The sequence below is a fragment of the Terriglobia bacterium genome (assembly GCA_020072785.1).
Classification (GTDB): Bacteria; Acidobacteriota; Terriglobia; order Acidiferrales; family UBA7541; genus Acidiferrum.
In genome coordinates this window covers 1,495,422-1,552,413 of record JAIQGG010000002.1, presented here as the reverse complement: position 1 = coordinate 1,552,413, position 56,992 = coordinate 1,495,422, and the positions used below count along the sequence as shown (strand labels likewise).

52 protein-coding genes and 1 tRNA gene (1 of these 53 running past the window's edge) are annotated in these 56,992 nt (G+C 63.9%); 32 read left to right on the top strand and 21 right to left on the bottom strand.

Annotated elements, in window-relative coordinates; translation table 11 throughout:
• Both LAN61_10050 and holA read left to right on the top strand, forming a co-directional pair.
• On the top strand, positions 1–347 hold the 3' portion of the coding sequence (locus LAN61_10050; GenBank protein ID MBZ5540849.1) for a hypothetical protein. 187 nt of this gene lie to the left of the window's left edge; 347 of the gene's 534 nt are visible here — the last part of the coding sequence; the start codon falls outside the window, past its left edge; its stop codon occupies positions 345–347.
• Positions 347–1,396 (top strand): DNA polymerase III subunit delta, encoded by a 1,050-nt coding sequence (gene holA / locus LAN61_10045; protein ID MBZ5540848.1) that lies wholly within the window; start codon positions 347–349, stop codon positions 1,394–1,396. Before LAN61_10050 ends, holA begins: the two co-directional genes overlap by 1 nt.
• A gap of 119 nt (positions 1,397–1,515) precedes the next feature.
• On the opposite strand, the gene rpsT is transcribed toward holA, so the two are convergent.
• Positions 1,516–1,818 (bottom strand): 30S ribosomal protein S20, encoded by a 303-nt coding sequence (rpsT, locus tag LAN61_10040; GenBank protein MBZ5540847.1) that lies wholly within the window; start codon positions 1,816–1,818, stop codon positions 1,516–1,518.
• 125 nt (positions 1,819–1,943) lie between these two features.
• Here rpsT and LAN61_10035 point away from each other — a divergent pair, with 125 nt between their 5' ends.
• A complete protein-coding gene (locus tag LAN61_10035; protein ID MBZ5540846.1) occupies positions 1,944–3,464 on the top strand; it encodes an AAA family ATPase in 1,521 nt (506 codons plus the stop codon).
• A gap of 25 nt (positions 3,465–3,489) precedes the next feature.
• Here LAN61_10035 and LAN61_10030 read toward each other — a convergent pair whose 3' ends face one another.
• The gene (locus LAN61_10030) at positions 3,490–4,818 is read right to left on the bottom strand and encodes a CapA family protein (protein MBZ5540845.1); all 1,329 of its coding nucleotides are present in this window, start codon (positions 4,816–4,818) and stop codon (positions 3,490–3,492) included.
• A gap of 261 nt (positions 4,819–5,079) precedes the next feature.
• Between LAN61_10030 and LAN61_10025 the strand changes: the two genes are divergently transcribed.
• The 4 genes from LAN61_10025 to era all read left to right on the top strand — a co-directional run bounded on the left by LAN61_10025 (position 5,080) and on the right by era (position 8,948).
• Positions 5,080–6,096 (top strand): PhoH family protein, encoded by a 1,017-nt coding sequence (locus tag LAN61_10025; GenBank protein MBZ5540844.1) that lies wholly within the window; start codon positions 5,080–5,082, stop codon positions 6,094–6,096.
• On the top strand, positions 6,093–6,542 hold the full coding sequence (gene ybeY / locus LAN61_10020) for an rRNA maturation RNase YbeY (GenBank protein MBZ5540843.1): 450 nt from the start codon (positions 6,093–6,095) through the stop codon (positions 6,540–6,542). The genes LAN61_10025 and ybeY overlap by 4 nt, the downstream gene beginning before the upstream one ends.
• On the top strand, positions 6,539–7,840 hold the full coding sequence (locus LAN61_10015; GenBank protein MBZ5540842.1) for a hemolysin family protein: 1,302 nt from the start codon (positions 6,539–6,541) through the stop codon (positions 7,838–7,840). The genes ybeY and LAN61_10015 overlap by 4 nt, the downstream gene beginning before the upstream one ends.
• 154 nt (positions 7,841–7,994) lie before the next feature.
• Complete coding sequence (era, locus tag LAN61_10010) at positions 7,995–8,948, top strand: GTPase Era (GenBank protein ID MBZ5540841.1); 954 nt, start codon at positions 7,995–7,997, stop codon at positions 8,946–8,948.
• 46 nt (positions 8,949–8,994) lie between these two features.
• Here era and LAN61_10005 read toward each other — a convergent pair whose 3' ends face one another.
• The 4 genes from LAN61_10005 to LAN61_09990 all read right to left on the bottom strand — a co-directional run bounded on the left by LAN61_10005 (position 8,995) and on the right by LAN61_09990 (position 14,310).
• Entirely contained in the window at positions 8,995–9,606 is a 612-nt protein-coding gene (locus LAN61_10005) for a hypothetical protein (protein ID MBZ5540840.1), read from the bottom strand.
• A gap of 307 nt (positions 9,607–9,913) precedes the next feature.
• On the bottom strand, positions 9,914–11,272 hold the full coding sequence (locus LAN61_10000) for a sigma-54 dependent transcriptional regulator (GenBank protein MBZ5540839.1): 1,359 nt from the start codon (positions 11,270–11,272) through the stop codon (positions 9,914–9,916).
• A 21-nt stretch (positions 11,273–11,293) separates the two neighbouring features.
• Positions 11,294–13,528, bottom strand: coding sequence for a HAMP domain-containing protein (locus LAN61_09995; GenBank protein MBZ5540838.1), 2,235 nt, complete (start codon positions 13,526–13,528; stop codon positions 11,294–11,296).
• Positions 13,525–14,310 (bottom strand): endonuclease III domain-containing protein, encoded by a 786-nt coding sequence (locus LAN61_09990; GenBank protein MBZ5540837.1) that lies wholly within the window; start codon positions 14,308–14,310, stop codon positions 13,525–13,527. The genes LAN61_09995 and LAN61_09990 overlap by 4 nt, the downstream gene beginning before the upstream one ends.
• Positions 14,311–14,491: 181 nt before the next feature.
• Between LAN61_09990 and pilB the strand changes: the two genes are divergently transcribed.
• From pilB to LAN61_09965, 5 genes are all read left to right on the top strand, one after another.
• Complete coding sequence (gene pilB, locus LAN61_09985) at positions 14,492–16,213, top strand: type IV-A pilus assembly ATPase PilB (protein ID MBZ5540836.1); 1,722 nt, start codon at positions 14,492–14,494, stop codon at positions 16,211–16,213.
• Positions 16,214–16,231: 18 nt separating this feature from the next.
• Complete coding sequence (locus tag LAN61_09980) at positions 16,232–17,350, top strand: type IV pilus twitching motility protein PilT (protein MBZ5540835.1); 1,119 nt, start codon at positions 16,232–16,234, stop codon at positions 17,348–17,350.
• Positions 17,351–17,412: 62 nt separating this feature from the next.
• Positions 17,413–18,621 carry a type II secretion system F family protein gene (locus LAN61_09975; protein ID MBZ5540834.1) on the top strand — a complete coding sequence of 403 codons (1,209 nt, stop codon included), beginning with the start codon at positions 17,413–17,415 and terminating at the stop codon, positions 18,619–18,621.
• Positions 18,622–18,762: 141 nt separating this feature from the next.
• The gene (locus LAN61_09970; protein ID MBZ5540833.1) at positions 18,763–20,379 is read left to right on the top strand and encodes a PAS domain S-box protein; all 1,617 of its coding nucleotides are present in this window, start codon (positions 18,763–18,765) and stop codon (positions 20,377–20,379) included.
• A gap of 44 nt (positions 20,380–20,423) precedes the next feature.
• Entirely contained in the window at positions 20,424–21,800 is a 1,377-nt protein-coding gene (locus tag LAN61_09965; protein ID MBZ5540832.1) for a sigma-54 dependent transcriptional regulator, read from the top strand.
• A 37-nt stretch (positions 21,801–21,837) separates the two neighbouring features.
• Here the strand turns inward: LAN61_09965 and LAN61_09960 are convergent, their stop codons facing one another.
• Positions 21,838–23,106: a glycosyltransferase family 39 protein gene (locus tag LAN61_09960; GenBank protein MBZ5540831.1), complete on the bottom strand. Its 1,269-nt coding sequence runs from the start codon at positions 23,104–23,106 to the stop codon at positions 21,838–21,840.
• Between LAN61_09960 and LAN61_09955 the strand changes: the two genes are divergently transcribed.
• The 12 genes from LAN61_09955 to LAN61_09900 all read left to right on the top strand — a co-directional run bounded on the left by LAN61_09955 (position 23,093) and on the right by LAN61_09900 (position 33,905).
• Positions 23,093–23,416 (top strand): hypothetical protein, encoded by a 324-nt coding sequence (locus tag LAN61_09955; GenBank protein MBZ5540830.1) that lies wholly within the window; start codon positions 23,093–23,095, stop codon positions 23,414–23,416. The two genes, LAN61_09960 and LAN61_09955, sit on opposite strands and share 14 nt — an antisense overlap.
• 165 nt (positions 23,417–23,581) lie before the next feature.
• Complete coding sequence (locus LAN61_09950; GenBank protein MBZ5540829.1) at positions 23,582–24,055, top strand: prepilin-type N-terminal cleavage/methylation domain-containing protein; 474 nt, start codon at positions 23,582–23,584, stop codon at positions 24,053–24,055.
• A gap of 316 nt (positions 24,056–24,371) precedes the next feature.
• Positions 24,372–24,839, top strand: a complete 468-nt coding sequence (locus LAN61_09945) for a prepilin-type N-terminal cleavage/methylation domain-containing protein (protein MBZ5540828.1) — start codon at positions 24,372–24,374, stop codon at positions 24,837–24,839.
• Between the two features lie 67 nt (positions 24,840–24,906).
• The gene (locus LAN61_09940) at positions 24,907–25,605 is read left to right on the top strand and encodes an outer membrane lipoprotein carrier protein LolA (GenBank protein ID MBZ5540827.1); all 699 of its coding nucleotides are present in this window, start codon (positions 24,907–24,909) and stop codon (positions 25,603–25,605) included.
• Positions 25,606–25,775: 170 nt separating this feature from the next.
• Positions 25,776–27,530 carry a tetratricopeptide repeat protein gene (locus tag LAN61_09935; GenBank protein MBZ5540826.1) on the top strand — a complete coding sequence of 585 codons (1,755 nt, stop codon included), beginning with the start codon at positions 25,776–25,778 and terminating at the stop codon, positions 27,528–27,530.
• A 90-nt stretch (positions 27,531–27,620) separates the two neighbouring features.
• Positions 27,621–28,835 carry a type II secretion system F family protein gene (locus LAN61_09930; GenBank protein ID MBZ5540825.1) on the top strand — a complete coding sequence of 405 codons (1,215 nt, stop codon included), beginning with the start codon at positions 27,621–27,623 and terminating at the stop codon, positions 28,833–28,835.
• A 6-nt stretch (positions 28,836–28,841) separates the two neighbouring features.
• The gene (locus LAN61_09925; protein MBZ5540824.1) at positions 28,842–30,491 is read left to right on the top strand and encodes a GspE/PulE family protein; all 1,650 of its coding nucleotides are present in this window, start codon (positions 28,842–28,844) and stop codon (positions 30,489–30,491) included.
• Complete coding sequence (locus tag LAN61_09920) at positions 30,484–31,461, top strand: hypothetical protein (protein ID MBZ5540823.1); 978 nt, start codon at positions 30,484–30,486, stop codon at positions 31,459–31,461. The genes LAN61_09925 and LAN61_09920 overlap by 8 nt, the downstream gene beginning before the upstream one ends.
• Positions 31,462–31,470: 9 nt before the next feature.
• A complete protein-coding gene (locus LAN61_09915; GenBank protein ID MBZ5540822.1) occupies positions 31,471–32,037 on the top strand; it encodes a hypothetical protein in 567 nt (188 codons plus the stop codon).
• A gap of 18 nt (positions 32,038–32,055) precedes the next feature.
• Positions 32,056–32,592, top strand: coding sequence for a type 4a pilus biogenesis protein PilO (gene pilO / locus LAN61_09910; protein ID MBZ5540821.1), 537 nt, complete (start codon positions 32,056–32,058; stop codon positions 32,590–32,592).
• Between the two features lie 6 nt (positions 32,593–32,598).
• Positions 32,599–33,126 (top strand): hypothetical protein, encoded by a 528-nt coding sequence (locus LAN61_09905; protein MBZ5540820.1) that lies wholly within the window; start codon positions 32,599–32,601, stop codon positions 33,124–33,126.
• The gene (locus LAN61_09900) at positions 33,123–33,905 is read left to right on the top strand and encodes a hypothetical protein (protein ID MBZ5540819.1); all 783 of its coding nucleotides are present in this window, start codon (positions 33,123–33,125) and stop codon (positions 33,903–33,905) included. The genes LAN61_09905 and LAN61_09900 overlap by 4 nt, the downstream gene beginning before the upstream one ends.
• A 17-nt stretch (positions 33,906–33,922) precedes the next feature.
• Here the strand turns inward: LAN61_09900 and LAN61_09895 are convergent, their stop codons facing one another.
• A complete protein-coding gene (locus LAN61_09895; protein MBZ5540818.1) occupies positions 33,923–34,612 on the bottom strand; it encodes a lytic transglycosylase domain-containing protein in 690 nt (229 codons plus the stop codon).
• Positions 34,603–35,448, bottom strand: a complete 846-nt coding sequence (locus tag LAN61_09890; protein ID MBZ5540817.1) for an HAD-IIB family hydrolase — start codon at positions 35,446–35,448, stop codon at positions 34,603–34,605. Before LAN61_09890 ends, LAN61_09895 begins: the two co-directional genes overlap by 10 nt.
• A 113-nt stretch (positions 35,449–35,561) precedes the next feature.
• Between LAN61_09890 and LAN61_09885 the strand changes: the two genes are divergently transcribed.
• Together LAN61_09885 and LAN61_09880 are read left to right on the top strand one after the other, a co-directional pair.
• Positions 35,562–36,740: a threonine synthase gene (locus tag LAN61_09885; protein MBZ5540816.1), complete on the top strand. Its 1,179-nt coding sequence runs from the start codon at positions 35,562–35,564 to the stop codon at positions 36,738–36,740.
• A gap of 8 nt (positions 36,741–36,748) precedes the next feature.
• Positions 36,749–37,942, top strand: coding sequence for an alanyl-tRNA editing protein (locus tag LAN61_09880; GenBank protein ID MBZ5540815.1), 1,194 nt, complete (start codon positions 36,749–36,751; stop codon positions 37,940–37,942).
• Positions 37,943–38,047: 105 nt separating this feature from the next.
• Here LAN61_09880 and LAN61_09875 read toward each other — a convergent pair.
• Together LAN61_09875 and LAN61_09870 are read right to left on the bottom strand one after the other, a co-directional pair.
• A tRNA-Ala gene (locus LAN61_09875) sits at positions 38,048–38,123 on the bottom strand.
• A gap of 115 nt (positions 38,124–38,238) precedes the next feature.
• Complete coding sequence (locus tag LAN61_09870; GenBank protein MBZ5540814.1) at positions 38,239–39,852, bottom strand: S41 family peptidase; 1,614 nt, start codon at positions 39,850–39,852, stop codon at positions 38,239–38,241.
• Positions 39,853–39,946: 94 nt separating this feature from the next.
• Here LAN61_09870 and LAN61_09865 point away from each other — a divergent pair, with 94 nt between their 5' ends.
• From LAN61_09865 to LAN61_09855, 3 genes are all read left to right on the top strand, one after another.
• A complete protein-coding gene (locus tag LAN61_09865) occupies positions 39,947–40,408 on the top strand; it encodes a twin-arginine translocase TatA/TatE family subunit (GenBank protein ID MBZ5540813.1) in 462 nt (153 codons plus the stop codon).
• Positions 40,386–41,195 (top strand): twin-arginine translocase subunit TatC, encoded by an 810-nt coding sequence (gene tatC, locus LAN61_09860; GenBank protein MBZ5540812.1) that lies wholly within the window; start codon positions 40,386–40,388, stop codon positions 41,193–41,195. The genes LAN61_09865 and tatC overlap by 23 nt, the downstream gene beginning before the upstream one ends.
• A gap of 99 nt (positions 41,196–41,294) precedes the next feature.
• Positions 41,295–42,194: a M28 family peptidase gene (locus LAN61_09855; protein MBZ5540811.1), complete on the top strand. Its 900-nt coding sequence runs from the start codon at positions 41,295–41,297 to the stop codon at positions 42,192–42,194.
• Positions 42,195–42,295: 101 nt separating this feature from the next.
• Here the strand turns inward: LAN61_09855 and nadB are convergent, their stop codons facing one another.
• Entirely contained in the window at positions 42,296–43,942 is a 1,647-nt protein-coding gene (gene nadB / locus LAN61_09850) for an L-aspartate oxidase (GenBank protein MBZ5540810.1), read from the bottom strand.
• Positions 43,943–44,063: 121 nt separating this feature from the next.
• Here nadB and aroB point away from each other — a divergent pair, with 121 nt between their 5' ends.
• Complete coding sequence (aroB, locus tag LAN61_09845) at positions 44,064–45,185, top strand: 3-dehydroquinate synthase (GenBank protein ID MBZ5540809.1); 1,122 nt, start codon at positions 44,064–44,066, stop codon at positions 45,183–45,185.
• Positions 45,178–45,960, top strand: a complete 783-nt coding sequence (gene ubiE, locus LAN61_09840) for a bifunctional demethylmenaquinone methyltransferase/2-methoxy-6-polyprenyl-1,4-benzoquinol methylase UbiE (protein ID MBZ5540808.1) — start codon at positions 45,178–45,180, stop codon at positions 45,958–45,960. Before aroB ends, ubiE begins: the two co-directional genes overlap by 8 nt.
• Before the next feature lie 21 nt (positions 45,961–45,981).
• Here the strand turns inward: ubiE and LAN61_09835 are convergent, their stop codons facing one another.
• The 4 genes from LAN61_09835 to LAN61_09820 all read right to left on the bottom strand — a co-directional run bounded on the left by LAN61_09835 (position 45,982) and on the right by LAN61_09820 (position 50,398).
• The gene (locus LAN61_09835; GenBank protein MBZ5540807.1) at positions 45,982–47,370 is read right to left on the bottom strand and encodes a sigma-54 dependent transcriptional regulator; all 1,389 of its coding nucleotides are present in this window, start codon (positions 47,368–47,370) and stop codon (positions 45,982–45,984) included.
• A gap of 102 nt (positions 47,371–47,472) precedes the next feature.
• Complete coding sequence (locus tag LAN61_09830) at positions 47,473–48,069, bottom strand: hypothetical protein (protein MBZ5540806.1); 597 nt, start codon at positions 48,067–48,069, stop codon at positions 47,473–47,475.
• A gap of 54 nt (positions 48,070–48,123) precedes the next feature.
• Positions 48,124–49,473, bottom strand: coding sequence for a PAS domain S-box protein (locus LAN61_09825; protein MBZ5540805.1), 1,350 nt, complete (start codon positions 49,471–49,473; stop codon positions 48,124–48,126).
• Between the two features lie 22 nt (positions 49,474–49,495).
• Positions 49,496–50,398, bottom strand: a complete 903-nt coding sequence (locus LAN61_09820; protein MBZ5540804.1) for a prepilin peptidase — start codon at positions 50,396–50,398, stop codon at positions 49,496–49,498.
• 185 nt (positions 50,399–50,583) lie between these two features.
• On the opposite strand from LAN61_09820, the gene LAN61_09815 reads away from it, so the two are divergent.
• Positions 50,584–51,597: a hypothetical protein gene (locus LAN61_09815; protein MBZ5540803.1), complete on the top strand. Its 1,014-nt coding sequence runs from the start codon at positions 50,584–50,586 to the stop codon at positions 51,595–51,597.
• A 119-nt stretch (positions 51,598–51,716) separates the two neighbouring features.
• Here LAN61_09815 and hutH read toward each other — a convergent pair whose 3' ends face one another.
• From hutH to LAN61_09790, 5 genes are read right to left on the bottom strand one after another with little or no spacing between them, the layout of a single operon-like run.
• Entirely contained in the window at positions 51,717–53,246 is a 1,530-nt protein-coding gene (hutH, locus tag LAN61_09810; protein MBZ5540802.1) for a histidine ammonia-lyase, read from the bottom strand.
• On the bottom strand, positions 53,243–53,677 hold the full coding sequence (locus LAN61_09805; protein ID MBZ5540801.1) for an acyl-CoA thioesterase: 435 nt from the start codon (positions 53,675–53,677) through the stop codon (positions 53,243–53,245). Before LAN61_09805 ends, hutH begins: the two co-directional genes overlap by 4 nt.
• 2 nt (positions 53,678–53,679) lie before the next feature.
• Entirely contained in the window at positions 53,680–54,468 is a 789-nt protein-coding gene (locus LAN61_09800; protein ID MBZ5540800.1) for an enoyl-CoA hydratase/isomerase family protein, read from the bottom strand.
• Positions 54,469–54,484: 16 nt separating this feature from the next.
• Positions 54,485–55,378: a hydroxymethylglutaryl-CoA lyase gene (locus LAN61_09795; protein MBZ5540799.1), complete on the bottom strand. Its 894-nt coding sequence runs from the start codon at positions 55,376–55,378 to the stop codon at positions 54,485–54,487.
• Between the two features lies 1 nt (position 55,379).
• Positions 55,380–56,966, bottom strand: a complete 1,587-nt coding sequence (locus LAN61_09790; protein ID MBZ5540798.1) for an acyl-CoA carboxylase subunit beta — start codon at positions 56,964–56,966, stop codon at positions 55,380–55,382.
• Positions 56,967–56,992: the final 26 nt, after the last annotated feature.

Sequence of the window (56,992 nt, the reverse complement as noted above, 5' to 3'; positions counted from 1 at the left end):
CGGTGCACGAATTCCTGGCGCGGGCGGGATACCGCATCGTGTCCAATGCGGCCAATGCCGATGCCGTGGTCCGCGGGAAGGTGCTGAGCTTGGAAGTGTCGCCGCTGCTCTACGACACGGCCACAGGGCGGGCCACGACCATGCTGGTGACCATGCACTGCGAGGTATTCCTGGAGGAGACGGCGACGAAGCGCGTCCTCTACCACAACGCTGATTTCCTCTTCCGCAACGAATACGAGATCTCCACGGACGTGAAGAGCTTTTTCGAAGAGCAGGACCCCGCGGTGGAACGCATGGCGCGGGACTTTGCCGCGCGCCTGGTGGCGGCCATCACGGAGAGCTACTAATGGCGCGCATAGCCGCCGCGGAGCTGCTGGCGCGGATGGAGAAGGGCCAGGCCATCCCGGCGGTGCTGCTGCTGGGCGACGAGGCCTTTCTGCGGGATTCCTGCCGGACGCTGCTGATCGAAAAGTATGTTCCGGAAGCGGCGCGCGCGTGGGCGCTTTCGCGGTTCTCCGCGGCGCGCGGGGAAGGCCAGGCGGCGCTGGACCAGGCGCAGACCATGCCCATGCTTTCGCCGCAGCAGGTCGTGTTTCTCGAGGAGGCGGAAGCCATCGAAGAGCTGGGAGACGCGAAGCGCGACGATTTCGTCAAAGCCCTCGAAGCCTACCTGGAAGATCCCGCGCCGTTCACGACGCTGGTAATCGAAGCGGAGTCGCTGGACCAGCGCATGAAGTTCGCCAAGCTCCTGGCGGAGAAGGCGCTGGTGGTGGCCGTGAGCCTCGGGGAAAATGAGCAGGAGCGGCGCGCGGCGGCCATGGCCCAGGCCGGCGCGCTGGCCTCCGAGCTGGGCGTGGCGCTGGAGGCCGGCGTGGCGGAGGATCTCGCCGAGTGGGTGGCCGAGGATCTGCAGCTGCTGAAGACGGAGATGGAGAAGCTGGCGACGTATGCCGGGGAGCGGCGGCGCATCCGCCGCGAGGACGTGGCCGCGCTGGTGGTGTCGCACAAGAAGAACACGGTATGGCAACTGGCGGACATGCTCGCGGCGGGGAAGCGCAAGACGGCGCTGGAGTTTCTGGAGCGGCTGCTGCGCGATGGCGATGAACCGGTGGCACTGGTGGGGGCGATGGCCTGGATGTACCGGAAACTGATCGAGGCGCAGGAAATAAAAGGCGCGGCGAACGGGTGGCAGGCGGCGCGGCAGCTGGGCATGCATCCAAAGACGGCGGAGCTGGCGCTGCAGAGCGCGCGGCGGATGTCACGCGAGCAGTTGCTGAGCGGACTGCGGGCGCTGCAGGAGTGCGACGACGGGCTGAAGGGCGGAGTGCGGGAGCCGCGCGCGCTGTTGGATTTCCTGATTACGCGGCTGACCAGGCGGAGCGCCTCGGCGGCCTGACCCAATTCAGAAAACGTCAGACAATTGAGCGGTGCAATCGCTTCACCGCTCAACATCCCCCAAAAAGAAGGGCGGGCTGAAGCCCGCCCTTACTCAAAGCATCTGTAAATTTATCGCCGCTACTTCTTGGCGGCCTGGATCTTGAGCAAGGCGAGGCTCAGGCGCGACTTGTAGCGGTTGCCGGAGTTTTCGTGCAGCACGCCCTTGGCGATGGCCTTGTCGATGGCGGACATGGTGGGCTGCAGGAGATTGGCCGCGGCGGCCTGATCGCCGGCGGTGATGGCGGTGCGCAGCCGCCGCATCATGGTGCGCACGCGGGTGCGATTGGCGCGGTTCACTTCCGCCCGTTGTATAGATTGCTTCGCGCGCTTAAGGACTGATTTCTTCCGCTTCTTAATTTTGGTAGCCTGTCCCTGGGCCATTCCATGCTCCTTTTTGCGTTGAACCGAATTTCTAACAGTAGCCGAGGCGTTTCGCTTTGTCAAACCAGACTCCAGTAACCCCGCCGCAAGCGGGGCGGCAGGCAGGCGCCCCGGGAGGTGCACGGGTGAATGTTCCGGCGGGGGCTGCGGGCGCGCCCGGCAAGCCAGACAAGAAGGACGAACTGCGGCTGCTGGTCAATTCCCACCATGCGCTGATCACCATTGAAACGGGAGAAGAGGAGCGCGTCGAAGAGCTGCTGGCCGAAGTGGCCAGCGAGCTGGGCGTGAGCTTCTTCGTCTGGAGCGTGACCACCGGGCTGGCGCGCAAAGGCGGCCAGCCGCTTTACAACTCCGACCCGCCCGAGCAGGCGCTGGCCAATATCGCCCAGGTGAAGGGCGACGCGCTGTTTCTGCTGAAAGATTTTGCGCGTTACTGCGAGCAGGACCGCATCTGCCGGAGGCTGCGCGAGTTGGCCGAGGGTTTCCGCACCGTGCGGCGCTCGATCGTGCTCTCCGGGGCGTCGGTGCACCTGCCGGAAGAGCTGTCGGGAGTTGCCGCGCCGTATCGCCTGGAGCTGCCGGATGCGGAGGATCTGCTACCCGCAGTGAAGGATGTGCTGGCGGAGGCTGCGCGGGAGCAGCACCTGGCGGTGCTGCTGGATGCTGCGGCGCAGATGCAACTGGCGCGGAATCTGGTGGGGCTGCCGCGCGAGGAGGCGCTGCGCTTGCTGCGCAAATGCCTGCTGGCACGAGGGAAGGCCGATGCGGGGCTCGTGGCGGACGTTGCGGAGGCGAAGGGAAGCATGCTGCGCCAGGATGGCCTGCTGGAGACGGTGCGGCGGGATACTTCGTTCGGCGATGTGGCGGGGCTGGGGCATCTGCGCGAGTGGGTGCGCAAGCGGCAGAGCGCGCTGACGGCGGAGGGCCGGGCGTTCGGGCTGGAGCCGCCCAAGGGCGTGCTAATTACGGGAGTGCAGGGCTGCGGGAAGAGCCTCGCGGCACGGGCCATTGCCGGGGAGTGGGGCTACGATCTGGCGCGGCTGGATGCCGGCTCGCTCTACGACAAATACATCGGAGAATCGGAACGGCGCCTGCGCAAGACGCTGGAGCTGGCGCAGAAGCTCGCGCCCATGGTGCTGTGGATCGACGAGATCGAGAAGGCCTTTGCGTCGGCCAGCGGGGGCGCGGAAACCGATGGCGGGCTCTCGCAGCGCCTGCTGGCCACCATGCTCACCTGGATGCAGGACCGCGAAGGCGGCGTGTTTCTCGCGGCCACGTCGAACAATATTTCGTCGCTGCCGCCGGAGATGCTGCGCAAGGGGCGCTTCGACGAGATTTTCTTCGTGGATTTGCCCAGCGAGCCCTCGCGCGAAGCGCTCTTCTCCTTGCATCTGAAAAAACGCGGGCGCGATGCCGCGGCCTTCGATCTGGCGAAGCTCGCGGCGGCCAGCGAAGGCTTTTCCGGCGCGGAAATCGAGCAATCCATCGTCGCCGGGCTGTACACCGCCTTTGGGCAGAAGGCGCAGCTCTCCACGCCGATTCTCCTCGCGGAGCTGCATGGAACGCAGCCGCTGAGCGTCACCCGCGCGGAGGAGATCCAGTCGCTGCGCATCTGGGCGCAGTCCCGCGCCGTCCCGGCAGATTGAGATTCTCCATAAAGACAGCGATTGGCTAGGGATTCGGCGGGGCGACAAGGTAGTCGTCGCCGGTGCGGGCGAGAAGCAATTCGCGGCGGCGCTTCAGGAGTTGCAGCTGGCGGGAGACCTCGACCAGTTCCTGCTTTTGCGCGGCGGTTAGCTGGGAACCGAGATGGTCCAGTTCGTCGAAACGCGCCTGGAGCCTGGGGATTTCGCGGTCCATGAGCACCGGACGGATGAGCAGGGTCTTGTCGTGCCCGGCGCGGGCCAGCAGGTGATTGTTCTCCGTCCAGACCGGCAGAATGCCCATGTCACCCAGCTCGACGCGGATGCCCGCGGGGCCGTAATCTTTCTTGATGACCGAGAAGCGGACGATGAGGGAGTCGCGTTGCTCACCGGCCTTTTCGGGGGTCAGGCCCTGGACGTAGTTGCGCGACTGGTTGGATAGAAAATTCCCCAAGGAATAGAAAATGACGGTATGGCGCTGGTCCTGCGTTAAATAGGTTTCGATGGGCTGCAGGACGTGGGGGTGATGGCCGAGCACGGCGCCGGCGCCGGCTTCGAGCATCTTGTGCGCCATCTCGACATCGTCGTTGCGCGGCGCGGTGGCGTATTCCACCCCCCAGTGAATCGATATCAGCAGAAAATCGCATTGCGCGCGCGCCGCTTTGACGGCTTCCAGCACCTGGGCTTCCGTCAGCCCCGGAGCCCCGTTGGCCTCGCCGGGGTAAGGGAAGAACGCAACGTGAGGATCGCCATCTTTTTCCGGATTGTGGCTGCCATTCAGCCAGCGGGTCATTCCCAGCCAGCCGACTTTGATGCCATTTTTTTCGAGGACGACGGGCTTCCAGGCGGCTTCCGCGGTGGCCCCGGCGCCCGTGAAGAGAAGATCCTGTTCGCGCAGATGGTCGAGAGATTCGGCAAAGCCGATATGGCCTTGATCGAAGACGTGATTGTTGGCAAAGGAAACGATCTTGATGCCGCTGAACTTGAGCGCCTGCAAGAGGGCGATGGGAGCATCGAATTGGAAGGGTTTCGATCCGCGGCTATGTTTCGGCGCCACGGGAGTTTCCAGATTGACGAAGCCGAAATCGGCTTGGCGGAAGACATCGGCCACCGCAGCGAATAGCACGTCCCAGCCGGCATCATTGCCGGTGGTGGCTGGCGGGGCGGGGGCTGCGGCCAGGCTCTGCGCCGCGGCGGATTGCGCCACCGCCTGGTGGGGAATGACATCGCCGGCGGCGGCAAAGGTGATGCGGCTGAGTTCGCGGGGGTAAGAGACGCGAGCCGCGGCCTGGGCCGTTGCGGGGCCCGAGCACCACTTGAGGAGGGAAAAAGCGAGCAGAACCGTGAACAGCGTCACGGCGACACCGGCAAGAGTTTTTCTGCTCCGAGGGAACAGATCGCGAACGGCGTTCGGATGCATACGACCCTGAAGCGGGATCTCCCTTCCGGTTGCACTACAAGAAAAGTATACATGCAAGGTGCGCGTTCCAGGACCCGGTGTAATGAGTGTGTAACTTGACCCGCGGGCGGGGGTGGGATAGGCTCGCTGTAGTTTCTCCTTGCCGAGGAGGAATCACCCATCAGCGCACCAGCCCCCATCGGTAAACCCAGCAATTGGATGCGACGCACCGTGCACATTTCCGGGAAAATCGAGCCGCTCTTCGGAACGCTGGACGAAAATCTGCGCCTGCTCGAATCCTCGCTGGACGTGCAGATCAACCTACAGGACCGCGACCTGACCATCGAGGGGCAGCGCGCGCAGGTGGAGCGCGCGGCGCGCATCCTGGAGGAGTACAACCATCTTTCGCGGGGCGGACGCACGCTCACGGCCAGCGAAGTGAAGTCGCTGATCCGCGTGGCCACCCAGGACCTGCACGTGGCGCCGCGGACGGCGCTGGAACCGGGCTACGCGCGGGCTTTCGGGAAGAAAAGCGTGCACCCCAAAGGCGCCAACCAGCGGCTGTACATGGAAGCGATCGAGCGGCACGACATGACTTTCGGCATCGGCCCGGGAGGCACCGGGAAGACGTATCTGGCCGTGGCCATGGCCGTCTCCGCGCTGCTGACCAAGCAGCTTAACCGCATCATCCTGGCGCGGCCGGCGGTGGAAGCGGGGGAGCGGCTGGGTTTCCTCCCCGGCACGCTGCAGCAGAAGATCGATCCGTACATGCGGCCGCTGTACGACGCGCTCTACGACATGCTGGACGCGGACAAACTGGAGCGCTTCCTGGAAAAAGGGATTATCGAGGTGGCGCCGCTGGCGTTCATGCGCGGGCGCACGCTGAACGACTCTTTCGTGATCCTCGACGAGGCGCAGAACACCACCAGCGAGCAGATGAAAATGTTCCTGACGCGGCTGGGCTTCAATTCCAAGGCGGTCATCACCGGGGACATCACGCAGATCGATTTGCCGGCCGGGAAGCGCTCCGGGCTGGTGGAGGCGATCGAGATCTGCGGCAAGATCGAGGGCATCGCGGTGGTGCAGTTCAGCGAGAAGGACGTGGTGCGCCACAACCTGGTGCAGCAGATCATCCGCGCCTATGAGGAGTACGAGGTGCCGCCGGGCGCGCGCAGCAACCCCTCCGAGAATGGCAAGGCGGACGCAGCCGGCAAAAAAGAAGAATCGCAAGGATGATCCTGAACCGCCAGCGGTCGGTGCGCATCGCGCGCCGGCCACTCGAAGAGTTTCTCCGGCGCGTCGCGAGCGAGCTGGGTTTGGCGGAATCCAGCGTGACGGTGTGCATCGTGAGCGAAGCGGAGATCGCCCGCATGAACGAGTCCTACCGCGGGAAACAGGGACCCACGGACGTGCTGTCTTTTCCGGCGGAAGCGCGCAAGAAGCCGATGGCGCTGCGCCGCAAAGCGGCGGCAGGCGCCGCGACCGCTTATCTCGGGGACATCGCGATTTCCGCGGCCACGGCAAGGCGCAATGCCGCGCGCTTTGGCCGGACGTTTCCGGCGGAATTGCGCATCCTGATCCTGCACGGGGTGCTGCACCTGCTCGGCTATGACCACGAGACCGACCGCGGACAGATGGACCGGGCGGAAGCGAAGCTGCGGCGGCGATTGAGGCTGGCGTGATTACGGAATCCTGGTTGTTTGCCCTGAGCATCGCCCTGCTGGCCGCGGGGCTGCCTGTCTTTTCCTACCTGGCGATTCTCTATCGCGAGCTCGGACGCATGACCACGGGCCGTGTTCACGAGCACCTGGAAATCTTCGAAGCGGAGATCGAGCCGCGGCTGCGCATGGAGCGGCGACACGCCGCGCGCACCTTCCGGCTGCTCGGCCATTTCTGGCTAGCGCTGCTGATCGTGGAAACGACGCGCGGGCTGGTGTACTTCGTGCCCGGAACCTGGGAGGCGCTGCTGCAGTTCTGCGTTTTTCTGGGGCTGGAAGTTGTGGTTGGGATGCATTTTTTGCCGGACATGCTCCTCTACCGGACGACGGGGCGCTGGCTCCTTCCGCTGCTGCCGTTTGTGCGCGCGTGCATCTGGCTGGTGTGGCCGGTGCGCGTCTTTCTGGACGGGGCGGAATCGCTGGCGCGCATTTCCGAGCAGGAGCCGGGAGGCGTGGAAGCCAAGCGCGGGGACAGCGAGGCGATCGAGGCGCTGGTGGAAGCGGCAGAGGAGGAGGGCATCCTGGAGCGTGGCCAGGCGGAACTGATCGAGCAGGTGGTGGAGTTCAGCGACAAGCGGGTGCGCGAGGTGATGACGCCGCGCCCGGACATTCTGGCCATTTCCGCCGGAGCCACGCTCGGCGAGCTGCGGCGGCGCTTCGTGGAGACGCGTTTTTCGCGGATGCCGGTGTTTGAGACCTCTCTGGACGATATTTTCGGCACGGTCTTCGCGCAGGATCTCCTGCAGGTGCCGGAGAACGAACTGTCGCGGCGGCGGGTACGCGAGTTGACGCGGCCGGTGCTGCTGGTGCCGGAGACCAAGAGCGGCTCCGAGTTGCTCAAGGAAATGCGCCAGAAGGACCAGCAGATGGCGGTGGTGATCGACGAACACGGCTCGGTGGCAGGCATCGCCACGGTCGAGGACCTGGTCGAGGAGATCGTCGGGGAAATGGGCGGGGAAGGCCGGCAGCCCCGGGCGGACGTGCTGCGCGAGGCGGACGGCGCGTTCGTGGTGCGGGGCAGCGTGGCCATCTCCAATATCGAGGAACTGCTGGGGATTCAGTTCGGCAAGGATGCGGACGAGACAGTGACGACCATCGCCGGGCTGCTCAGCCACCTGCTGGGCCGCGTGCCTTCGCCCAACGACCAGATCGATCTCGAAGGATACCGCTTCGAAGTGCTGGAGGCCAACCAGCGCAAGGTGCTGCGCGTGCGCATTCGCAAGCTGGCCGAGGAGCGCATGCCGAAGGTTGCGCAGGTCTGAGAAGTGCCGGGCAGGGAAACACGCCGCCATCTGCGTTCGCAGGCCGCACCCGCTTGGCACACGCCAGTTCCTGCTACACTGACAGCGCAGCTGCGGGTGCGTCTCTTCGTTCCCGCGGCGATTTCCGGCAGCCGCACATCCAATCAGGAGAGTAATGACAACCGAGCCGAAGCAGGCGTTCCGTTCCGGATTCGTGGCCATCGTCGGGCGGCCCAATGCGGGGAAATCCACGCTGCTGAATCGCTTCGTGGGGCAGAAGATTGCCATTGTGACGTCCAAGCCGCAGACCACGCGCAACCGCATCCAGGGCATCGTGAACCGTCCTGGCGGGCAGATCGTGTTCATTGACACGCCGGGGCTGCACAAGGCGGCCAGCGCGCTGGGCCGGCAGATGATGCGCGAAGTGGCCGCGGCGCTGGAAGGAATTGACGTGCTGCTGCTGATGGTGGATGCCAGCCGGCCGTTCGCCGGACCCGACGTCTACTTGCTCCAGCGCGCGAAGACTTTCGGGGGAACTACGATCCTGGCGCTGAACAAGGTGGACCGCCTGCCGAAGACGCAGCTGCTGCCGCTGATCGACGCCTATCAGAAGGAGTACGATTTCGCGGCCATCGTGCCGATCTCCGCGCTGAAGGGCACGGGCTGCAAAGAACTGCTTGACGAAATCGTCCAGCACCTGCCGGAAGGCGCGGCGCACTTTCCCGAAGACCAGGTGACGGACCAGCCGGAGCGCTTCCTGGCGGCGGAGATCATCCGCGAAAAGGCCATCGACCTGACGTATCACGAGGTGCCGCACGCGCTGGCGGTAGTGGTGGAGAAATTCGAAGAGAGCCCCAAGCTGCTGCGGATTTACGCCACGCTGTACGTGGAGCGCGACGCCCAGAAGAAGATCCTGATCGGGAGCAAGGGGGCGATGCTCAAGCGCATCGGCACGGAAGCGCGCAAAGAGATGGAAGCGCTGCTGGACACAAAGATCTTTCTGGAAACGCACGTGAAGGTAGTGCCCGGCTGGCGCGATCACCCGCAACGCGTCCGGGATCTGGACTGGCACGTGCAGCTCGACGCCCTGACCGAAGATCAGAACGAAGCGCAGGACGAGGAAGAGTAAAAGGCCGCGGCGTCTCGCGGCGGCCTGCCTTCAAGATCCGCAGTGTTCAGTATGCTGACGGCGCGCCCGCGCGCCCATACCCGCCGAACGACCAGCGCACGCTGAAGGTGGTATACAGGCCGTAGGGGCCGTTTTTGCCGAGATCCGAGGGACCCACATAGTGGCTATAGCGGCCCAGGTAATCGACCTGGTGCTGCGTGACGCGCAGTTCGAAATTTCGCGGCAGTTGGAATCCCAGACCCACGGAGCGGTCATAGGCAATCGGCTCCATCGAAGCGGAGTAGCTGAGTTGCGGGATATTGTTGCCGAAAGAGATCTTGGGTTCGAAGAAGAGGAAGATGTGGCGTGCCGGAGTACGGGCCAGCGGCTGGAACTCCAGGTAGCCGCTCAGCATGTAGCGCGCGTAGGCCGTGCAGCGCGTGCCAGCGCCGCCCGAGTTCGGCGCCTGGGGAAACGCGCAGCGGCCGAGGTCCGGTTCATTGTGCGAAGGCGCGATCCCGAAATCCACGAAACCCCGCACCCAGTTTTTGGGGAAAAATGTGCGCCTCTTGGATTCCGGGAACGATGGCTTGGCCGTGCTGCTGATCTGTGCCTGTCCGCGCACCGGCGGAACCCCCGCTGCCAGGATGGCTAGCAGCGCAATCAGGATTTTTTTCAAAGCGGTTCTCCTCTATATTGACGTGCCACGCCGTACGAGCCGAGAGGCCAATCAAGACGGCGCAACGTGCCAGTGAGTCGGGCCGCGGCGGGGCGAAAACACCCGTGCGAGAACCGCGGATTCACTCCAAGCTGTCCAGGTCGTGCACCGAATTGCGGGAAGGCTACACCGTTTCGGGAATTCCGGCGACATTTAATCGCGGCCATCCGGAGAATCGTTACGGGAGGAGAGCCAAACCAATAAGCATGTATGCACCGGAGTGATAAATGCGCGCAACTCCGTCTGGCGGAGAAGACGGATGGCGATTTTAGTCCGGAGCGGCGATGCCCAGGGACTTCATTTTGCGGTAGAGGTGACTGCGTTCGACGCCGAGGGAGGCGGCGGTCTGAGTCATGTTCCAGCGGTGCTCCTGGAGCTTGCGCAGAATGAATTCACGCTCGTAGGCGCTGCGCGCTTCCTGCAGCGTGGCGTACGGCTGCTGCGGGCTTTCCGCAGCGCCGCGGAAGAGCTCGGGCGGAAGGTGGTGGGGCTCAATGCGCTGCTGCGGGCACATGATCACGAGGCGCTCGACGAGATTGCGCAATTCGCGGACGTTGCCGGGCCAGGGATAGCGGAGGAGAACCTCCAGGGCGGCTTCGCTGATCTCCCGGGTGCGGCGGCCGTAGGCCTCGCAGAACTCGGCGAGGAAATAGCGGGCCAGGATGGGGATATCCTCCTGGCGCTCGCGCAGCGGGGGCACGAAGAAGGGAATGACGTTCAGGCGGTAGAAGAGATCCTGGCGGAAGGCGCCACGGGCGATCTCCTGTTCGAGATTCTTGTTGGTGGCGGCGATGACCCGGACGTCCACGGTGACGGTCTGGTTGGAGCCGACGGGCTCGAAACGCTGCTGCTCGAGGACGCGTAGGACCTTGGACTGGGTGCGCAGGCTCATGTCGCCGACTTCGTCGAGGAAGAGCGTGCCGCCGTCGGCCTTCTGGAATTTGCCGATCTTGTCTTCGGTGGCTCCGGTGAAGCTGCCTTTGACGTGACCGAAAAGCTCGGATTCGATCAGCTCTTCGGGAATGGCCGCGCAATTCATCTCCACGAACGGGCCGTTGCTGCGCAGGCTGGCGGCGTGTAGGGCGCGGGCGACGAGCTCTTTGCCGGTGCCGCTTTCGCCGTAGATGAGGACGCGGCCGTTGGTGGGGGCGGTAACCGCGATCTGCTGGCGCAGCGCCTTCATGGGCACGCTGTCGCCGATGACCCGGTAGCGCTGGCCGAGTTCCGCGCGCAAGAGCTGGTTTTCCACCGCAAGATGGCGCTGCTGCACGGCGTTGCGCACCAGGACGATGATCTTCTCCAGAGAGAGCGGCTTTTCGACGAAGTCAAAGGCCCCGAGCTTGGTGGCGCGCACGGCGGTCTCGATGTTGCCGTGGCCGGAGATGATGATCACCAGGGGCGGGCGGGGCAGAGCCTGCAGGCGGCTGAGGGTCTGCAGGCCGTCCATTCCGGCCAGCCAGATGTCCAGGAGCACGACTTCGAAGTCGCCGGCGGAGGCGCGCAGCAAGGCCTCTTCGCCGGACGGCAGGGCTTCGACGAGATAGCCCTCGTCGCGCAGGATCGAGGAGAGCGATTCGCGGATGCCCGCTTCGTCGTCCACAACCAGGATGCGGGAATGGGTGGTCATGGGTTTCGGGCTAGGCCCGCGTCACACGCCTTCTCCGGACGGGGCCGGAACGGGCTCGATCACCGGAAGCTCAATAAAAAAACGCGAGCCGACCGGACGATTATCCTCCACACGGATTGTACCGCCATGTTCGGCAATGATGCGCGCGGCGATGGCCAGACCCAGGCCCGTGCCGCGTTCCTTGGTCGAAAACGTGGGCAGGAAAAGCTTGTCCTTGTCCTCCGGAGAGATGCCGTGGCCGGTGTCTTCGATGCGGATCTCCACCATTTCGGCGTCGGGGATCGCGCGGGTGGCGATGCGGATCTGTTTGACCCGGGCGTTCTCCAGGGCTTCCGCGGCGTTGTCAATCAAATTGACGAAGACGCTGCGGAGCAGTCCGCCGTCCCCGCGCACGGCGGGAAGATGGACTTCCAGTTGCGTCTGCACGGAGACGCCGTCGAGCCGCCCGGCGAAGACCTCGAGAGCCTCGCGGATCACCTGATTGGCGTCCGTGGGGCCGAGCTTGGCGGTGGGGAAACGCACAAACTGGGAAAACTCGTTGACCAGGGAAGCCAGGGTGGCGACTTCGCGTTCGATGAGCTGCGAACATTCCTGCACCAGCCTGGCCAGCTCCGGATCGCGCTCGGCTGGCGCGCCGGGCTGGGCGCCGCGGCGCTCCAGGAAGCGGGTCAAACGCTGGGCGGATAGCTGGATCGGCGTCAGGGGATTCTTGATTTCATGCGCGATGCGCTTGGCCACTTCCTGCCAGGCCGCCGATTTCTGGGCGCGCAGCACTTCGGTGAGATCGTCAAGAACCACGACGTAGCCGGTATTGGCGCGGCGCGGCCCCAGCGAACTCACCGTGACCGCGGCGTGCAGCACGCGGCCCTGCACGATCAGCTCGATCTCCCGTGTGACCACGCCCATGCGCTGGGCGCGGCGCATCAGATTGTGCACCAAGCGGGCCGCGTCCGGCCCCAACAGCTGTTCCAGGTTCTGCGCGTTTCCCGCAGCCTCCCCGGTGATGCGGGTCATGGCCGGATTGGTGCGCAGAACGGCGCCGCTGGCGTCCAGCGAAATGACCCCGGTGGGGATGTTCTCCAGAATCGTCTCCATGAGCTGGCGGCGGCGCTCCAACTCCTGAACGGCCTGCTGCAGGCTGCGCGTGAATTCGTCGATCTGGCGGCGGCTGTCGCGCAACTGGGTAGTCATGGCGTTGAAGGAGCGCACCAGCACGCCGAGTTCGTCCTGCGCCTGTTCGGGGACCTGGTAGTCGAAATTGCCGGAGGAGATTTCCCGGGTGCCTTCGGCCAGGGCCTGAATGGGGACGGTGACCTGCTTGGCGAGAAAGAGGGCCATCCACAACGCGGCGAAGAGCAGAAGCAGGGTGAAGAGTAGAAGGATCTGCAGCATCTGCGTCTTGAGGGCGCGCAGATGCTGCTTTTCGTAACCGTAGGCCAGGGACTGCTTGTCCACTTCCGCGTAGCGCTGAAGGAAATTCTGGGGGAGGCGGCGCGCTACCACCAGCACCGCGGCGTTTGGGGAAGGCAGCGGGGTGTTCCCGATGTAGGTTTCCTGTCCCAGAAGCCAGATCTGCGCGCCGCTGGGCAGCGTGCGGGCCCGCCGCGGCGTGACCGCGAGAGGGATGGCGGTTTGCGTGGAGTTGGGCGCCGGGGAAACGCGGCGCAGCACATGGGACATGCTGCCATCTTCGTGCAGCAGCCAGGCAGCATCCGCGCCCATAGCAACGGCTCGCGCGGGCCACTCCCCGGGTTGCGATGCTGGTCCCTTCGTGGCCGAAGAACCGGAGGAAGCAACCGCGGCAGCTCCCAGATCGTTCATGCGCTGCAACTGCACCCTGCCGAAATCGGCGAGCAACTCCCGGGTCTCCTGAACGGCGAGTTCCAGCGGGCGGGGAAACCAGCGCGCCAGGGTACGGTTGAGGAGCGAGTAGCTGACGATGAACATGAAAAAGATGGGCAGCAGGGAGATGACCATCGCGCCCAGAACCATCTTGGTCTTGAAGCGCGCACCAAGCTGCTGTTTGTTGCGCTCGTTCCACAGGCGCAGAACCGTGCGCATCAGCACCAGCCCGAAGACGATCAGAGCCGCGGTGATGAAGCTGGACACGGCGTAGAGGGTCAGGACCTGCGGCCAGGTCTTGGGCTCGAAAGGCATATCCAGCGAGCCGAGGGTGAAAACGGCGGCAAGCAGCAGCGTCAGGAGGACGCCGCCAACCGCCAGACGCAGGCGTTGCTTGAAATTCATCGGGCTCATGAAGCTCCAACCGCTCTTTTGCCTGCACGTGCGGGAGAAAGGATGCGGGTGGCGCCGGGTTGCGGCAAAAAAGAACGTAAGGGGCATACAGCGCAGCGGGGATTGGTTTTGCGGCACCAGTCCTTGCCCGTGCGCACGATCAGCGCGTGGTATTCGTTATAGAGCGGAACGCGGCGCGGGAGGTGCCGTTCGAACTGCGCGCGGAGCTGCTCGTAGGGGTCGCGGGGCAGCGCCTGGCCGTGGCGCTCGAGGATGCGCCGTGTGTAAGCGTCCACGACGAAGACGGGATGCGCGCCGGCGTAGAGAAGGATGGAGTCGGCGGTCTCCGGGCCGATGCCGTAAATACCCAGCAGGCGCTCGCGAAGTTCCGCGGTGGGCGTGCGAAACATGCGCGCCAGCGAGCCGCCGAATTCTTTGCGCAGAAAGCGGACGAAGGCTTTCAGCTTCCGCGCTTTCTGGCGGAAATAACCGGAGGGGCGGATGCAGCGGGCCAGTTTCGCCGTGGAGACGCGTTCGAGCCCAACCGGGCGCAGCAATTTTTCGCGGCGCAGATTGACGATGGCACGTTCGACGTTAGGCCACGAAGTGTTCTGCGTCAGGATGGCGCCCACGATGACTTCAAAAGATGTGCGCCCGGGCCACCAATACTGCGGACCCAGCGCGGCAAAGAGCACGTCGTAGTAGGAAAGCAGGGGGTGGACAAGAAGGGAAGGGCGCGCCGGAGGATGGACACTTTTGGTCAGGCGAGTGTCGAAATCCGGCAGTGACACGAAGTGGGACATCTCCACGCACGATAACTGTCACTTCGAGGCAAGTCAAGAATGACACTTTTGCGCGCGGACAAAGCGACCTGTTCTTCCGGACAGGTGTTAGCCCTTACAGAACGAGAGCCGAATTTGTCCCTTTGACGTCGTCTCCCCTCTGCTAAGGTTAGCCTCGGGTGCAGAACCCGGGGAGTGCTGGATGTCTGTCCGGCTCGGCGAAATACTAATTAAGGAAAGCCTGATCACCCAGGAACAGCTGCAGAAAGCCCTGGACCATCAGCGCACGAACGGCGGCAAGCTCGGTAGCTGTCTGGCCAAGCTGGGTTTCATCACCGACGACGACATCACGGGTGTGTTGTCCCGGCAATACGGCGTTCCCTCAATCAACTTGAAGTTTTATGAGATTGACCCGACGGTGATCAAGCTGATTCCGCAGGATACCGCTACGCGCTACCAGGTTATCCCGCTTTCCCGCGTGGGCTCTGTTTTGACCATCGCGATGACCGACCCCACCAACGTCTTCGCCATGGACGATATCAAGTTCATGACCGGCTTCAACGTGGAGCCGGTAGTCGCGTCGGAATCCGCCATCGCGGAAGCCATTGCCCGCTTCTACGGGGCGTCGAATGCGCAGCAGGAAGATCTCAGCAGGATGATGAGCGAGCTGGTGGATGAGGAGGAGCAGGACGTCGAGCTGGCCGCCGAAGAAGCGGAGATGGACGCGTCCGCACTGGAACGCGTCGCCGAAGAAGCTCCCATCATCAAGCTGGTCAACATGATTCTGACCAACGCGGTGAAGATGGGCGCCAGCGACATCCACGTCGAGCCGTACGAGATGGAGATGCGCGTGCGGTATCGAGTGGACGGCGTTCTGCAGACGGTGATGACTCCGCCGATGCGCGTGAAGGACGCCATTACCAGCCGCATGAAGATCATGGCCAAGCTGGACATCGCGGAAAAGCGCCTCCCGCAGGATGGGCGCATCATGATCAAGTACAAGGCCGACGGAAAGAAGAAGGAACTGGACTTCCGCGTTTCCTCGGTGCCCACGCTCTACGGCGAGAAGATCGTTCTCCGGTTGCTGGACAAAGAGAACTTGCGCCTGGACATGACCAAGCTGGGTTTCGAGGCGGAATCGCTGGCCAAATTCGAACGCAACATTCTGCGGCCCTACGGCATGGTACTGGTTACCGGCCCGACGGGCTCGGGCAAGACGAATACCCTGTATTCCTCGGTGGCCAAGCTCAATACCGTTGAAACCAACATCATGACCGCGGAAGACCCGGTGGAGTTTCAGTTGCAGGGCGTCAATCAGGTACAGATGAAAGAGCAGATCGGACTGAACTTCGCCGCCGCCCTCCGCGCCTTCCTGCGCCAGGACCCCAACATCATTCTGGTGGGAGAGATCCGCGACTTCGAGACGGCGGAAATCGCGGTCAAAGCCGCTCTGACGGGCCACTTGGTACTCTCCACGCTGCACACCAACGACGCTCCGTCGACCATCAGCCGCATGATGAACATGGGCATCGAGCCTTTCCTGGTGGCCACGTCGGTGAACCTGATCTGCGCGCAACGCCTGGTGCGGCGCATCTGCGCGAACTGCAAGGAAGTGCTGGATATTCCGGAGCAGGCGCTGATCGACGCCGGCTATTCGCCGGAAGAGGCCAAGAAGACGAAGATCTATCACGGCAAGGGCTGCTCGAACTGCAATAAGGGCGGGTATAAGGGACGCGCGGGCCTCTATGAGGTCATGGAGATCACCGACGAGCTGAAGGAGTTAATTCTCGTCGGCGCTTCGGCGCTGGAGTTGAAGAAGAAAGCGGTCGAAACAGGAATGATCACCTTGCGGCGCAGCGGCTTGATCAAGGCGGCCGCCGGCGTGACGACACTGGAAGAAGTGCTGCGCGAAACGGTTCTCTAGAACGGGGGCAAGACCGGTATGGCTGGAATTACGCTGAGTGAATTGCTGAAGAAGATGATCGAGATGGGCGGCAGCGACCTGCACATCACCACCAACAGCCCGCCGCGCATCCGTGTGCATGGCCATCTGAAGCCGCTGGATATGCCGCCGCTGACCGCCGCGGATACCAAGTCGCTGGCCTACAGCGTGCTCACCGACGCGCAGAAACACCGTTTCGAGGAGAACCTGGAACTCGACTTTTCCTTCGGCTTGAAGAATATCGCGCGTTTCCGCGGCAACATCTTCAATCAACGCGGCGCGGTCGCGGCCGTGTTCCGTACCATTCCTTGGGAGATCAAGAACTTCGAAGCCCTGGGTTTGCCGCCGATCATCAAGACCATGTGCGAAAAGCCGCGCGGCCTGGTTCTGGTGACCGGTCCGACCGGGTCCGGGAAGTCCACCACGCTCGCCGCCATGCTCGACAAGATCAACAGCGAGCGCGAAGAGCACATGATCACGGTCGAGGACCCCATCGAGTTCCTGCACAACCACAAGAAGTGCCTGGTGAATCAGCGCGAAATTCACTCGGATACGCATTCCTTTGCCAATTCGCTGCGCGCCGCGCTGCGTGAAGATCCCGACGTGGTGCTCATCGGCGAAATGCGCGACCTGGAAACCATCGAGTCGGCGCTGCGCATCGCGGAAACGGGTCACTTGACCTTTGCGACGCTGCACACCAATTCAGCCGCTTCGACCATCAACCGCATCATTGACGTCTTTCCGTCCCACCAGCAGCCGCAGATCCGCGCGCAGCTCTCCATGGTGCTGGAAGGGGTGCTCTGTCAGGCGCTGCTGCCGCGCGTGGATGGGCGGGGCCGCTTGATGGTGATGGAAATCCTGGTGCCGACTCCGGCCATCCGCAACCTGATCCGCGAGGACAAGATCCATCAGATCTATTCCTCCATGCAGACGGGTACCGGCACCTCGGGCATGCAGACATTTAACCAGAGCCTGGCGAACGCCTATTTTCAGAAACAGATTTCCCTGGAAACGGCTATCTCGCGATCGTCCAACCAGGACGAACTGCAGGACATGATCAACCGTGGGGTGGCGTCAAGTCCGAACGGCGGTATGAAAGCTCCCACGGGGCGGCGGTAAACCGGTTTACGTCCAGAATTGTCTGGGCGAACCGAGTGCGGTAACTGAGGAGGGGTACGAACATGCCCGTTTTTACCTATCGAGGCACGAATCGCGCGGGCGCCACCGTGAGTGGCGAAATGGCCGCGACGAACAAGAACGAACTCAGCACCCTGCTGCGGCGCCAGCAGATCACGCCCACCAAGATGTCGGAGAAGGGCAAGGAGTTCAACCTTCCGTCATTTGGCGGCGGCGTGAAGGCCAAAGATCTGGCGATTTTCACGCGCCAGTTCTCGGTGATGATTGACGCCGGACTCCCGCTGGTGCAGTGTCTGGAAATTCTCGCCAGCCAGCAGGAGAACCCGACCTTTCAGAAGGTGCTGGTAGGCACGCGCAGTGCGGTCGAGGGTGGCGCGACTCTTTCCGCGGCCATGCGGCAGTATCCCAAGGTATTCGACCCCCTCTTCGTGAACATGGTGGAAGCGGGCGAGACGGGCGGTATTCTTGACACCATTCTGCAGCGCCTGGCTACGTACATCGAAAAAAACGTGAAGCTGCAGCGGGCCGTGAAATCGGCCATGGTCTACCCGATCGGTGTGCTCTCGGTGGCCGGCGGCGTCATCATCTTGCTGTTGTGGAAGGTGGTGCCGATTTTCGCAACGCTGTTCCTGGGTCTGGGTGTCGATCTGCCGCTGCCGACGAAGATCGTGATCGGTCTGAGCAACTTCATCGGCAGTATCTTCGGGTTCATGATCCTGGTGGCGGGGGTCGGCGCCTTCTTCGGCATCAAGTCCTGGTACGGGACGCCGCAAGGGCGCTATTACCTGGATTCCCTGCTGCTCAAGCTTCCGCTCATGGGTGTGTTGCTGCGCAAGATCGGTGTGGCGCGCTTCACCCGCACACTGGGGACGCTGATCGCCAGCGGCGTGCCCATCCTGGAGGGATTGGACATCACGGCGCGGACGGCGGGGAATGCGGTCATTGAGAAGGCGCTGCTGAATGTGCGCAAGTCGCTGGAAGAAGGCAAGACACTCACCGAGCCTCTGAAAGAGTCGAACGTTTTCCCGGGCATGGTCACGCAGATGATCGGCGTCGGCGAACAGACGGGCGCGATGGATGCCATGTTGCAGAAGATAGCCGATTTCTATGAAGACGAAGTGGACGCGGCGGTGAAGGATCTTTTGACGGCCATGGAACCCATCATGATCGTGGTTTTGGGCGGCGTCGTCGGCGGCGTCGTCATATCCATGTACCTGCCGCTCTTCTCGCTGATCGGCAAGCTGAGCAAGTAGCCGTAACCCCCGGACTGTCGCGGGCGCGCCTGCTTGCCGGGGGGGCGCCGAAGAGAAATGCTCCCCAGTTCGGGCCTTCTCCGGCTGCATCGCAGTTCCTGACCGGCCGGCGAGCGGCATTCTTTTTCAATGGCGGAGCGCATGGAGCATACCCAAGCAACACGGGATTGGCTGGGCTGGCTGACACGCGTCCGGCTGATGATGATCGTGCTCATTCTGGGCGTGGCGGTAATCTGGCCGCAGTACGCGCCCGCCTCGGTTTTCTCCCGTTATCTTCTCCCGATCATCATGCTCTTCTGGATTACCCTGGGCGTCCTGTATGCCCTGCTGGTGCGTTGGGTTCCGCAGGCCCGCTGGCACGCCCCGCTGCAGGTAGGCATCGATATTTTGCTGATCACCGCGGTGGTCTACGTCACCGGCGTTCAGGAAAGCTATTTCATCTCCCTCTACCTGCTGGTCATTATTGTGGCCAGCATTCTCTTCAGCCGGCGCATGGCCTTTGTCACTGCCGGCCTGTGCCTGGTGCTCCTCGCGGTGCTTTCGGTGGTGGCCTATGCGGAAAAGATTCCGCGGACCTATGCGGTGGCGCCCACAGGCGCCGCTCTGCGCCTATGGTTTCTCAGTCATTTTCTGGCCTTCTTCGCGGTGGCCTATCTTTCCGGATTGCTTGCGCAGTCGCTTTATTCCAAGGGCCAGGAGCTCGAGGAAAAACGCGAAGAACTTCTCGACCTGCGGAACTTCACCGAAGACATCATCCATTCGATGCGCGGCGGCCTGATCACCACGGATTTGCAGGGCCGCATCCTGCTCCTGAACCGCACGGGCGAAGAAATTCTCGGGTATCGCTTTGAGGATCTGCGCGGGGCGAACCTGGCCGAGAAGTTCCCCGAATTCTGGCTGCCGGGACAGACGGAAGGGCAGGAGAACAGTGTGACGCGCAGGGAGATCGAATTCCTGACGGCCGACGATCAAGAGCGCTTCCTGGGGATTTCCGTGTCGCCGTTTCGGTCGCGGGATCCGCGGCAGAGCGGCTTTGTCTTCAATTTTCAGGATTTGACGGAATTGCGGCGCCTGGAACAGGAAGTGGCTACGAAGGAGCGCATGGCGGCGCTGGGGCGGCTTTCGGCAGCCATCGCGCACGAAATCCGCCAGCCGCTCACGGCCATGGCTGGGGCTGTAAAGGAACTGGCGCGGCTGGTGCCTTTGGAGGAGGACGAGAAGCACCTGGTGAATATCGTCAGCCGGGAATCGGAAAGGCTGAACCAGATCATCACCGACTTTCTCAACTACTCGCGTGAAAAGACCTACGAATTCCAGGAAGCGGACGTCTGCGCACTGCTCGATGAAGTGCTCACCCTGATCGAAAAGAAGCCGGAGCATCAGGCCAAGTACCGAATCGTGCGGGTCTACAACGGACAGATGATGCGTGCCCGGGTGGATGTCAACCGCATGAAACAGGTGTTCTGGAACCTGTGTGACAACGCCTTGCGGGCCATGCCTGGCGGTGGAACCCTGACCGTGCAGCTGGAGCCGCAGCTGTTTTGGCTGCGCATCGCCTTTCGCGATACCGGCATCGGATTGGATGCCAAGCGCCAGGAGAAAATCTTCGAGCCGCTGCAATCCGGGTTCGAGGGTGGCACTGGGCTCGGGCTTTCCATCGTCTATCAGATCGTGCAGGCGCATAGCGGGAAGATCAGCGTGATTTCGGAGAAGAACCAGGGCGCGGAGTTTATCGTGGAATTGCCGCGGGTGGCGTAACGCCGGGCGGCACAGAAAATTGCGTTCGAGGAACGGATACACGTATGGCACTCATACTGGTGGTGGATGACGAACGTTCAATCTGCGAACTATTGGAGATCACCTTCCGCAAGGAGGGCCACAAGGTCGAGGTGGCCAAATCCGTGGAAGAGGCGCAGCGCAAGCTGGAATCCAAGATTTTCGACATCGTGATTTCAGATATCCGCATGCCCGGCAGCACGGGTGTGGACCTGCTCAAGTTCGTAAAGGAGATCTCCCCGGACTGCTTTTTCCTGCTGATTACCGGGGTGCCCACGGTGGAGACGGCTATTGCGGCCATCAATTCCGGCGCGGACCGCTACGTCATCAAGGACCACGAATTGGTGGACCAGTTGCGCCGCGCCGTACGCGCCGCTTCCGAAAGCCTGCGCTTGCAGAAGGAGGCCGGGTATCTGCGGCGAGAACTGCGCCGGCTGACGGGCCTGGACAACATCATCGGCCAGAGCCCCAATATGCGCGCCATCTTCGAGCTGATCCAGACCGTCGCGCCGCAGACCAGCCGCGTGCTGATCACGGGGGAGAGCGGCACGGGGAAGGAACTGGTGGCGCGCGCCATTCACGAAAACAGCGCCCGGGCTGCCGCCCCCTTTATCACCATCAATTGCGGCGCCTTCCCCGAAACCCTGCTGGAATCCGAGCTTTTCGGATACATGAAAGGCGCCTTCACCGGAGCCAACGAAAACCGCCGCGGACTTTTCCAGGCGGCGCACGGGGGCACGCTCTTCATGGACGAGATCGGCAACATGAGCCTGACCATGCAGGTAAAGCTCTACCGCGTCCTGCAGGAAGGGAAGCTGCGTCCGCTGGGCAGCACGGAAGAAACGGACGTAGACGTTCGCGTGATCACCGCCACCAACAAAGATTTCGAAAAAGAGATTGCCGAGGGGCGCTTCCGGGAAGACCTCTATTACCGGCTCAGCGTCATCCCCATCCATCTTCCGCCGCTGCGCGAACGGCGCGACGACATTCCGCTGTTGGCGCGGCATTTCCTGGAAAAGTTCACCAAGGTGATGAACAAACCCGTTCGCGGGATTTCCCCGGAAGCCATGCGCCGCCTGGAAACCTACGAATGGCCGGGAAATGTGCGCGAGCTCGAGAACACCCTGGAGCGCGCGGTGGCGCTGGAATCGGGGAGCGAGGTGTCCCTGGGCGTTCTGCCGGGCCGCATCGGCGGCTACGAAACCCCGGCGAATGCGCCAGGCAACGGGTCTTTCCAGCTGCCGGTCGACGGGCTCGATTTCGAGAAGCAGATGGCCGAAACGGAGAGGCGTTACCTGCAGACGGCCCTGGAAGCCGGCGGCGGTGTACGCACCCGCGCCGCGGAGTTACTGAAGATCAGTTACCGTTCCTTCCGGCATTACGCAAAAAAACACAACGTATAGGAGCATGTGGAGTGCAGGGTAGTCGCGGCGCCGGCGTTCAGCGGCGTGGGGCGAGTTCTGCGAGCGGAGCCGGCGCGCCCGCGGGCAGCCGCTGTTTGCCGCGCAGCGCCCGCAGCGGATAGGCCAGGGCCATGACCGCCAGGAATCCCATCGCGGGGTCAATCGGATGCCGGTAGCGCGGGGATGTGTGAGTGATGTAGTACACCAGGGGAAAGAGAAGCATCAGGCAGAGAAACGGGATGCTTTGCAACGGCTGCGCGCGCTGCATCAAGTACAAACCCAGAAAGGCCAGCAAAGAGAAGAGATAGCTGCCTGCGAGGCTGATCTTCAGCCACAGCGGGATGCGCGTCCAGATGTCTGCTAGGGGCTCCCACGTTCCTGTCCAGTTGTGCATGAAACGCCGGAAGAAGAAGCGGCCGAAATCCGCGGGATGGGTCTTGATGAATTGCCAGGCCAGGCTTTGTTTTTCCTGCATATAGGCGATCTCCCCCAGGCGCAAAAACTTTGCGCGTTCCTGCGCATTGTCGCTGGGATGCAGCCACCAGGCCCAGGTATCGGGAACCTCTGGATTGTTCCCGAGCCAAAGCTCCAGGCCGAAATTGGATCGCAACAGAAGCGCTTTGTGGAAGACAACCTGGTTGCGGAGCAGCCACGGAGAAACACCCGCAGCAAAGACCAGCAGTGCCATTGTTCCAAGCCGCAACCAGGAGGCGCCGCGTTGCCTCGCCCGATAGATTGCATATCCGAGCAGACCCGGAAATACAGATAGAAGGGCGGCGTTGGTCAGGGCACCGAATGCCCAGAGTCCGCCATAACCGGCCCAGCGGCTTGGCCGGTCCGTATCATCCAGGGCGTAGGTGGCCCACAGCAGAAGAGTCAGGAGCAGCGCCGACAGGCTGGTATCCCACGTCCATACGACGGAATAGAATATGGAACCAGTATGCAGAGCCCAACACCAGGCCGCAGCGACGCCAACGCTGGGATTGAACAGCCGCCGGCCAAGCGCATGGAGCGGGAAGCAAGCCAGTGCGGCAAAAAGACAATTCAAAATCTTGATGATGATTTCGGTGCTGCGCGCATAGATTCCGAAAACCTTGAAAATGCCGGCCAGGAGGTAGGGATAAACCGGCGTGATCCAGGCGGTAGGTCCGGATTCTACATTCAATGGCGAGCTGAAGCCGTGCCCTTCGGTGATAGAACGAGCAATCTGCCCGGTTTCGAAGCCGGGTACGATGTGCGTGGCGATGCGCGCGGGCTCGACCCACTGCGAATAGGCGAGATAGGCGAAGCGTATGGCCAGGGCCACGGCAAAAATTAGGGCTGGCGATGCAAAGTACCGGCGCAAGCGATGGCCGGAATTTAGTGCAGGCGATGAGCCTTCCATAGGAGGAAGTTTATCGGCGAGCACCCGCAGCTTCAATTATTACGTGCGGAGCCGTTTCCAAGTCCTGGCAGGCCGTATCTATTTGCTAATCTCTGCCGCAACGCCGATTTTTGTGCCTAAGCTATTTGGTCAAAAGACAAGAGCGAAGCAGGACAACCTGGTTAAGCAGGAAGGGGACAAGCGCCATTTAGTGGCGACAGAAAGTGTCACATTTGAGGTAAAATCGAATTGATTTCGCTAGCGATATGCGATTGGATTCCTGTCGACCATTGTAAGTATTTTATAATGAGTTGGTTATGAGAGAAATCTCGTTGACAGGAGAGAGTGGTGGTTTTGGCAGAAGATATGCTCTTTAAGTGGTCGGTTCTCGGAACGCCAAATTTCAAGGAGATTCTGAATGCGCAAGAATCAAAAGGGTTTTTCACTGATTGAGCTTCTGATCGTTGTGGCGATCATTCTGATTATCGCCGCGATCGCCATTCCCAACCTGCTGCGCTCGAAGATGGCTGCCAACGAGGCTTCGGCCGTTGGTTCGCTGCGTTCGATCAACACCGCTTGCGTTACCTATGCATCGACCTACGGGATCGGCTTCCCGTTGGCGCTCGCCAATCTGGCGCCGGCCGCGTCACCGACTTCCGCCGCGGCGGATCTGATTGACAACGTGCTTGCCACCGGAACCAAGAGCGGCTATTCGTTTGTCCTTACTGCCGCCAACCCCTCGAACGGCGTGTATCAGACCTACACGGCGACGGGCGAGCCGGTGTCCGTGAACCAGACGGGCAACCGGTACTTCTTCACGGATCAGAGCTTCGTGATCCGGCAGAAGGTGGGCTCTCCGGCCGTGGTTACCGATACCCCGATCGGAAACTAAGATCAGTCGAGAAGCAATACCGGCACGGGGGGAGCACTGCTCCCCCCGTGCCATTTTGTATTCGGAGAACTTGTTGCGGGCAACAAAATGGGAAAAACTTGTTGGCAAAAATTGACGACAAAAAATGTCCTTGCTGACCGTGGATGAAGTTGCCTTGTTACCATTAGGATTATCGAAATTCTAGGAATCCTCTAAATATTGTGGAATGAACATGATAAATCTTTATTAGCCTTCGGCTACTCTACGGCGGCTTTGGCTAGATACATGCATGTGTTAAGTAGAGAAACTAGGAGCGTGATGTTTCAGAGGATCCGATATGCATAAAAATCAACAGGGTTTTTCGTTGATCGAACTGCTGATCGTCGTAGCGATTATTCTGATTATCTCGGCGATTGCCGTTCCGAATCTGCTGAAATCCAAAATGGCCGCGAATGAGGCTTCGGCCGTGGCTTCGTTGCGCACGATTAACACCGCTGCCGTCACCTATTCGACCACCTATGGAATTGGCTACCCGCTGGCACTGAGCAATCTGGCGCAATCGGCGTCCCCGTCCTCCAGCGCGGCGGACATGCTGGACAGCGCGCTCTCCACTGGCGTGAAGAGCGGCTACACGTTTGACCTTGCCGGTGGCACTCCGATCACCGGCATTTACTTGACGTATACGGCGACAGGGAGCCCGACGAATCTGAACCAGACAGGTAACCGTTACTTCTTCAGCGATCAGTCCGGCGTGATCCGGCAAAAGACTGGCGCACCGGCCACGGTCACAGACACTCCGATTTAAGAGGAAAAGCGCTTCCTGCGGCTCTCCTTTTCACCCGGGTTCACCCGAAAATTGCTACACTGCCGGCATGATCATGCTGGTGCTGCTCTTCTGTATTTTTTCAGCGTCGGAGCTTCCCGCGGCCGAGCCGCCGGAGACCGCCAGGGTTGTCCGGCTTCTGGAGACCCGCTATAGCGGCGCCAGGACGCTCCGTGCAGTCTTCCTCGAACGCTACCTGGAAAATGGCCGGCAGGTCCGGGCGGAGTCCGGCAGGGTCACATTCCAGCGTCCAGGGAAGATGCGCTGGGAATACGAATCTCCGGAAGCCAAGGTATTTATCAGCGACGGCCGGACGATCTGGTTTTACGTGCCTGCCGACCGCACGGTCATGCGCAGTACGGTGAAAGAAGACGACGATGAGCGCACTCCCTTCGGGCTGCTAACCAGAAACCCGCGTGTCTCGCGCTTGTGTGGCAGCGTAACTCTGGGCTCCGCCGCGGAAGCCGCCACGCCCGGAAATCTGGTGCTGCATTGCCGCCCGCGCGGGGCGAAGGCGGCGCGTCAGGGAGCGGGCGAAATCCTGCTGGAAGTCGCGCCGGAGACGGGCGATCTGAGCCGCGTGCGCATGGACGAGGGCGGGGAATCGGCTATTGAATTTCAGTTTTCGAACTGGGCAAAGAACGAGCCAGTAGAGGAGGCGCAATTTCGGTTTGCGCCGCCGCTGGGCGTGGCCATCGTGGACGCGCCCGCGGACGAAATCGGTGCGCGATCCAGCCCGCTGCCCTGAACCTGGTGCGGCGGGGAAGAGCTCCGGAGCGCGCTGCGGTTTACCACTAGAAGCAGGCCGTCGCGGGTTCTTCCTAAAGGCACGAAGTTCGCAGATAGAATTCAGCAGGAAGTACGCCTTTTCGGGTTGCAGAGAGGCGGCGCCTGCACGGCAGGCGCGGGGAGACGCTCTTGCCGGACAGCGGTACGGGCACAGGGGAGTTACAGGCCCAACGGCGGCGCAGCGTGCTGCTGGGTGGGGGGATCGGGCTGCTGGTGCTGCTCGCCTATGCCAGTAGCTTTCGCTTTGAGTTTGTTCATGACGACTACGGGCAGATCCTGCAGAACCCCGCGGTGCAGTCGAGCGGGCACCTTGGGAGCTACTTTTCCTCCGACGTCTGGACGGGGATTTCCGCGGTGGCCGCGGCCAGTTTTTACCGGCCCCTGTTTTTGCTCTGGTTGCGCCTGAACTTCCTGCTGTTCGGGCTCCAGCCGGCCGGCTGGCATGTGACCACGGTCCTGCTGCACGTCTTGGCCACCGTGCTGGTGTATGCGGTGGCGCGCGCCGCGCGTCTTTCGCTTTCGGGAGCGGCGATGGCCGCGCTGGTCTTCGGGCTGCACCCCATACACATTGAAACCGCGTCCTGGATTTCCGCGAGCACGGACTCGCTCTATGCGGTTTTTCTGCTCGGCTCGTTTCTGCTCTTCTTGCGCTGGTTCTATGGTGCCAGGAAAGCCAGTTTAGCGGGGTCGCTCGCTCTGTTTGCGGCCGGAACGCTCTGCAAGGAAACCGCGATCGTCTTTCCAGCCATCGTTTTCGCCTATGTGTGGATCGATGCGTGCCCAGGCCCGTCTCCGCTCTGGAGCGATTTTGGCAAGCGTTTGCGCGCCAGCCTGCAAGCGAGCGCCGGCTACGCCCTCGCGGCCATTGGCTATCTGGGGCTGCGCATTTCCGTTTTGAAGGGATTGGGGGCGCATCCAACACCTCTGGGATGGGGCACCGTGGTTCTCACCTGGCCGAAGATCTTGTGCTTTTATCTCTGGCACCTGGTCTATCCCGTTGGATTCAGCGAATTCTACGAAATTCGCTATGTTACCCGCCCTGCCGAGCCCGGATTTTACCTGCCTCTCCTGGTACTCCTGGCATGTGGCCTGGCTTTGTATGCCTGGCAGCGGAAAGCCGATACCCGGCTGGTGCGCATGGCCTGTGTCTGGTTTTTGCTGCCCCTGCTCCCGACTCTGGACCTGCAGGCTTTCACACTCGGCGAATTTGTCCATGACCGCTATCTCTATCTGTCCGTGCTGGGAATGGCGCTTCTGGCGGGGCTTGCGGTGGAAAAGCTGCAAGGCAAGGCGGGGGCCGGGCGGGCTCCGCTGCGCGGCGCTGCGGCCTGTGCCGTGGTGGGCGCCGTCCTGTTTACCCTCACGGTTAGGCAGACGGGGATCTGGAAAGATAATCTGGCCCTGTTTTCGAGGTGCTATCAAGTCTCGCCGCATAGCCGTTCGGCCAGCAGTAATCTGGCGTTTGCCCTGGCCACCCGGGGGCGTGTGGCCGAGGCCATGGCGCTGTACCGGCGTACCTTGCAGGATTGGCCCCTGGAGTGGACGCCCAACTACGATCTGGGCTATCTGTGTTATCAACAAGGGGATCTGGGCGAGGCGGAGAAGTACCTCCTGCGGGCTATCCAAATTAGCCCAAAGAACAGCGACCAGCATTTTTACTTGGGTCTGACCTGGAACCGGATGGGGTTGCGCGAGAAAGCGATCGAGAGCGTGCAGAAGGCCATCGAGTTGCGCCCAAATGCGGCGGGCTATCACTTCGCCTTGGGGGTCCTGCTGCGGCAGACGGGCAATGAATTGGGTGCGTGTGCGGCCTTCCGGCAGGAACTGGCGCTGGCGCCCAACAACTCGGCCGCTGCCGCGCAGTTCCAGCGCTGCGCTCCGTAAAGCCCCTCAGAGCGCCCCACGGGCGGGGGCCCATTTGGTAATAGGCTTCGCGAGAGTGGGACAGGGGAGAAGCTGTAGTAAACTCACAGCATGGGGGAATTTGTCTGCCGCGTGGCCGATGGGAGCGGGCGCGTCTTTGCGCTCGTCGAAGCGGCCCAGTCGCTCACAGAGGCCCGGCAGAAACTGCTGGACCGCGGGCTGTACGTGTATTCCGTGCGCGCCCGCAGCGGAATCTTCGAGGGGCTGACGCGCCAATCCCGGGAGCGCACCGTCGGCGGCTCCGAGTTCCTGATTCTGAACCAGCAGTTCAATACGCTGATCAAGGCGGGCCTCCCGATCCTGCGCGCTCTGGACCTGCTCTCGGAACGCGCGGCCTCCCCGAAGCTGCGGCCGATCGTCGGGCAGGTGCGCGACCGGGTGCGCGAAGGAAGGTCGCTGTCCGAAGCGGTGGCCGAAACCGGCGCATTCTCGAAGGTCTATGCCACGGCCATCGTGGCTGGGGAGAAGAGCGGCAATCTTTCCGGAGTGCTGGAGCAGTTCATCGCTTACCAGCGCGTTAGCACCAGCGTTCGCAAGCGGATTCTGGCCACGCTGGTGTATCCGGCGATTCTGGTTACGGTCGCGATTCTGATCGTGAGTTACCTGGTCACCTATGTGATTCCGGAATTCGCGAAGCTCTACCATGATCTAAACGTGGAATTGCCGGCGAGCACGCGCTTGCTTATCTCCGTGACCGTGCAATACCGGATGGCGTTTCTGCTGTCCATCGGGGCGCTGCTCCTCGCGGCCGTCGGAGTTTTTTTCTGGTCGCGCACGGAGAAGGGCGGGGAAGCGATGGACCGGCTGAAATTCCGCCTGCCCGTGGTGGGCGACACGCTGCTCAAGTTTCAGGTGGCGCAGTTCTCGCGTACCCTGGGCACGCTGCTCGGCGGCGGGACCCCGCTGGTGCACGCGCTGCAGACCGCGGCAGACTCGATCCAGAGCAAACTCGTGCGCGGATCGGTGCTGCAGGCCACGCAGAAGGTTCGGGAAGGGCAGTCCCTGCACGACGCCCTGATCGAGCGGCGCGTGATGCCGGAGCTCGCGCTGGATATGATCGAGGTCGGGGAATCGAGCGGGGCTTTGGTGGCCATGCTCACTAGCGTGGCGGAATTCTACGAGGAAGAAGTGACGGTCCGGCTGGCGGCTCTCATTGCCGTGATCGAGCCGGGCATTCTGATTTTCATGGCTCTCTTTGTGCTGTATATCCTGATGGCTTTGTATCTTCCGATGTTCTCGCTTTCCATGGCGGGACCGGCACGGTAAGGAGTTATGGCGACAGCGGATCCCAATCTGACTCCCGGTGGCAACCCCGGCACTCCTTCGGCCGGGGACGAACGCCACCAGCTGGAATACGCGCGGCGGCTCGCGGAGCGCTATCGCTGCGCGCTGGTGGATCTGCGCGAGCAGCGGCCCGATCCGGAGCTGTTCCGCAACATCCCCGCGGACCTCATGTTCCGTTACAACTTCGTGCCCCTGGAAGTGGTGAACAATGCCCTGGTGATCGCCGTGGCGGACCCCAGCCAGGTGCTGCTCAGCGATGAGCTACCGCTGCTGCTGGGCCGCAAACTGAGCATCAAGGTGGCCACCGCGGCGCAGATCAGCGACCTGCTCAAACGCACCGAGCAGTCGCAGCGGGTCCTGGAGCAGGCCACCGAAGCCTTCACCTTGCAGGTCTCCCGGGACGAGGAGGAAAGCGAAGAGACCATCTCCGCGGATCGCCTGACCCGCGACACCACCGCCAGCCCGGTGGTGCGTCTGGTAGAAACGGTGATCTTCACGGCCCTCGAGCGGCGCGCCAGCGACATCCACATCGAGGCCCGTGACGCCGAAGTCGTGGTCAAATACCGCATCGACGGCGTGCTGCAGCATGCCATGCCTCCCATTTCCAAGGATTGGCACACCACGATCATCTCGCGCATCAAGGTTCTCAGCGACCTGGACATCGCCGAGCGCCGCGTGCCGCAGGACGGGCGCTTCCGCGTGCGCTACAAGGGCCGCTTCATCGATCTGCGCGTTTCCATCATGCCCGCCAGCCACGGGGAAGACGCCGTGCTGCGCGTCCTCGACAAGGAGACCCTGTCGGAGAAGTTCCAGACGTTGAGCCTCGACGTCGTGGGCTTCTCGGAAGAAGAGCTGCGCCGCTTCCGCCGCTATATCTGCGAGCCGTACGGCATGGTGCTGGTCACCGGACCCACCGGCTCGGGCAAGACCACCACCCTGTATGCCGCGATCAACGAGATCAAGAGCGACGAGGACAAGATCATTACCATCGAGGATCCCGTCGAATACCAGGTCCGCGGCATCACCCAGATCCCGGTCAACGAAAAAAAGGGACTGACCTTCGCCCGCGGCCTGCGCTCCATCCTGCGCCACGACCCGGACAAGATCATGGTCGGGGAAATCCGCGACCAGGAAACCGCGCAAATCGCCATTCAGTCCGCGCTCACCGGCCACCTGGTGTTCACCACGGTGCACGCCAACAACGTCACCGACGTCATCGGGCGCTTCATCAACATGGGCGTCGAGCCCTACAACTTCGTTTCCGCGCTCAACTGCATCATGGCCCAGCGCCTGGTGCGCATGATCTGCGAGCACTGCAAGCAGGCCAAGCGCTATTCCGCGGACCAACTGCTGGAGTCCGGGCTGGACCCGGCGGTGTGGGGACAGACGGCCTTCGTGGAAGGCAAGGGCTGCCTGGAATGCTCGGGGACGGGCTACCACGGGCGCACCGCCATCTGCGAACTGCTGGATCTGACCGACCACATCCGGGAGATGATCGTGGACCGCCGGCCCACGTCGGAGATCAAGCGCGTGGCCATCGAGGAAGGGATGATTACCCTGCGGGAGAGCGGCCTGGTCAAAATCCGCGCCGGCGTGACCACGCTGCGTGAAATCAACAAGGTGACCTTCGTTGAGTAGCAGCGCGGATTTCCGGCAGGGCATTTTCAAGAGCGGACTGGTGCGCAGCTTTGTGCACTGGCTGGACGCCAGCGCGCACCCGCCGCTGGCCTGCGAGATCACCCCGGGACAAATTGCCGCGGCGCGCTTCACGCACAGGGGCGGCGTGGACGGCTTCGCCGTGGAGGCCCTCCCGCCGGGAGCCATCGTGCCCTCCGCCGTCGAGCCCAATATCATCAATACCAGCGCGGTGCGCACCACCATGGGCAGCATCTTCAGCCGCCTCGGCGCCCGGGATATGGATGTGGCGCTGCTGCTGCCGGATCCCGTGATCCGCGTTTTTGTCCAGCATTTCGAGGAGTTTCCCCGCAAACCTCAGGAAGCGCTCCCCATCCTGCGCTGGAAACTGAAGAAGAGCGTGCCCTTCGAAACCGAGGACACGCAGATCTCCTACATGCGCCAGCAACCCCGGGAAGAAGGCGTGGATGTGGTGACGGCGCTGGCCCGCCAGCGTATCGTGCGCGAGTACGAAGCCCTGGCGGAAGCCGCCGGTCTCCACCCCGGCGTGGTGCTGAGCTCCTCGCTGGCGGCCGTGTCCCTGCTCGAGGACCGCGGACCGACGCTCCTGGCGCGGGTCTCCGGGACCTCGCTGACCACGGCCATTGTGCGCCAGGGGATTCTCTGTGGCTACCGCTGCACCGAGCTCCCCGAGGATTCCAGCCGGGTCACCCCTGCAGTGCTGCTCGAAGAGGTCTTTCCCGTAGCCGCCTATTACCAGGACACCTGGCAGGAAGAGATTCGCTCGGTGCGCGTCGCCGGGCTTGGCCGCCGCCTGGACGAATTTAGCGGGCCGTTCGAGGCGGAGTTTCATTGCCCCATCCGCGGCCTGCTCAGCGCCGCCGCAGCCGACGGCCTCATCCGCGGCGATGCGCGGCCCTTGGCGGAGCGCGAGCTCGACGGGCTGGTCGGCTGGATGCTGCATCATGGATAAAGGAAGAGCATGAAGGTCCGGCTCAATCTGGCGACCAAGCCGCTCGAAACGCACCGCCGGTTTCTGACGGGCGCGGGGTTTCTCGGCGCCGTGGCCGGCATGGCCTTCCTGCTTCTGGGCGGCCACGTCTATCAGGAGCGCCGCGCGGACCAGGCGCTGCGCACAAAGACCGCGGAGGTCGAACGGCAGATCGAGGTGTTGCGCCGGGAGCGCCAGGGGCTGGAGGAGTTTTTCAGCCGCCCGGAAAACGCCCAACTGCATGAACGCGCCGCATATCTGAATTCTCTGTTGGATGCGCGCAGCTTCAACTGGACCCAAATGTTCATGGACCTCGAACAGCTTCTGCCGGGCGGCGTGCGTGTCGTGAGCATCGCCCCAAAGCTGGAGAACAACCGCGTCGAAGTGCGGCTGGTGGTGGGAGCCGCGAGCGACGAGGCCAAGCTGAAGTTCCTCCGGGCGCTCGAGGGCTCGAAGATGTTTTCGAATGTGCAGCTGCTCTCCGAACATGCCCCGCAGGGAAGTGAAGCCGGGGATCAGTCCGTGCTGGAGCTGACGGTTACCTATACGAGGACCTGAATGCGGCGGGACTTCACAATGCGCAGAATCGTGATCCTCAGCGGCCTGGGGCTTCTCCTCGCCGCGGACATCGCCCTGGCCGCGTACAACTGGCGTTCTGGCGCAGGTGTTCGCACTCCGCAACAGATGCTGGCGCTGGAAAGCCAGCAACTCAAGCTGCTCAAGGCCGACGTGGAGCGCGCCCGGGGCATCCGCACTCAGATGCCGGCCATCCAACAGGATTGCGAGCGCTTCGAGAAGTCGCTGCCGCTGGCCTCCAGCGGCTACTCCTCCCTGGTCGGCGAGCTGGGCGGCGTCGCCAAGACCGCCGGCGTGAAGATCGCCAGCCTGAATTTTAAGGGCCAGGAAGTGGCCAAGAAGCCGTTTCTGCAGGTGGAGATGGATGCCGCCATCGAGGGCGATTACACCAGCGTGGTGCGCTTTCTGAACGGCCTGCAGAAATCTGGCGGCCTGTTCATCGTGGATGACCTGACGCTGGCCTCTTCGCCGCACAATGCGGGCGGAGCTTTGCGCGTGAATCTGCACCTGCAGACGTATTTCCGGAAGACGGCATAGGAACGCATGACGCCGAAGAGACAGATCGTCCTGCTCCTGGCGCTGGTGGCCATCGCCGCGGCGGTCTGGTATGCCGAGACCCGGCCCCCGGCCAGGCAGGCCACCGCCGGCGTCTGGAACCTGAATTTCCCGCCGCTCGCCGTGGACAATCCCCAGCTGCACTGGTGGAAGGCCGAGGCCGCGCGTAAGACCGACTACGCCCGCAGCCGCCGCAATATTTTCAGCGCCATCGCCCCGCCGCCGGAAGAAGAGAAGAAAATCGAGATCGCCAAGCAGCCGCCGCTGCCCGCGGTCCCCGCGCGGCCAACGGTCGCCCCGCTGCCCGTCAAGTTTTTCGGCTACGCCACGCTCCCCTCCGGCGGCACCAAGCGCGCCTTCTTCACCGACGGCGATGACGTGTTCATCGTCGGCGAGGGTGAGACGCTGTTCGGGCGCTTCCGCGTCGTGCGCATCGGCAACGACAACCTGGAGTATGAAGAGATCGCTTCCGGCTTGCACGGCACACTGACCCTCGAAGAGGCCCCCCAGGCATGAGCGGGCGGCATACTGCGTGGCGCAGGGCGCGTGCGCAGCGCGGCTACGCCCTGCTGCTGGTCCTCTTCGCCGCCACGCTGATGCTCATTGCCGCGGTTACCGTCGGGCCCAACCTGCTGACGCAAGGCCGCCGCGAGAAGGAAAAAGAGATGATCTGGCGCGGCCAGCAATATGTCCGCGGCATCAAGCTCTTCTACCGCAAGACCGGGCGCTTCCCGTCCTCCCTCGAAGACCTCACCAAGCCGAAGAACGGTGTGCGCTTTATGCGCCAAGCCTATACCGATCCCATGAATGTACAGGACGGCAGCTGGCGCCTGATCTATGTGGGGCCGGGTGGACAGCTCATCGGCAGCTCCAAGCAGCGTCCCGGTGCGCTGCAACTCCCGGGCGCCACGCCAGCCGCGCAGCCTGCTGCGGGCCCGCAGAGCAGCCAGAAAGGTGCGCCGCTTCCGGCAACGGAGGGAGCAGAGGCGTCCGCCGCGCAGACCGGCCAGCCGGGTTTGGCCTCCTCCGAGCCGGCGATCATCGGCGGCAACATTATCGGCATAGGCAGCAAGGTGCGGCGCCGTTCGATCATGGTGTACGAAAATGGTGTGCGCTACAGCGACTGGGAATTCATCTGGGATCCATCGAAGGATGTCATTGCTGCGGGCCAGCCGGGGATGCAGACCGGGGCGCCCATTGGCCAACCCATCGGACAGCCTGTTGCCGCCCCGCCGGGGACGCCGCAGCCAGGCGCGCCGCCCATTCCTCCACTTTCCAATCCCCAAGAGCCCTAGGGCTGGCGACAAGGCTCTCAGAGCGCGGCGCCGCGGCTAAGGGTTTTTTCCGTGGAGGTGCCGCCGCCGGCGCGCTGCGGATGGTGTTGGGCCTTTTGCTGCTCGTAGCTGCGTTTGACCCGCCGGACGTAGGACTGGGTCTCGGCATAAGGCGGCACCTGCCCATACTGCCGCACGCGCTGGGGTCCCGCATTGTACGCCGCCAGGGCCAGAACCACGTCGTCGTGGTAGCGTTCCAGCAGTTCGCGCAGGTAGCGCGTCCCGCCTTCGATATTTTCCCGGGGATCGAAAATGTCCTTGACCCCCAGGCGTTGCGCGGTTTCCGGGAGCAGTTGCATCAGGCCGCGGGCGTTGCGCCGGGAGACGGCCCGGGCATCAAAGCGTGATTCCACGGCGATGACGCTGGCGACCAGATCGGCGTCCACGCCGTTGCGCAGGGCGGCCTCCTGGATCAGGTCGTGGTAGGGCGCCTTTTCGTTGGCGGGCGCGGGAATATGCCGGAACACTTCTTCCCGCTCGATGGCCACGATGTCGGCCGCGGCGACCTCCACGGAGCCCCCGGAAATCTGCAGCCGGTAAGAGCCGCCGAGCCGCTGGTAAGCGCTCACGGCCAGGCGCTGCCCGTTGCGCAGCAGTACGTATTCCGCACGCAGCGGCGCGGCCGCCGCGAAGAGCAGCAGTAACGCCAGGAGGCCCCTCAGGCGCATCCGGCGGTCTCCGCGAGGGCGAAGCGGGAGATGGCCGCGGCCACCCCGGCTTCGTCGTTCGAAAGCGTCTCGTGCCAGCCGAAGCTCTTCAGTTCCGGCACGCTGTTGCCCATGACCACCGCGATGCCGGCAAAGCGCAGCATTTCCAGGTCGTTGTGATTGTCGCCGATGGCCAGGATTTCTTCCCGGGCGTAGCCGCGCACTGCGGCCCATTCCGCCAGTGCGCTGCCCTTGGAGCAGGCCGGGTTGATGACGTCGAGCATCGAGAAATTCTTGTCCTCGTAGACGGTCACGGCCAGGGAAAACTCCCGCGCAATGGGCAGCCCGCGCAGCGCCGCCTCGGCATCGCGCATCGGCGCCACGCCGCCAGCGAGCATCACCTGCAGGGGATCCTCCACAAGGCAGCTTTCCAGGGGCACGGCCCGGCCGAGGAATTCGCGGTTGCGCGCGTAGTAGGCGCGGCGGTAGGGATCATCGCCGTCCAGGCCTTCGGTAAGGATCTGGTTGGCCAGCGGGCGGTCGAAGACCACGGAGGTCGCCGCGCGCCAGGCCTGCGTGGCATGCAGCACCTTGTACGCGGTGTCCCGCGCCAGCAGGTGGCGCAGGTGCGTCTGGCCGTCGTGCGTCCGGATTAGCGCGCCGTTGTTCACGATCATGGTCAGCGGCGCATCCACCATGCGCGCCACGGGCAGGGCGAAGTCGTAGCGGCGCCCGGTGACCAGCGCGACCTCGATGCCGCGCCGCGTGGCTTCCGCGATGGCCGCGCAGTTGGCGGCCGGCACACCCCAGCGGCTGTCCAGCAGCGTGCCGTCGATATCCAGCGCAATGAGCCGCACGGGCATGCCTCCATTGTAACGTGAATGGCCGCGAATTCCGGGGCCTCTGTAGCGCCCCGCCGGCACATCCCTCCAGGAATAGCCGCGCGCGGCTGTGCTAGACTTTCCGGTTTATGACCACCCCCTCCACGCTCCTCCATCTCGAATGTTCGCAATGCGGCCAGCAGGCCTCGGCCGCCTCCATCCAAAACCTGTGCCCCTGCGGCAAACCCCTCTATGCCCGCTATGACCTGAAGCGCGCTGGAGCTTCGCTGAATCCGAATAGCCTCCTCATGCGTGCCAAGAGCCTCTGGCGCTACGCCGAAGTCCTCCCCGGCTGCGCCCCGGTCACTCTGGGCGAGGGCTTTACTCCGCTGCTCCCTGTCGAACGCCTGGGCGCCAGCATGGGCCTGAAGAGCCTCTTCGTGAAGGACGAGGCTCTCAACCCCACGGGCTCGTTCAAGGCCCGCGGCATGGCCGTCGCGGTCTCCCAGGCCCGGCACCTGGGCGCAAAAGTTCTTGCCGCGCCCACCGCCGGGAATGCCGGCGGAGCCCTCGCCGCCTACGCGGCGGCGGCGGGCCTCAAATCCGTCATTGTCATGCCCGCGGATACCCCGCAGGCCAACCAGATGGAATGCCGGGCCTTCGGCGCCACGGTGATGGCCTTGCCGGGGCTGATCTCCGATTGTGGGCGCTACGTGGCCGAGCGCAAGGCCCGGGAAGGCTGGTACGACGTTTCCACGCTGAAAGAGCCTTACCGTGTCGAAGGCAAGAAAACCATGGGCTACGAGCTCTGGGAGCAGTTTGGCAGGAAACTCCCGGACGTGATCCTCTACCCTACGGGCGGCGGCGTGGGTCTGATTGGCATGTGCAAGGCTTTCGACGAGATGCAGGAGATGGGCTGGATCGGAGCCGCGCGGCCGCGCATGGTGGCCGTGCAGGCCAGCGGCTGCGCGCCCATCGTGCGCGCCTGGGAACAACACCGCGAGACCGCCGAGCCTATCCAGAACGCCACGACCATCGCGTCCGGCCTGCGCGTCCCCGGGCCGCTTGGCGACTTCCTGATCCTGCGCATGCTGCGCGATACTCATGGGACGGCTTTGGCCGTCAGCGACGCTGAAATGCTCGCCGCGGGCCGCGAACTGGCCTCCGCCGAAGGCATCTACGCCGCCCCGGAGGGTGCCGCCACCGTCGCCGCCATTCGCAAGCTCGCCGCCGCCGGCTGGGTGCAGCCCGATGAATCCATCGTTCTCTTCAACACCGGCACCGGCTACAAATATGCCGAGGCCTGGCAGCAGGCGCTCCGGGACTGAATTCCCCCATGCCCACCCGCCGCCTCTACTACGACGACGCCTTCCTCCGCGAATTCACCGCCGAGGTCCTGCGCTGCGAACCCGCGCGCCACGGCGACGCGGCGGCCTGGCGCGTGGTGCTCGACCAGACCGCGTTCTATCCCGATTCCGGCGGCCAGCCCGCGGACAAGGGGCTGCTCGGCGAGGCCCGCGTCCTGGAGGTCTCCGACGCCGGCGACGAAATCCTGCACCTGCTCGACCGGCCGGTGCCTCTGGGGCCGATCCGCGGACAGATCGACTGGCCGCGCCGCTTCGACCACATGCAGCAGCACACCGGCCAGCACCTGCTCTCCGCCGTCTTCCTCGAGCGCTACAGCCTGCCCACCGTTTCCTTCCATCTCGGCGGCGAGGTGAGCACCATCGATCTGCGCGGCCAGGAGCCCACCGAAGCCATCTTGGAAGAGACCGAACGCGCCGCCAATGCCGTCATTTTCGAAAGCCGCCCCGTGCGCGTCCGCTTCGGCACCGCCGAAGAGTTGGACCAGCTCGGCGTGCGCAAGAAGGTCGAGCGGGAAGGGAAGCTGCGCGCTCTGGAGATCGAGGGCCTGGATCTGCAGCCCTGCGGCGGCACGCATGTCGCCGACACCGGGCAGATCGGCCTTCTGCTCCTCCGCCGAATCGCGAAAATTCGCCAGGACTGGCGCGTTGAGTTCGTGTGCGGCGAGCGCGCCCGCCGCGCCGCCCGCAGTGATTTCCGCCTCCTGCAGCGCGCCGCCGCCGCGCTGAGCTGCGGCCCCGAGGAGGTTGCTGCCGCCACGGACCGCGCCCAGCAGGAGCGCGACGCGCACTTTCGCACCGCCCGCGCCCTCTCCGAGCGCCTCTCCGAAGCCGAAGCGCGTCTCCTGGCCGAAGACACGCAACCCGGTGCGGACGGCTTGCGCATTATCAGCCGCGTCTTGCCCGGCGCCAGCGCCGACTACCTTGGCCTCCTGGCCACCGCCCTCGCCAAACATGACAAAACCATTGCGCTCCTGGCCTCCGACGGTTTTCTCGTCTACGCCCAGCACGAATCCGCCGCCAAGGACATGAACCAGCTCCTCCGCGACACGCTGCAAGCTTTCGGCGGCAAAGGCGGCGGCCAGCGCAATTTCGCCCGCGGCCGCCTCAGCGACCCGGGACACTCCGAGCAAGCCCTAACCTTCGCCAGAGAACGCTGTTCCTGACCTGCTCATGTTTGCAACGGCATGGGGCTTAAAGTCACGGCCTTCCCGTTAGAACCGGGACGCTCTCTCGATGTTTGGTGCGGGATGGAATTGGCGAGGGAAGAATGGTGGACGGCAGGGGATTCGAACCCCCGGCCTCCTCGTTGCGAACGAGGCGCTCTCCCAGCTGAGCTAGCCGCCCACTGACCTACGGCACTAGACGCTTAAAAATAGTAGCAGAGGCGGGAAAACTTGCCAACCGCTGCGCACAACCCTGCGCCAAATACGCCGTTCGCGATTTCCGCTTCCGGGACGTCTCAGGGTTGTTCGTCGCGCTCCCCGTTGCGCTGGGCGATGACCTTGCGCGCGTTCGCATACAACGCCCGCGCCTGCGGCACGGCCTCCATGGCTCTCAGCACTTGGGGGTCGGCCTCCAGTTGCACCTTGAAGCTTTCCTGCAGGCCAAATGTGGAGAGAAACACTTCCTGCTTGATCTTGCGCTGAATCCAGGTCAGGTTCTCGGCCATCTCCGGCTCGGTGTAGCGGATGTTTTTGCGGCGCAGATAGTCGCGGAACTCTTCCATCACGCCGGCGTTGGCCTCGAACTGCTTGGTGATTTCGGGCTTGGTTCCCAGGTAGTAGCGGGTAAAGCCGCCAACGCCCGCCTCGTAGGCGAACAGCACGTCGTTGCGCAGCAGCGTCTCCTGGAACTTCGTAAACTTGGGCGCGGGCACGAGAATGTCCGGCGTGATGCCCCCGCCGCCGGTCACCTGGCGGCCGCTGTCGGTCAGCTTGATTTCCGTCGGATGCTCGGGACCCTTGCGGTTGTAATGATATTCGTAGAGGGAGACCGATTTGTAGTCGCGCTGGATGAGTCGCCCGCTCGGCGTGTAATAGCGCGCGGTGGTCAGCGCCAGCCCGGTATTCTCGCTGAGCGGCGTCACCGTCTGCACCAGTCCTTTGCCGAAGCTCTGCTCGCCCACGATCAGCCCGCGGTCGTGGTCCTGCACGGCGCCGGAAACGATCTCCGTGGCCGAGGCCGAATTGCTGTTGATCAGGATCACCAGCGGCACCGTTACCCCCTGGTTGCCGCGGATCGCGTAGTAGCGGCGCTCCGGCGAGCTGCGCCCGTGGTGCGAGACGATCAGCTGGTTCTTTTCCAGGAACATGTCGCTGACGGCTACCGCTTCGTTCAGCAGCCCCCCGGGATTCCCGCGCATGTCGAAGATCAGCCCATCGAGGTTCGCGGCGTTCAACTGTTTCAGGGCTTCCGCTACTTCGCGGTCCGTGGTTTCGTTGAAGCTCGAGAGCCGGATATACCCGATACCGGGACGCAGCAGGAAGGAACTGTCCACGGAATGCCGGGGAATCTCGTCGCGCACCACGTTGAAGATCAGCGGGTCGGGATAGCCCTCGCGGCTGATGGTGATCTTGACCGGCGTGCCCTTGGGGCCCTTCAGCAGGTCCGCGACTTCGCTGGTGGTGAGGCCTTTGGTGGATTTGTCGTCCACCTTGCTGATGATGTCGCCGGGGCGGATGCCCGCCTTGTACGCCGGGGCCCCCACATAAGGCGTGATCACCACGGTATGGTTTTCGCGCGGCGCTACGACCATGCCTACGCCGTAATACTTTCCGCGCTGGTCTTCACGCAGCAGCGCAAACTGCCGAGCGTCGAAGAAATTCGAATGGGGGTCGAGCATGCGCAGCATCCCGGGGATGGCGCCCTCGTAGATGGCCTTGTCCGTGTCCACCGGCTGGGCGTAGTTGGTCTGCACCACGTCCAGCACCCGCGTAAAGTTCCGCACTGCCGTCTGGTAATCGTCCGCGGAAGCCGTGGTGGCCTTCACCGACGGTCCGTAGACCGCTCCTAGAACCGCCGAAAAAGCGACCACAGCCACTACCAGAATCAGCCCGCGACGCTCTCTATTCATGGACTCCTCGCGAAACTCTTACCACGCCAGTATAGCATAGCGGAAATGCGGGTTTGACAGCGTGGAAGAGCGTTCTCTATGATGCACATGAGACATGCTAAGCATCCCGCATATGGTCGTCATCTTCCTGGTGGCGCTGGTCGTCTTCGGCCCGCAGAAGCTGCCGGAGCTGGCCCGCGGCCTGGGCAAGCTGATGGCCGAGTTCCGCAAGGCCTCCACCGATTTCCGCAGCGCCTTCGAAGAGGAGATGCGCGACCTCGAGCGCCAGGCCCGCGAGGTAGAGCGCAAGAAGGCCGAGGCCGCCTTGGCTCCAGTGGCCGCCCTGCCGCCTTCCGAAGTGCCTGGCAGCGAGTCCCCTGCGCCGGAATCCGCGGCTGCGCCGCCCGCTGCCGAACCATCCGCAGGAGATGCTTCCGCAGCCATCCCGGAAACCGTGGCCCGCTCGACCGAGTCCACGCTCGAGCCCCCGGCCGGGCAAGCTAGGGAACCGGAAACCTCCAGTGCCACCGTCGGGCGCGTCGAGCCCACCAACCATGACGACTATTACCCCGCCTGAGGCTGCCGCCCCACCGCCCGCCGAAGAGAGCGGCGCCCCGATGACCTTCTTCGAGCACCTTGTAGAGCTGCGCACGCGCATCATCAACTCGCTCATCGCCATCGTCCTCGGCGCCTTCGCGGGCGTGGCCGTCTCCGAGCGCGTGATCGGCTGGATTACCCGCCCGATGCTGAAGGCCCTGTCCGACGCGCATCTCGAGCAGAAGCTCGTCTACACCAATCCCACCGGCTACCTGAACCTGATCATCACCTTGGGCGTCTATCTGGGCGTGGTCCTGGCCTCCCCGGTGGTCCTGTATCAGATCTGGCTGTTTGTCGCCCCGGCGCTCTACAAGCACGAACGCAAGGCCATCACCGGGTTCCTGTTCTCCACGGTCTTGTTGTTTCTCTCCGGGATTGCCTTCGGCTATTTCATCATGCTGCCGTACATGCTGCGTTTCCTGATCAGCTTCAAGGGGCCGGTGACCCCGCTGATCAGCATCAACGAATACTTCGACCTGATCCTCTTGGTGCTGCTCGGACTGGGGCTGGTCTTTGAGCTGCCCATCTTGATTTTCTTTCTCTCGCTCTTTGGCATTGTGACCCCGAAATTTCTTTGGACGAACTTCCGCTATGCCATTTTGATCATCGCCGTCGTCGCGGCCATCGTGACCCCCACACCCGACGCCATGACCATGTTGATCTTCATGGCCCCCATGGTGGGGCTCTATTTCCTGGGAATAGCGGTTTCCGCGGTGGTCACCCGGCGGCGCACCCGGCGGCTCGCGGCGGCCGCGGAGGCGCGCTGAATGAAGCATTCTCGGCTCTCGGTCGCCCACGCCGGCGTGTGCGGGCTTTTTATCTTGGCTGCGTTTGCCGGATGCGGTGCAAAGAGCGATGACTCAAAATTGCCGCGGATGCCAGCCCGCGACGGCCATTTCGCGGTAGCCGCTCCGGCCCAGGCCACCGACGCCCCTCCTCCGGACTCCACCGGCGGCTTTGACGGCAGCAAGGCCCTCGCCCACGTGGCGCGGCTCACGCAGATTGGCCCGCGCCAGTCCGGCACACCGGGCATCGCGCAAGCCCAGCAGTACATCCTCGCCGAATTGAAGTCCTACGGTTGCAGGACCGAAACCGACGACTTCCACGCGGACACCCCTGCGGGACGCCTGGCCATGAAAAACATCCTGGTGAAGATTCCCGGCGAGCGTCCGGACATCATCCTGCTGTCCACGCACTACGACACAAAACGCCTGGAAAACTTCGTTGGCGCCGACGATGGCGGCTCTTCCACCGGCGTGATGCTGGAGCTTGCGCGCCTGCTCTGCGCCAAGCCCGGCCGTGATGCCGTCTGGATCGCTTTCTTTGACGGGGAAGAGGCGGTCAACTGGCAGTGGGCGGATCCTGATAATTGCTATGGCAGCCGGGAGATGGCCGCGCGCCTGGCCGCCAGCGGCGATTTGAAGCGCATCAAAGCCCTGCTGCTCGCCGATCTCGTCGGCAGCCGCAACCTGCGCATTCGCCGCGAGAGCGGTTCCACGAAATGGCTGACCGATCTGGTCTGGTCCGTAGCCGCGCGGCTCGGCTACGGCCATATCTTCGTCCCCGAGGAAACTTCCATTGACGACGACCACGTCTCGTTCCTGCGCCGGAGCGTGCCCGCCGTGGACGTCATCGATCTGGAGACCAGCGCGTCCTACTGGCACACGCCGCAGGACACCCTGGACAAGGTCAGCGCCCGCAGCCTCGCTGTTGTCGGCCACGTCTTCCTGGAAAGTGTAAGGGAACTTGAGCGCAAGCCCCGCTAACCGGCTCAGGGCAATTCGTTAGCTGTGGTCATTCCGAGCGGAGCGGGCTTGTTTATCGGTCCGCGAAGCCGAGGAATCGCTCTTTGATTTATTGCCGCCGCCTACTCCTCGAACTGGATCTCCTGCCCCCGCACCACCGCCGAGTGTTTCGAGAAGTCCTCATCATTGCGGAAGGGGAAATCCGAGCGGTAGTGGCTGCCGCGGCTCTCTTCGCGGGCCAGCGCGGACCCCGCGATCAGCTCCGCGAGGGTATGCAGATTGCACAGCTCCTGCTCCGTGCGGTTCAATTTCCTGGGCTCGGGCAGCGCAATGGCCCGGAGCTGCTCCAGCGCGGCTGTCAGCGCCGGGCCGCTGCGCATGATCCCCACGTGTTTCCACATGACGTCGCGGATCTTCAGCAGCGCGGGGGCAGGTGCGGGAGCCGCCGCGCGGGCCGGCACCGTGGATGGCGCCGCTCCCGCCGCATGTTTTGCCGCAGCTTTCGCAGGGTCGCCCGGCCGCGGTGCGGGAATCCCCGGCAGGGTGGTGGCGCCATGCTTGGCGGCAGGCGCGTCCTGGTTCATCGCTTGTCCGGCGCGCGCGCCGAAGACCAGGCCTTCGAGAAGGGAATTGCTCGCCAGGCGATTGGCCCCGTGGACGCCGGTCGCCGCGGTCTCTCCCGCGGCGTACAGGCCCGCCAGCGACGTCCGCCCCCACAGATCGGTCTTGACCCCGCCCATCATGTAGTGGGCCGCGGGACACACCGGAGCGAGGTCGCTCGCGAGGTCCAGGCCGTAGCTGAGGCAGGTCGAATAGATGCGCGGAAAGCGTTTCTTTAGAAACTCTTCGCTCTTCGACGTCATGTCCAGGTAGACATGCTCGCTGCTGGTGCGGTGCATTTCGGAGACGATAGCCCGGGCCACCACGTCGCGCGGCGCCAGTTCCTGCGCTTCCGCGTAGCGCTTCATGAAGCGCTCGAGGTTGATGTTGCGCAGCACTGCGCCTTCGCCGCGCAGCGCCTCGGAGAGCAGAAAGCGCGGCGCGCCCTTTACCGCCAGCGCGGTGGGGTGAAACTGTACGAACTCCATGTCCGAAAGCACCGCCCCGGCGTTGTAGGCGATGGCCATGCCGTCCCCGGTGGCCACTTCCGGATTCGTGGTTTCCCGATAGATCTGCCCCAGCCCGCCAGTGGCCAGGAGCACGGCGCCGGCGCGCACTTCATGCACGCTGCCATCGCTTTCATCTAGAAAACGCAGCCCCACCACGCGCCCGGATTCCACCAGCAGCTCGGTGGTAAAGGCGTGCGGCCAGAGGTGCAGCCGGGGCAGGGTATGCGCCCGGGCCAGCAGGGCCCGGCTGATCTCCCGCCCCGTGGAGTCGCCGTGGGCATGCAGGATGCGCGAGCGGCTGTGTGCCGCTTCACGCGTGAAGGCCAGCTTGGTCCCCGCGCGGTCAAATTCGGTGCCCCATTCGATCAGCTGTTGGATGTACTTGGGGCCTTCTTCGACCAGCAGGCGCACTGCTTCGGCGCGGCACAGCCCGTCCCCGGCCAGGATGGTGTCCTGTTCGTGCAGCCCGACTTCGTCCTCGTCGCTCAGGGAGACGGCTATCCCCCCTTGTGCGTAGGCTGTCGCCGAATCGCTCAGCTCGGACTTGGCCAGCACCAGCACGCTGCCCGCCGTGCTCAGCTCGATGGCCGCGCGCAGCCCGGCGATGCCGCAACCGATGACGGCGTAATCGACGGGGTGTGTCTTCGAGGAATGTGCCATGGGGCGGTCGGTTCGGAACAACTTATGGTAGCACGAAGCTTTTCCCGGATTCACTCCGCGGACGAGTGTGGACGGGTGGAGGCCGGAGCGCAAGCTCCTGTGTTACATTCGAGGAGCGCCAATGAGCAAGCCGAAACAAATTTCCGTACACGCCGCGGACTGCCGCTACACCATTGTCTGTGGCCCCGGCGTTGCCGGCCAGGCGCACCGCTGGCTGCAAAAACTCGGCCCGGCCACCGGCTGCTTTATCGTGACCTCGCCGCGCGTATGGCGCGCCGTGGGCGCCGCAGTCTCTCGCGGCCTGCGCCTGCGGAAGGGTCAGCCGGTGATTTTCATGAAGGATGGCGAGGCGGCCAAGACTTTGCAGACCGTGGAGTCCCTGTGCCGCGCGTTGAGCCGTGCCGGAGCCGACCGCCGCGCCCTGCTGGTCGCGGTGGGCGGCGGCGTAGTGGGCGACGTGGCCGGCTTCGTGGCCGCCAGCTACCTGCGCGGCGTGAAACTTGTGCACGTGCCCACGACCCTGGTGGCCCAGGTGGACAGCTCCATCGGCGGCAAAACCGGCGTCAACCTTCCCGAAGGCAAAAACCTGGTGGGGGCCTTCTATCCCCCGCGCCAGGTGCTCATCGATCCGCTCCTGCTGCGCACCCTGCCGCCGCGCGAGTTTCGCGGTGGTCTGGCCGAGGTCATCAAGTACGGCGTCATTGCCGACAAGGCCCTCTTCGCCTATCTGGAAGCCCACCTCGAGCGCATCCTGGCCCGCGATGCCCGCGCCCTCAGCCATGTCATCACCCGTTCTGCGGAGATCAAGGCCCGCGTCGTCAGCCGGGACGAGCGCGAAACCGGTCTGCGCGAAATTCTCAACTTTGGCCACACTTTCGGCCACGCCCTGGAGAGCATCACCGCATACCGCCGTTTCCAGCATGGCGAGGCCGTCGCCTGGGGCATGATGGCCGCCGCTCTGCTCGGCCACGAGGCGGAGATCACCCCGGCCAATGACGCCGCGCGCATCATCGCCCTCGTGCGCCGTCTGCGTCCGCTTCCCGCATGGCCCGCGGTGCGCCCGGCCGGCCTGCTCCGCGTCATGGGCCGCGACAAGAAGACCCGCGGAGGAAATCTCCGTTTTGTCCTGAGTCCGGCCCTGGGCCAGGCGCGCACCTACGGCGCCATCCCGCTTTCCCTCGTCGAGCGCGTCCTGCATCATGCGCCGCACCTCTCGGAGCCTTCTGCGAAGATCCATGCCTGATCCGCAGACCACACCCAGGGGAACAACCCCGCCCGGTGCGCGCACCGAAGAAGAAGCCTCGCGCCTGGTGCGCGAGATGTTCGGACGCATCGCGCCGCGTTACGATCTGCTCAACCACGTGCTCTCCCTGCAGCTCGACCGGGTCTGGCGCTGGCGCGCCACGCGCCGCCTGCGCGGCATTCTCGCCCGCCCGGATGCCCGCGTGCTCGATCTCTGCTGCGGCACGGGTGACCTGGCGCTGGCCCTGGCCCGGGCAGGGAAGGCGCACATCTTTGGCGCGGACTTCGCCCACCGCATGCTGGTGCGCGCCAGGGAAAAGGCCGCCGGCGTACCCGCCACGCAACACTCTGGCGCACTCGCGGCTCCCGAGTTCCTCGAAGCCGATGCCCTGCGCCTGCCTTTTCCCGACGCCTCTTTCGATCTGGTCACCTCCGCCTTCGGTTTCCGCAACCTCGCCAACTACCACAGCGGCCTGCGCGAAATTCTCCGCGTGTTGAAGCCCGGCGGCACCCTGGCCATTCTCGATTTCACCGAACCGCGCAGCGGTTTCTTCGGCGCTCTCTACCGCTGGTATTTTCGCAGCGTCCTGCCGCGCCTCGGCGGCATCATCTCCGGCGACCGCCCGGCGTACTCCTACCTTCCCGCTTCCGTGGCGCGCTTTTTCCTGCCCGAGGAGCTGGCCGGGCTGATGCAGCAGGCGGGCTATGTGGAGACGCGCTTCGAGGCGTGGACCGGCGCGACGGTGGCCCTGCATCTGGGGAAGCGCCCTCGCTGACCGCGCGGGCAGGGAAGAAGCTTACTTCTCGAGTCCGGCGCTGCGCAGTTTGGCCAGCAGTGTTTTTGCCGATACCCCGAGCTTTTCCGCGGCCCGCGTCTTGTTCCACTGGCAGTCCCGCATGGTGTTTTCCAGCAGCACGCGTTCCACATGAGCCAGCGCCCGCCGGCTGACCTCTTCCAGCGTCCCGTTCCAGGTGAACTCTTCGGGCAGCAGACCGGCGGGAATGCTCCCCCCGGCTGGAAGCGGCTCGGGCAGTTGCAGGGCCTGGGGGGTGAGCACCGGGCCGTCGGCAAGAATTACGGCGCGCTCGATGGCGTTCTGCAGTTCGCGGATGTTGCCCGGCCAGGCATATTGCAGCATGCGCTCGCGCGCATCCGGAGAGAATTCCAGCCCCTGTTTGGAGAATTCCCGCCGGAACTGGTCGAGGAAATGCTCCGCGAGCAACAGGACATCCTTGCCGCGTTCGCGCAGCGGCGGAATGAGGATGGGGACGGCGGAGATGCGGAAGTAAAGATCCTCACGGAAGGTCTTGGCTTCCACGGCTTTGCGCAGGTCGCGGTTGGTGGCCACCACGATGCGCACGTCCACTTCGATGGGCTGCGTTCCTCCGACGCGGTCGAAGCACCGCTCCTCGATCACGCGCAACAGCTTGGCCTGTGTGGCCAGGGGCAGTTCGCCGATTTCGTCCAGGAACAGCGTGCCGCGGTGCGCCAGGTCCAGCTTGCCCACCTTGCGCGCTCCCGCTCCGGTGAAGGCCCCGCGCTCGTGGCCGAACAGTTCGTTTTCCACCAGGCCGTCGGGGATAGCGGCGCAATTCAGGGCCACGATCTGCTGGTCGCGGCGCGGCGACAGGTGATGGATGGCCCGCGCGAAGAGTTCCTTGCCCGTGCCGCTCTCGCCGAGCAGCAGGGCCGTGGAATCGGTCGCCGCCACGCGCTGGATCTGCTGGCTGATTTCGCGGATCGCGGCGTGTTCGCCGACGATCCGCGGAAACCCGTAGCGCTCCGAGTATTCCTCGCGCAACAGCAGGTTTTCCCGCAGCAGCTCCTGCTGCCGCGCCCCGCGCTGCACCAGCAGCTTCAAATGCTCCAGGTCCACCGGCTTCTGCAGGAAGTCAAAGGCGCCTTCTTTCATCGCCGTGACCGCCTCCTCGATCGAACCGAAGGCCGTCAGCAGGATAACCGGAATCGTGGCGTCCGCCTGTTTGGCCTCGCGCAGAACGTCCAGGCCGGAGGCGCCGGGCATCTTCAGATCGGAGAGAATCAGCAGGTAGCGCCGCCCGCGGATCTTTTGAATGGCCGCCAGGCCGTCGGCCGCTTCTTCCACGGCGTAGCCCGCGCGCTCCAGCGCCTTGTGCAGCATGGCGCGGAGCTCGCTCTTGTCTTCAACTAGGAGAAGGGGTTCCATCGTGTCCGTTTCTGCCGTGCAAGCCCGCGCCGCCCCGCAAAGACACGCGGGTATCTGTGGGCCAGGAAAGGCGCATGGGCCGGGGCAGCCGTACCGCCGGCGCTAGCGGGCCCAGCCGGAATCCCCTCCGGACATCCGGAGCTCGTCTTCAAGCTTGCTAAGGAAGTTCTGGAGATCCCCGATCTCCTTCTTCTTGGCTTCGATCTGCGCCTGCTTTTCGTTGATCTCTTTGCGTGCAAACTGTTCCTGCATGGCCTTGTTGGGATCGTTGTAGTTCTGCAACTGGGCCTTGCTGGATTCGCGCTGCAGCACGTCCAGTTCCTTTTCCGCGCGCGCCAGGTTTTCGCGGGCCTGCTGGAATCTCGCCCGCCAGTACTTTTCATCCTTGGCAGCTCCGCCACCCGCTTCCTTGCCCTCGCCCTTTGCGCTCGCGCCTTCTTCGCCCGGCTTTTTCGCGGCGGCCTTCTCCGCAGTTCCCGCCGTGCCCGCCGGGGCGGGAGTGCTTGCCGGCGTGCTGCGGGCCAGTTCGTCGTCCGTATAAATCTTTACTGGCTTTGTGGGGGTCTTTTTCTGTGCCCGGGTTCTGCGCGCAGCCTCGGCCACGGACACTTGCTGCTCCTGCTGGGCATAGGCCGGAACGCTGACAATCGCGGCAGCCGCCAGAAGGGTCACTGCGCGAAATGCGGAAATAGCTTGCATATACGCCTCTTTCGCCGGAGCAAGGCAGGGGACCCCGACATTTTGCTTAGGTTACTATTTTAGCGCTTCGGAGGCCGTTGGACCGGCGGGTAGCGTAACGATAAACTCCGCTCCGCCCCCCGCGTGGTTGCGCGCTTCGACCTTGCCGCCATGCTGCACGATGATCTTCTGGACCACCGGCAAGCCCAGGCCGGTGCCGTTCGCCTTGGTGGTAAAGAAGGGCACGAAGATCTTGTTCAGGGCTCCGGCGGCGATGCCCGGTCCGTTATCCACAATGCTGATCTGCTGCGTTTCGGCTCCCGCATTGCCCACGATGCTGCCTTCCAGGCGGACCCGCCCGCCCCCGGGAGCAGCGCCGGCGGCCTCCACGGCGTTGCGCGCCAGATTCAACAGCGCCTGCCGCAGGAAGCCCTCCTCCCCGGCGACCCGGCCAAAGTTTCCCTGCGCCGCGATCTGCACCTCGGGGAAGGCTTCCTGCAGTTCGGCGACGACGCGCTCGACGATCGGCTGCAGGAGCACCTGCTCGTGCGAAATTTCCAACGGCCGCGCGTACTTCAGGAATTCCGTGACCACCTGCGTGATGTTTCGCGACTGCTCCAGTATCAGTCCGGCGTATTCCGCCGTTTCCTCCGGCGTGTTTTCCCCGCGGATCAACTGCGCGTAGCCGGAAATGGTGGCCAGGGCATTCTTGAATTCGTGCGCGATTCCCGCGGACAGCTCTCCGAGCACCGCCAGGTTCTCTTTTAGCTGCACCTGCTGCTGCAGGGCCGCCAGTTCCGTGAGGTCGCTCAGCAGGCAGATGGCCCCATTGATCTTGTCGCCGCGCCGGATCGGCGAAACCGTGGCACCCAGCAGCCGGATCTCTCCCTGCAATGTGGTGTGCTCCACCTGCTCCCGCCGGTGGATCGTGCCTTGCTGCAGGCAGCTAGCCACCAGGGCCACCAGCCCGGAACTTTCCCCGAGGGCCTCGCTGTACCGCCGGTACGCCAGCCCGCGCATGCCCAGCACCTGCTCGGCGGCGGGATTCGCGCTAACGATGATGCCCATGGCGTTCACCACCAGCAGCCCGGCGGGCATGTTGCGCGTCACTTCTTCGCTCAGCTTTTCCGATTGCACCGCCCGCTCTTTTTCCTCGCGGTGCAGCCGCTCCAGTTCCTTCTCCTGCTCGCGCAGCTTCTGGATCACTCCCTGCATCGACGCGGTCATGAACGCCGAGGCGTTGTCGCTATTGGGCGCGGCTTCCAGCGGCGATGTCTGCTCCTCGCGTCCGCGCCGGAACACGCGGCGGATGACGAAGGTCAGGAAGGCGATAAGGGCGATGAGTCCGAAGAAAAAACCCAGACCGTAGAAGGCCCACCGTCCGTTGCCCTGAAACTCTCCTTGCATGAGGATGACGGTCAGCATGGCTGCTCCGGCGGGGCGCGCTTCAGTGGGCTCCCGGAACCCGGTAGAAAACGGGGTGCCGGCTCAGAAACACCACCAGCAAGGCGGCGATCCCCAGAAACGTTCCCAGGGGCAGTTGGTATTGGCTCGCCAGATAGAAGCGCAGCGATTGAATGCTGCCGAGTCCGCGCCGGCTCGCCCGTTGGGCAAGCTCCCGCCCCCAGCCCGCCACGTACAGCGTCAGGACGATCCCGATCCCGACGACGCTTCCCAGGAACGTGCCCACCAGAATCGTCAGGAACGTGCCCCGGAACCCCAGGAACGTCCCCACCATGGCCATCATCTTCACGTCGCCCAGCCCCATGCCCTCGTGGCCCCGCAACGCCTTATACGCTCTCCCGGTGCCCCATAGCAGCAGGCTGCCAAATGCCGCGCCCAGCAGCCCATCCAGCAGCCCCACGGCCATCTCCGGCGCACGGCGGTGCACGAACGTCTGCACCACCCACAGCGCCGTGCCGTCCTGCGGCGGCACCGCCGCGCTGAACACCAGTCCCATGCCGAAGCCCGGCCAGTTCACCGCGTCGGGCAGCATGCGCACCTGCAGGTCGGTCACCGTCAGCACGATCAGCAGACCGGCAAAGAACAGCCACTTGAACAGCTCCGCGCTTATCCCGAATTCCGCATAGCAGGCCACGAAAACCAGCCCCGTCAGCAGTTCCACCGCCGGGTACATCGGCGAAATGGGCAGCCCGCAGTCCCGGCATTTCCCGCGCAGCAGCAGCCAGCTCAGCACCGGGATATTGTCGAAAGGCCGGATGGGCGTCTTGCAGCGCGGGCAGCGCGAGCCCGGCGTCACGATGGACAGCTCTTCCGGAATGCGCGTGATGCACACATTCAGGAAGCTGCCGATGATCAGCCCCAGCACCAAAAAGAAGAGAGTAAGCACATTTTGACTGTGCCACAGACCCGCACCCGCCTCAACAAAGGCCCCGCCCCGCGTGTCGCATGGCTAACACCGTTCCATCCTGGAACGCTGCAACCGTTTCACCGTGCGCCACTACTACGCTTTCCCCTCTCATCACGCGGTTTGCGCCCCTCTGGCCGCTCCGCTATATTTGATTCTTCACTCTTATGCACTGGCTCGAACAGAAAATCCGCCGTTACGAGCACCGTCGCTGGACCACCGACGACAACCGCATGGTGCGCCCGCTCGAATGGGGCCTCGAGCACATCGGCGGCCGTGCCGGCGAGCCCGATCCCCGCGGCTTCCTGCGCCGTTGGGTCCCCGCCACCATCGAAAACAGCCGCGAATGGTTCGCCGTTGGCCCGGCCGCCGACTACCGCCTCCACGACAACGTCCTGACCTTCACCAGCGCCCTGTGCTCGGATTCCCCGGAGAACAACACCGTCCACGCGCAGTTCTTTCCGGCGCGCCGCGGTGGCCCGGCGGTTCTCGTTCTTCCCAACTGGAACGCCAAGTGGGAAGGGCAGCGCGCCTTGTGCCAGTGGCTGCAGCTCCTCGGCATTACCGTTTTGCGTCTGAGTCTCCCCTATCACGACCGGCGCATGGCCCAGGGCCACGAGCGTGCCGACCAGCTCGTCGGCCCCAACATCGGCCTCACCCTGCAGGCCAATCGCCAGGCGGTCATGGATGCGCGGCAATGCCTGCGCTGGCTCGAAAGCCAGGGCTACACCCGCCTCGGTGTCCTCGGCACCAGCATCGGCTCCTCCGTCGGCTATATCACCCTGGTGCACGATCCCGCTGTCCGCGCCGCGGGCTTCTTTCACGTTTCCACTTACTTCGCCGACGTGGTCAAATACGGCATGACCACCAACCACGTCTGGGAAGGCCTGCGCAGCAAGATCTCCCTCGACGAACTTCGCCATTTCTGGGCCCCCATCAGCCCCATGCCCTACGTCGAACTCGGCCTGGGCGCGGGCAAAAACTGCTTCATGGTCTACGGCAATTACGACCCCACCTTCCTTCCCGAGCTGACCGCCGAAATGCTCGGCGCCCTGCGCACCCACGGCTGCGACCCGCGCACCCTCGCGCTCCCCTGCGGCCACTACTCCCTCGAGCTACCCCCCTTCAGCTACCTCGCCGCCTGGCGCATGGGCACCTTCTTCCTCGAATCCCTCGCCTGAAACACGCGGTCCACGGACGAATCGAGACACCCCGCCCGGACCGGAGATGTGTCTTCTAAATTTAGGCTATAGGGGCGCAGCTCGCTGCGCCCGCTTTTAGAGTTGGCTACTTACTGAACTCACCGCAACAATTGCGCGATCTGCGCCTGCCCGATCAGCGCCGCCACTGCTTCCATATCCGGCGCCAGTGGACGATCCTCCACCACCTTCGGCGCCTTCGCCCGTACTGCGTCGTAGGCCTTCTTCGCCAGCGTCCCAGTCTGCAGCGGCGCCAGCAGATCGATCCCCTGGCACGCGCACAGCAGCTCGATCGCCACGATATACCGCAGGTTGCCCAGCATGCGCTCCAGCCGCCGCGCCGCGCTCATGCCCATGGACACGTAATCTTCCTGATTGCCCGACGTGGAAATCGAATCCACCGAATGCGGTGCGGCCAGCGCCCGGTTTTCGCTGGTCAGGGCCGCTGCGGTCACCTGGGCGATCATGAACCCCGAATTCAGCCCCGGTTCCGGCGTCAGGAACGCCGGCAGCAGGCTGGTCAGCGGATTGGTCATCTGCTCGATGCGCCGCTCGCAGATCCCGCCCAGCGTGGCCAGCGCCACGGCGATCTGGTCCGCGGCCATGGCCAGCGGCTGCCCGTGAAAATTTCCCCCGCTGAGAATATCCCCCTCGCCGGTCTTCGCATCGCGCACGAAGACCAGCGGGTTGTCCGTCGCGCTGTTCAGCTCCACCAGCGCCGTCGCCCGCGCCTGCGCCAGCGCATCGCGCACCGCTCCGTGCACCTGCGGCGTGCAGCGCACGCTGTAAGGATCCTGCACTCGCGGATCTTTCTCCGCCCCGCGATGCGAAGCCCGGATCTGGCTGCCTTCGTTCAGCCGCACCAGATTGCGCGCCGTCACCGCCGCTCCGGGGTAGGCCCGCGCCTCCATGATCCTTGGGTCAAACGCGTTCGGTGTGCCGCGCAGCGCGTCCATCGAGAGCGCCGCGGCCACGTCCGCCGTATCCGCCAGCGCGTCCGCGTCGTATAGCGCGATGCTGATCAGCGCCAGCATCCCCTGCGTCCCATTCAGCAGCGACAGCCCCTCTTTGGCCTCCAGCGCCACCGCTGCGATCCCCGCTAGCTTCATGGCCACGCCCCCGGGCAGAATCTCCCCCCGGTAGCGCGCCTGCCCCTCGCCGATCACCACCTGCGCCAAGTGCGCCAGCGGCGCCAGATCCCCCGAAGCTCCCACCGAACCCTGCCCCGGAATCACCGGATGCACCCCGGCGTTGAGCATCGCGCACAGCGTCTCCACCGTGGACGCCCGCACTCCGCTCAATCCCTTGGCCAGCGCATTCGCCCGCAAGAGCATCATTGCCCGCGTTTCCGCTTCGCTCAGCGGCGCGCCCACTCCGCAAGAGTGCGAGCGCACCAGATTTACCTGCAACTGCCGCACCTGGTCCGCGGAAATGCGCACGGAGGCCAGCTTGCCGAAGCCCGTGTTGATCCCGTAAGCCGTAGCTCCCTCGCGCACCACGCGCTCCACTACGCCCCGCGACGCATTCATGCGCTCCGCCGCCTCCGCCGCAACCTCCACCGCCGCGCCGCGAAAGGCCACGTCGTAAAGCTGCGCAAACGTCAGGCTGTTACCCGCAATCGTGACCGTCATGCATCTCTCCGCTTGGCGGCCTTGGCCGCAGGAACCGCCAGGACCGCGCGATATTTTTCCGGGAGGGACTTGGGCCGGCCGTTCTTTCCGCAGATGAGGTGTGTCGTCTCCCCCGTGGCGAGCAGTTCTTCGTCCGCCTCGCGGAAAAGTTCGTAAGAAAACTTGATCATGCGCATGCCGGATTTGGCGATGCGTGTCCGCACCCGCAGCACATCGTCGTAGCGCGCCGGGCGGTGATACCGGCAATGCACGTCAGCAACCACGATGTGGCAATCGTCCTGCGTTTCCATCTCCTTGTAGTTGAATCCCAGCGAACGGAGCAGCTCGACGCGCCCCACCTCGAACCAGATCAGGTAGTTGGCATGGTAGACCACGCCCATCTGGTCGGTTTCCGCGTAGCGCACGCGCAGCGCCGTGTCGTGGTGGCTCATCCTCACGCGCCCTCTTCGCCGCGCCATACCGGCTTGCGTTTTTGCAGGAACGACGCCAGCCCCTCGCGAAAATCCGCGGTCGAGCGCACGCGCGCGTTCTCCGCAATGGCCCGCTCGAGGTCGGCGTCCAGCCCCGCGGCGGCCGCGTCGGTCAGGATGCGTTTCGTGCACGCCAGGCTCGTCGGGCTTGCCGCCAGCAGCGTATCCGCCAGGTCCCGCGCGCGCCACAGCAGCCGCTCCGCCGGTACCACCTCCGTCACCAGTCCCAGCTCTTTCGCCTCGACCGCCTCGACGATTCGTCCCGTGAGCAGCAGGTCCCGCGCGCGCTTTTCCCCGATCTGCCGCGTCAGGAATACCGAAACGATCGCCGGCAGAAACCCGATCTTCACCTCCGTGTACCCGAATTTCGCCACCGGCGCGGCCAGCGTGAAGTCGCACAGCGTGGCGATCCCGCAGCCGCCCGCCAGCGCCGCCCCGTTCACCGCCGCGATCAGCGGCTTCGGGAAACTCCAGATCCGCCGGAACATTCCCGCCATCCGCCGCGAATCCTCCAGGTTTTCCTCCGGCGACTGCCGGGCAATGGCCGCCAGCATCTCCAGGTCCATCCCCGAGCAGAACGCTTTGCCGTTCCCCGTGAGAATCGCCAGCCGCGCCCCGCCCTTTTCAATCTCCTCCAGCGCGCTCAGCAGCTCCTGAATCATCTGCGTCGAGATGGCGTTGCGCTTCTCCGGGCGGTTCAGCGTGATGGTGGCGACGTCGTTCGCCGTTTCGAGCAGCAGAGTCGAGTACATAGGGGAAAAAGTCTCCTCAATTGGGTAGCGGCGCGGGCGCGTATTTCTGGCGAATTTCGTTGCTCATCTGGATGACGCGGGCCAGGCGTTCGGAGCTCACACCGGGATCTCCGCCCGCCGTGCGCAGCGCCGCCAGCACCGTCTCCGTGGCCAGGTTCCCCACCAACTCGTCCCCCGCAAAGGGGCACCCGCCCAGTCCCGTCAGCGCGCTATCGAATCTCCGGCAGCCCGCCGCGTACGCCGCCAACACTTTGGCCTCCATGGTCTCTGGCCGGCTGTGCAGGTGCACTCCCAGCTCGATCCCCGCCACGTGGTTCTTCACCTGGTTGTACAGCGTACCCACCAGCTCTGGCGCAGCATTTCCGGCCGTATCCGCCAGCGAAACCGTGCGCACCCGAATATCCTTCAGCCACTCCAGCGTTTCCTCCACGATCTCGGGCCCCCACGGCTCGTCGTAGGGATTCCCGAAGGCCATCGAAATGTAAATCACCAGGTCGCGTCCCGCCGCCGCCGTCCCCTTCCTCAGCTTTTCCACCAGTGCCCGCGATTCGCTGCGGCTCATGTTGGCATTGGCGCGCCGGAAATACGCCGAAATGGAGTACGGGTAGCCGATCGTCGTCACCCCCGGCGTGGCCAGCGCCCGCTCCAGCCCCTTTTCATTCACCACGATCCCGATAATCTCCGGCCGCGCGACGTCCGCGGGCAGGGAAGTATTCAACAGTTTCATCACCTCTTCGCTGTCCGCCATCTGCTTCACATGCTTGGGCGAAACAAAGCTCACCGCGTCAATGTGCTGGAATCCCGCCAGCACCAGCTCCTTCAGATATTCCGCCTTGTACTCCGTCGGAATAAACTCCGGCAATCCCTGCCACGCATCGCGCGGGCACTCGATCAGCTTCACAGGCTCCATGTCAGGTTTGCAGAACTCCTGTCTTAAATTCTTTGATCTCGGCATTCAACGCAGCTGCCTCCAGCGCCCAGATGAGCGCCTCGCGCGTGTGCGCCGGATCGATGATCGCATCCACCCACAGCCGGGCTGCCGCATAGCGCGGGTCCGTCTGGTGCTCGTAGGTCGCCTTCACCGCCTCGTACATTTCCTTGCGCAGCTTCTCGTCCACCTTTTTGCCTTCGCGCTCCAATTGCTTCAGCTTGATCTCCGCCAGCGTGCCCGCCGCGGCATCCCCGCTCATCACCGCGTAGCGCGCCGTCGGCCACGCAAAAATAAAGCGCGGATCGTAGGCCTTTCCGCACATGGCGTAGTGCCCGGCGCCGAAGCTCCCGCCGCAGATCACCGTAATCTTCGGCACCACGCTGTTGGCCACCGCGTTGACCATCTTGGCCCCGGCGCGGATGATCCCGCTCCACTCCGCGTCCTTGCCCACCATGAATCCGTTCACGTCATGCAGAAACACCAGCGGAATGCGGTTCTGGTTGCAGTCCAGGATGAAGCGCGCCGCCTTCTCCGCCGACTCCGTGTAAATCACCCCGCCGAACTCGATGCGTTTCTGGTCCGAACCCCGCGCCAGCGTCTGCACGTGCTTTTTCTGGTTGGCCACAATGCCCACGGCCCACCCGCCGATCCGCGCATACCCGCACAGCAGCGTCTCGCCGTATTCCACGCGGTACTCCTCGAACTCGCTGCCGTCCACCACCCGCGCGATCACCTCGCGCATGTCGTACTGCTTCGCCGGATCGCTCGAAAATACGCTGTAGATCTCCTCGCCCGGATACAGCGGCTCGCGCGCCTTCTCGTGGCTGAAGGGTGAAGCATTCGCCGCACCCATCTTGTCCACCAGGGCCCGGATGCGCTTCAGGCAGCTCTCGTCGTCCGCCTCGCGGAAGTCCACCGTGCCGCTGATCTGCGCGTGCATCTTCGCTCCGCCCAGTTCCTCCGCCGAGGTCTTCTGCCCGATTGCCGCCTGCACCAGCGCCGGCCCCGCCAGAAACAGCCCCGAGCCTTCGGTCATCAAAATGTGGTCGCACATCACCGGCAGGTACGCCCCGCCCGCCACGCACATGCCCATGATCGCCGTGATCTGCGGAATGCCCATCGCGCTCATCACCGCGTTGTTGCGGAACACCCGCCCGAAATCGTCGGTATCCGGAAACACGTCCTCCTGCAAGGGGAGGAACACCCCAGCGGAATCCACCAGATAGATCGTCGGGATGCGGTTCTCGATGGCGATATTCTGCGCGCGGATCACCTTCTTCGCGGTCATCGGAAAGAACGCCCCGGCCTTCACCGTGGCGTCGTTGGCGATGATCATGAACAGCCGCCCGCACACCCGCGCCAGCCCGGTAATCGTCCCCGCGGAGGGCGCCCCGCCCCACTCCTCGTACATTTCGTACGCGGCATACAGGCCCAGCTCGAAGAATGCCGTTTTGGGGTCGCTCAGCTTGGCGATGCGCTCCCGCGCCGTCAGCCGGCTCTTCTTGTGCTGCGCCTCGATGGCTTTTGCGCCGCCACCCTGGCGGATGCGCTCCTCTTCGTTTTTCATCTCCGTCAGGAGGTCCACGACGTGGC

Coding starts and splice junctions, on each gene's coding strand:
- holA (MBZ5540848.1), top strand. CDS start 347: ATGGCGCGCATAGCCGCCGCGGAGCTGCTGGCGCGGATGGAGAAGGGC.
- rpsT (MBZ5540847.1), bottom strand. CDS start 1,818: ATGGCCCAGGGACAGGCTACCAAAATTAAGAAGCGGAAGAAATCAGTC.
- LAN61_10025 (MBZ5540844.1), top strand. CDS start 5,080: ATGCGACGCACCGTGCACATTTCCGGGAAAATCGAGCCGCTCTTCGGA.
- ybeY (MBZ5540843.1), top strand. CDS start 6,093: ATGATCCTGAACCGCCAGCGGTCGGTGCGCATCGCGCGCCGGCCACTC.
- era (MBZ5540841.1), top strand. CDS start 7,995: ATGACAACCGAGCCGAAGCAGGCGTTCCGTTCCGGATTCGTGGCCATC.
- LAN61_10000 (MBZ5540839.1), bottom strand. CDS start 11,272: ATGACCACCCATTCCCGCATCCTGGTTGTGGACGACGAAGCGGGCATC.
- LAN61_09995 (MBZ5540838.1), bottom strand. CDS start 13,528: ATGAGCCCGATGAATTTCAAGCAACGCCTGCGTCTGGCGGTTGGCGGC.
- LAN61_09990 (MBZ5540837.1), bottom strand. CDS start 14,310: ATGTCCCACTTCGTGTCACTGCCGGATTTCGACACTCGCCTGACCAAA.
- pilB (MBZ5540836.1), top strand. CDS start 14,492: ATGTCTGTCCGGCTCGGCGAAATACTAATTAAGGAAAGCCTGATCACC.
- LAN61_09980 (MBZ5540835.1), top strand. CDS start 16,232: ATGGCTGGAATTACGCTGAGTGAATTGCTGAAGAAGATGATCGAGATG.
- LAN61_09975 (MBZ5540834.1), top strand. CDS start 17,413: ATGCCCGTTTTTACCTATCGAGGCACGAATCGCGCGGGCGCCACCGTG.
- LAN61_09970 (MBZ5540833.1), top strand. CDS start 18,763: ATGGAGCATACCCAAGCAACACGGGATTGGCTGGGCTGGCTGACACGC.
- LAN61_09965 (MBZ5540832.1), top strand. CDS start 20,424: ATGGCACTCATACTGGTGGTGGATGACGAACGTTCAATCTGCGAACTA.
- LAN61_09955 (MBZ5540830.1), top strand. CDS start 23,093: ATGGCCAGGGCCACGGCAAAAATTAGGGCTGGCGATGCAAAGTACCGG.
- LAN61_09950 (MBZ5540829.1), top strand. CDS start 23,582: ATGCGCAAGAATCAAAAGGGTTTTTCACTGATTGAGCTTCTGATCGTT.
- LAN61_09945 (MBZ5540828.1), top strand. CDS start 24,372: ATGCATAAAAATCAACAGGGTTTTTCGTTGATCGAACTGCTGATCGTC.
- LAN61_09940 (MBZ5540827.1), top strand. CDS start 24,907: ATGATCATGCTGGTGCTGCTCTTCTGTATTTTTTCAGCGTCGGAGCTT.
- LAN61_09930 (MBZ5540825.1), top strand. CDS start 27,621: ATGGGGGAATTTGTCTGCCGCGTGGCCGATGGGAGCGGGCGCGTCTTT.
- LAN61_09925 (MBZ5540824.1), top strand. CDS start 28,842: ATGGCGACAGCGGATCCCAATCTGACTCCCGGTGGCAACCCCGGCACT.
- LAN61_09915 (MBZ5540822.1), top strand. CDS start 31,471: ATGAAGGTCCGGCTCAATCTGGCGACCAAGCCGCTCGAAACGCACCGC.
- pilO (MBZ5540821.1), top strand. CDS start 32,056: ATGCGCAGAATCGTGATCCTCAGCGGCCTGGGGCTTCTCCTCGCCGCG.
- LAN61_09905 (MBZ5540820.1), top strand. CDS start 32,599: ATGACGCCGAAGAGACAGATCGTCCTGCTCCTGGCGCTGGTGGCCATC.
- LAN61_09900 (MBZ5540819.1), top strand. CDS start 33,123: ATGAGCGGGCGGCATACTGCGTGGCGCAGGGCGCGTGCGCAGCGCGGC.
- LAN61_09895 (MBZ5540818.1), bottom strand. CDS start 34,612: ATGCGCCTGAGGGGCCTCCTGGCGTTACTGCTGCTCTTCGCGGCGGCC.
- LAN61_09885 (MBZ5540816.1), top strand. CDS start 35,562: ATGACCACCCCCTCCACGCTCCTCCATCTCGAATGTTCGCAATGCGGC.
- LAN61_09880 (MBZ5540815.1), top strand. CDS start 36,749: ATGCCCACCCGCCGCCTCTACTACGACGACGCCTTCCTCCGCGAATTC.
- LAN61_09870 (MBZ5540814.1), bottom strand. CDS start 39,852: ATGAATAGAGAGCGTCGCGGGCTGATTCTGGTAGTGGCTGTGGTCGCT.
- LAN61_09865 (MBZ5540813.1), top strand. CDS start 39,947: ATGCTAAGCATCCCGCATATGGTCGTCATCTTCCTGGTGGCGCTGGTC.
- tatC (MBZ5540812.1), top strand. CDS start 40,386: ATGACGACTATTACCCCGCCTGAGGCTGCCGCCCCACCGCCCGCCGAA.
- nadB (MBZ5540810.1), bottom strand. CDS start 43,942: ATGGCACATTCCTCGAAGACACACCCCGTCGATTACGCCGTCATCGGT.
- aroB (MBZ5540809.1), top strand. CDS start 44,064: ATGAGCAAGCCGAAACAAATTTCCGTACACGCCGCGGACTGCCGCTAC.
- ubiE (MBZ5540808.1), top strand. CDS start 45,178: ATGCCTGATCCGCAGACCACACCCAGGGGAACAACCCCGCCCGGTGCG.
- LAN61_09835 (MBZ5540807.1), bottom strand. CDS start 47,370: ATGGAACCCCTTCTCCTAGTTGAAGACAAGAGCGAGCTCCGCGCCATG.
- LAN61_09830 (MBZ5540806.1), bottom strand. CDS start 48,069: ATGCAAGCTATTTCCGCATTTCGCGCAGTGACCCTTCTGGCGGCTGCC.
- LAN61_09825 (MBZ5540805.1), bottom strand. CDS start 49,473: ATGCTGACCGTCATCCTCATGCAAGGAGAGTTTCAGGGCAACGGACGG.
- LAN61_09815 (MBZ5540803.1), top strand. CDS start 50,584: ATGCACTGGCTCGAACAGAAAATCCGCCGTTACGAGCACCGTCGCTGG.
- hutH (MBZ5540802.1), bottom strand. CDS start 53,246: ATGACGGTCACGATTGCGGGTAACAGCCTGACGTTTGCGCAGCTTTAC.
- LAN61_09805 (MBZ5540801.1), bottom strand. CDS start 53,677: ATGAGCCACCACGACACGGCGCTGCGCGTGCGCTACGCGGAAACCGAC.
- LAN61_09800 (MBZ5540800.1), bottom strand. CDS start 54,468: ATGTACTCGACTCTGCTGCTCGAAACGGCGAACGACGTCGCCACCATC.
- LAN61_09795 (MBZ5540799.1), bottom strand. CDS start 55,378: ATGGAGCCTGTGAAGCTGATCGAGTGCCCGCGCGATGCGTGGCAGGGA.
- LAN61_09790 (MBZ5540798.1), bottom strand. CDS start 56,966: ATGAAAAACGAAGAGGAGCGCATCCGCCAGGGTGGCGGCGCAAAAGCC.